This window comes from Affinirhizobium helianthi (assembly GCF_042680945.1).
Taxonomy (GTDB): Bacteria; Pseudomonadota; Alphaproteobacteria; order Rhizobiales; family Rhizobiaceae; genus Neorhizobium; species Neorhizobium helianthi.
In genome coordinates, this window is sequence record NZ_JBHUEQ010000015.1 from 229,903 (window position 1) to 287,573 (window position 57,671).

47 protein-coding genes (1 of these 47 running past the window's edge) are annotated in these 57,671 nt (G+C 57.7%); 16 read left to right on the forward strand and 31 right to left on the reverse strand.

All coding sequences use genetic code 11. The features are described from left to right. The 13 genes from ACFSE1_RS08695 to ACFSE1_RS08755 form a co-directional block, all read right to left on the reverse strand. Positions 1-201, reverse strand: partial view of a TRAP transporter substrate-binding protein gene (locus ACFSE1_RS08695; protein ID WP_377399379.1) — the start only. The gene continues 834 nt to the left of window position 1, outside the view; 201 of the gene's 1,035 nt are visible here — the first part of the coding sequence; its start codon is at positions 199-201; its stop codon lies beyond the left edge, outside the window. 246 nt (positions 202-447) lie between these two features. Further along, entirely contained in the window at positions 448-1,800 is a 1,353-nt protein-coding gene (locus ACFSE1_RS08700) for a chloride channel protein (protein ID WP_377399382.1), read from the reverse strand. A 176-nt stretch (positions 1,801-1,976) separates the two neighbouring features. After that, the gene (locus ACFSE1_RS08705; RefSeq protein ID WP_377399385.1) at positions 1,977-2,207 is read right to left on the reverse strand and encodes an acyl carrier protein; all 231 of its coding nucleotides are present in this window, start codon (positions 2,205-2,207) and stop codon (positions 1,977-1,979) included. Positions 2,208-2,214: 7 nt separating this feature from the next. Continuing rightward, the gene (locus ACFSE1_RS08710) at positions 2,215-3,183 is read right to left on the reverse strand and encodes a ketoacyl-ACP synthase III (protein WP_377399388.1); all 969 of its coding nucleotides are present in this window, start codon (positions 3,181-3,183) and stop codon (positions 2,215-2,217) included. Between the two features lie 10 nt (positions 3,184-3,193). Continuing rightward, positions 3,194-9,475 carry a type I polyketide synthase gene (locus ACFSE1_RS08715; RefSeq protein ID WP_377399391.1) on the reverse strand — a complete coding sequence of 2,094 codons (6,282 nt, stop codon included), beginning with the start codon at positions 9,473-9,475 and terminating at the stop codon, positions 3,194-3,196. Beyond that, entirely contained in the window at positions 9,472-17,601 is an 8,130-nt protein-coding gene (locus tag ACFSE1_RS08720; protein ID WP_377399394.1) for an SDR family NAD(P)-dependent oxidoreductase, read from the reverse strand. The genes ACFSE1_RS08715 and ACFSE1_RS08720 overlap by 4 nt, the downstream gene beginning before the upstream one ends. A 141-nt stretch (positions 17,602-17,742) precedes the next feature. Further along, positions 17,743-19,200, reverse strand: coding sequence for a class I adenylate-forming enzyme family protein (locus ACFSE1_RS08725; protein WP_377399398.1), 1,458 nt, complete (start codon positions 19,198-19,200; stop codon positions 17,743-17,745). Beyond that, entirely contained in the window at positions 19,188-19,748 is a 561-nt protein-coding gene (locus ACFSE1_RS08730) for a hypothetical protein (RefSeq protein WP_377399401.1), read from the reverse strand. Before ACFSE1_RS08730 ends, ACFSE1_RS08725 begins: the two co-directional genes overlap by 13 nt. Beyond that, entirely contained in the window at positions 19,745-20,881 is a 1,137-nt protein-coding gene (locus ACFSE1_RS08735; RefSeq protein ID WP_377399404.1) for a beta-ketoacyl synthase N-terminal-like domain-containing protein, read from the reverse strand. The genes ACFSE1_RS08730 and ACFSE1_RS08735 overlap by 4 nt, the downstream gene beginning before the upstream one ends. Beyond that, positions 20,878-21,372, reverse strand: coding sequence for a 3-hydroxyacyl-ACP dehydratase FabZ family protein (locus ACFSE1_RS08740; protein ID WP_377399407.1), 495 nt, complete (start codon positions 21,370-21,372; stop codon positions 20,878-20,880). The genes ACFSE1_RS08735 and ACFSE1_RS08740 overlap by 4 nt, the downstream gene beginning before the upstream one ends. A gap of 3 nt (positions 21,373-21,375) precedes the next feature. Continuing rightward, positions 21,376-21,630, reverse strand: coding sequence for an acyl carrier protein (locus ACFSE1_RS08745; protein WP_377399410.1), 255 nt, complete (start codon positions 21,628-21,630; stop codon positions 21,376-21,378). Positions 21,631-21,701: 71 nt separating this feature from the next. After that, positions 21,702-22,778, reverse strand: a complete 1,077-nt coding sequence (locus ACFSE1_RS08750; RefSeq protein WP_377399413.1) for an LLM class flavin-dependent oxidoreductase — start codon at positions 22,776-22,778, stop codon at positions 21,702-21,704. 238 nt (positions 22,779-23,016) lie between these two features. Next, a complete protein-coding gene (locus ACFSE1_RS08755; RefSeq protein ID WP_377399415.1) occupies positions 23,017-24,558 on the reverse strand; it encodes a class I adenylate-forming enzyme family protein in 1,542 nt (513 codons plus the stop codon). Between the two features lie 635 nt (positions 24,559-25,193). On the opposite strand from ACFSE1_RS08755, the gene ACFSE1_RS08760 reads away from it, so the two are divergent. Beyond that, complete coding sequence (locus ACFSE1_RS08760) at positions 25,194-26,138, forward strand: hypothetical protein (protein ID WP_377399418.1); 945 nt, start codon at positions 25,194-25,196, stop codon at positions 26,136-26,138. A gap of 293 nt (positions 26,139-26,431) precedes the next feature. Here the strand turns inward: ACFSE1_RS08760 and pobA are convergent, their stop codons facing one another. Further along, entirely contained in the window at positions 26,432-27,598 is a 1,167-nt protein-coding gene (gene pobA, locus ACFSE1_RS08765) for a 4-hydroxybenzoate 3-monooxygenase (RefSeq protein WP_377399421.1), read from the reverse strand. A 113-nt stretch (positions 27,599-27,711) separates the two neighbouring features. Here pobA and ACFSE1_RS08770 point away from each other — a divergent pair, with 113 nt between their 5' ends. Together ACFSE1_RS08770 and ACFSE1_RS08775 are read left to right on the forward strand one after the other, a co-directional pair. Next, complete coding sequence (locus tag ACFSE1_RS08770) at positions 27,712-28,632, forward strand: helix-turn-helix domain-containing protein (RefSeq protein WP_377399424.1); 921 nt, start codon at positions 27,712-27,714, stop codon at positions 28,630-28,632. Between the two features lie 11 nt (positions 28,633-28,643). Next, positions 28,644-28,982 carry a hypothetical protein gene (locus ACFSE1_RS08775; protein WP_377399427.1) on the forward strand — a complete coding sequence of 113 codons (339 nt, stop codon included), beginning with the start codon at positions 28,644-28,646 and terminating at the stop codon, positions 28,980-28,982. An 8-nt stretch (positions 28,983-28,990) separates the two neighbouring features. Here the strand turns inward: ACFSE1_RS08775 and ACFSE1_RS08780 are convergent, their stop codons facing one another. From ACFSE1_RS08780 to ACFSE1_RS08825, 10 genes are read right to left on the reverse strand one after another with little or no spacing between them, the layout of a single operon-like run. Beyond that, on the reverse strand, positions 28,991-29,407 hold the full coding sequence (locus ACFSE1_RS08780; RefSeq protein WP_377399429.1) for a TIGR02588 family protein: 417 nt from the start codon (positions 29,405-29,407) through the stop codon (positions 28,991-28,993). A gap of 10 nt (positions 29,408-29,417) precedes the next feature. Then, positions 29,418-30,287 (reverse strand): TIGR02587 family membrane protein, encoded by an 870-nt coding sequence (locus ACFSE1_RS08785; RefSeq protein WP_377399432.1) that lies wholly within the window; start codon positions 30,285-30,287, stop codon positions 29,418-29,420. Continuing rightward, positions 30,274-31,041, reverse strand: coding sequence for a TIGR04290 family methyltransferase (locus ACFSE1_RS08790; RefSeq protein ID WP_377399435.1), 768 nt, complete (start codon positions 31,039-31,041; stop codon positions 30,274-30,276). Before ACFSE1_RS08790 ends, ACFSE1_RS08785 begins: the two co-directional genes overlap by 14 nt. After that, positions 31,041-32,093, reverse strand: a complete 1,053-nt coding sequence (locus ACFSE1_RS08795; RefSeq protein WP_377399438.1) for a UDP-glucuronic acid decarboxylase family protein — start codon at positions 32,091-32,093, stop codon at positions 31,041-31,043. Before ACFSE1_RS08795 ends, ACFSE1_RS08790 begins: the two co-directional genes overlap by 1 nt. A gap of 17 nt (positions 32,094-32,110) precedes the next feature. Further along, positions 32,111-33,229, reverse strand: coding sequence for a CgeB family protein (locus ACFSE1_RS08800; RefSeq protein WP_377399441.1), 1,119 nt, complete (start codon positions 33,227-33,229; stop codon positions 32,111-32,113). Then, positions 33,226-34,314, reverse strand: a complete 1,089-nt coding sequence (locus ACFSE1_RS08805; protein WP_377399444.1) for a CgeB family protein — start codon at positions 34,312-34,314, stop codon at positions 33,226-33,228. Before ACFSE1_RS08805 ends, ACFSE1_RS08800 begins: the two co-directional genes overlap by 4 nt. Then, positions 34,311-35,441: a CgeB family protein gene (locus tag ACFSE1_RS08810; protein ID WP_377399447.1), complete on the reverse strand. Its 1,131-nt coding sequence runs from the start codon at positions 35,439-35,441 to the stop codon at positions 34,311-34,313. Before ACFSE1_RS08810 ends, ACFSE1_RS08805 begins: the two co-directional genes overlap by 4 nt. Positions 35,442-35,443: 2 nt before the next feature. Next, a complete protein-coding gene (locus ACFSE1_RS08815) occupies positions 35,444-36,517 on the reverse strand; it encodes a glycosyltransferase family 4 protein (RefSeq protein WP_377399450.1) in 1,074 nt (357 codons plus the stop codon). A gap of 29 nt (positions 36,518-36,546) precedes the next feature. Further along, entirely contained in the window at positions 36,547-38,574 is a 2,028-nt protein-coding gene (locus ACFSE1_RS08820) for an NAD-dependent epimerase/dehydratase family protein (RefSeq protein ID WP_377399453.1), read from the reverse strand. Then, a complete protein-coding gene (locus ACFSE1_RS08825) occupies positions 38,571-39,680 on the reverse strand; it encodes an NAD-dependent epimerase/dehydratase family protein (RefSeq protein WP_377399456.1) in 1,110 nt (369 codons plus the stop codon). Before ACFSE1_RS08825 ends, ACFSE1_RS08820 begins: the two co-directional genes overlap by 4 nt. 243 nt (positions 39,681-39,923) lie before the next feature. Here ACFSE1_RS08825 and ACFSE1_RS08830 point away from each other — a divergent pair, with 243 nt between their 5' ends. The 4 genes from ACFSE1_RS08830 to ACFSE1_RS08845 all read left to right on the forward strand — a co-directional run bounded on the left by ACFSE1_RS08830 (position 39,924) and on the right by ACFSE1_RS08845 (position 43,749). Beyond that, entirely contained in the window at positions 39,924-40,910 is a 987-nt protein-coding gene (locus ACFSE1_RS08830) for an MDR/zinc-dependent alcohol dehydrogenase-like family protein (RefSeq protein WP_377399796.1), read from the forward strand. After that, positions 40,907-41,944 (forward strand): Gfo/Idh/MocA family protein, encoded by a 1,038-nt coding sequence (locus ACFSE1_RS08835; RefSeq protein WP_377399459.1) that lies wholly within the window; start codon positions 40,907-40,909, stop codon positions 41,942-41,944. Before ACFSE1_RS08830 ends, ACFSE1_RS08835 begins: the two co-directional genes overlap by 4 nt. Positions 41,945-42,015: 71 nt before the next feature. Further along, the gene (locus tag ACFSE1_RS08840) at positions 42,016-42,174 is read left to right on the forward strand and encodes a YqaE/Pmp3 family membrane protein (protein WP_377399462.1); all 159 of its coding nucleotides are present in this window, start codon (positions 42,016-42,018) and stop codon (positions 42,172-42,174) included. Between the two features lie 72 nt (positions 42,175-42,246). Continuing rightward, on the forward strand, positions 42,247-43,749 hold the full coding sequence (locus tag ACFSE1_RS08845) for a S10 family peptidase (RefSeq protein ID WP_377399465.1): 1,503 nt from the start codon (positions 42,247-42,249) through the stop codon (positions 43,747-43,749). A gap of 2 nt (positions 43,750-43,751) precedes the next feature. Here ACFSE1_RS08845 and pcaF read toward each other — a convergent pair whose 3' ends face one another. From pcaF to ACFSE1_RS08860, 3 genes are read right to left on the reverse strand one after another with little or no spacing between them, the layout of a single operon-like run. Then, positions 43,752-44,957, reverse strand: a complete 1,206-nt coding sequence (gene pcaF, locus ACFSE1_RS08850) for a 3-oxoadipyl-CoA thiolase (protein ID WP_377399469.1) — start codon at positions 44,955-44,957, stop codon at positions 43,752-43,754. 12 nt (positions 44,958-44,969) lie between these two features. Next, positions 44,970-45,659, reverse strand: coding sequence for a CoA transferase subunit B (locus tag ACFSE1_RS08855; RefSeq protein ID WP_377399473.1), 690 nt, complete (start codon positions 45,657-45,659; stop codon positions 44,970-44,972). Then, a complete protein-coding gene (locus ACFSE1_RS08860) occupies positions 45,656-46,363 on the reverse strand; it encodes a 3-oxoacid CoA-transferase subunit A (RefSeq protein WP_377399476.1) in 708 nt (235 codons plus the stop codon). Before ACFSE1_RS08860 ends, ACFSE1_RS08855 begins: the two co-directional genes overlap by 4 nt. A gap of 132 nt (positions 46,364-46,495) precedes the next feature. On the opposite strand from ACFSE1_RS08860, the gene ACFSE1_RS08865 reads away from it, so the two are divergent. The 3 genes from ACFSE1_RS08865 to ACFSE1_RS08875 all read left to right on the forward strand — a co-directional run bounded on the left by ACFSE1_RS08865 (position 46,496) and on the right by ACFSE1_RS08875 (position 49,905). Continuing rightward, positions 46,496-47,251 (forward strand): IclR family transcriptional regulator, encoded by a 756-nt coding sequence (locus tag ACFSE1_RS08865; protein ID WP_377399479.1) that lies wholly within the window; start codon positions 46,496-46,498, stop codon positions 47,249-47,251. A 91-nt stretch (positions 47,252-47,342) separates the two neighbouring features. Next, a complete protein-coding gene (locus ACFSE1_RS08870; protein WP_377399482.1) occupies positions 47,343-48,701 on the forward strand; it encodes an amidase in 1,359 nt (452 codons plus the stop codon). A gap of 463 nt (positions 48,702-49,164) precedes the next feature. Next, positions 49,165-49,905: a response regulator gene (locus ACFSE1_RS08875; RefSeq protein WP_377399485.1), complete on the forward strand. Its 741-nt coding sequence runs from the start codon at positions 49,165-49,167 to the stop codon at positions 49,903-49,905. A gap of 4 nt (positions 49,906-49,909) precedes the next feature. Here ACFSE1_RS08875 and ACFSE1_RS08880 read toward each other — a convergent pair whose 3' ends face one another. Further along, positions 49,910-50,629: a helix-turn-helix domain-containing protein gene (locus ACFSE1_RS08880; RefSeq protein WP_377399488.1), complete on the reverse strand. Its 720-nt coding sequence runs from the start codon at positions 50,627-50,629 to the stop codon at positions 49,910-49,912. A 322-nt stretch (positions 50,630-50,951) separates the two neighbouring features. On the opposite strand from ACFSE1_RS08880, the gene ACFSE1_RS08885 reads away from it, so the two are divergent. The 3 genes from ACFSE1_RS08885 to ACFSE1_RS08895 are packed head-to-tail and all read left to right on the forward strand — an operon-like array spanning position 50,952 to position 52,718. After that, on the forward strand, positions 50,952-51,923 hold the full coding sequence (locus tag ACFSE1_RS08885) for a homoserine kinase (RefSeq protein ID WP_377399491.1): 972 nt from the start codon (positions 50,952-50,954) through the stop codon (positions 51,921-51,923). Continuing rightward, entirely contained in the window at positions 51,920-52,360 is a 441-nt protein-coding gene (gene rnhA, locus ACFSE1_RS08890; protein WP_377399494.1) for a ribonuclease HI, read from the forward strand. Before ACFSE1_RS08885 ends, rnhA begins: the two co-directional genes overlap by 4 nt. A 46-nt stretch (positions 52,361-52,406) precedes the next feature. Further along, positions 52,407-52,718 (forward strand): Dabb family protein, encoded by a 312-nt coding sequence (locus ACFSE1_RS08895; RefSeq protein WP_377399497.1) that lies wholly within the window; start codon positions 52,407-52,409, stop codon positions 52,716-52,718. Positions 52,719-52,802: 84 nt separating this feature from the next. Here the strand turns inward: ACFSE1_RS08895 and ACFSE1_RS08900 are convergent, their stop codons facing one another. Together ACFSE1_RS08900 and ACFSE1_RS08905 are read right to left on the reverse strand one after the other, a co-directional pair. Further along, complete coding sequence (locus tag ACFSE1_RS08900; protein ID WP_377399500.1) at positions 52,803-53,288, reverse strand: peroxiredoxin; 486 nt, start codon at positions 53,286-53,288, stop codon at positions 52,803-52,805. A 50-nt stretch (positions 53,289-53,338) separates the two neighbouring features. Further along, a complete protein-coding gene (locus tag ACFSE1_RS08905) occupies positions 53,339-54,106 on the reverse strand; it encodes a protein-disulfide reductase DsbD domain-containing protein (RefSeq protein ID WP_377399504.1) in 768 nt (255 codons plus the stop codon). 234 nt (positions 54,107-54,340) lie between these two features. Here ACFSE1_RS08905 and ACFSE1_RS08910 point away from each other — a divergent pair, with 234 nt between their 5' ends. The 3 genes from ACFSE1_RS08910 (at position 54,341) to ACFSE1_RS08920 (ending at position 56,493) form a co-directional block, all read left to right on the forward strand. After that, positions 54,341-54,946, forward strand: a complete 606-nt coding sequence (locus ACFSE1_RS08910; protein WP_377399507.1) for a YqgE/AlgH family protein — start codon at positions 54,341-54,343, stop codon at positions 54,944-54,946. Positions 54,947-55,148: 202 nt separating this feature from the next. Then, the gene (locus ACFSE1_RS08915; RefSeq protein ID WP_377399510.1) at positions 55,149-55,340 is read left to right on the forward strand and encodes a CsbD family protein; all 192 of its coding nucleotides are present in this window, start codon (positions 55,149-55,151) and stop codon (positions 55,338-55,340) included. Between the two features lie 91 nt (positions 55,341-55,431). Further along, the gene (locus ACFSE1_RS08920) at positions 55,432-56,493 is read left to right on the forward strand and encodes a zinc-binding metallopeptidase family protein (RefSeq protein ID WP_377399513.1); all 1,062 of its coding nucleotides are present in this window, start codon (positions 55,432-55,434) and stop codon (positions 56,491-56,493) included. 12 nt (positions 56,494-56,505) lie between these two features. On the opposite strand, the gene ACFSE1_RS08925 is transcribed toward ACFSE1_RS08920, so the two are convergent. Continuing rightward, positions 56,506-57,384, reverse strand: a complete 879-nt coding sequence (locus tag ACFSE1_RS08925) for a DUF1003 domain-containing protein (protein ID WP_377399516.1) — start codon at positions 57,382-57,384, stop codon at positions 56,506-56,508. Positions 57,385-57,671 lie beyond the last annotated feature (287 nt).

The following is a 57,671-nucleotide window of genomic DNA, read 5'->3' on the forward strand; positions in this document are numbered from 1 at the left end:
CGGGTAAATCTCAACCTCGATCCGGCCTCCCGAATCTGCCTTGATCTTCTCCGCCCAGGGGGTGAGCACCTTGGAGGGGATCGTTGCCTGAGGCGGCAGGAAATGATGGAGCTTCAAGACGACATCGGCAGCGGAAGCAGAAAAGGCACTGATGGCCAAAGCGGACGCCGACAGTCCGGCGAGCAGGATTTTGCGCAACATAAACTCCTCCCAGAGTTATTGATAAACCTCAAAACACAACGCGTGCTGGCTTTGGCGTGACGGTGGAGAACCTCCATTCTCCCATCTTGCGATGCGTCGCTTTCGCTTTGGCACTGCGTCCGATCGTTTGCGATGCTTACAGATGCCGCCCGGAGCGGCAAATAAAAAGTTTCCTCTCTCCTATAACTTTTTCTATATGAGTCGGCCAATCAAGGCTCCGCAAGCCGCTCCCGGCCTATTCCCCACCTATTCAAGGGGTGTTTCGCTCCTGCGCTCGTTGCGATAGCGGCGAATGGCCTCGGCTAGGAAGGGGCGTGACAGCCCATGGTAGAGTGGTTCAGGAGAGATGAGACGCGAGGTAATATAACCAAGCATTGAAGCAGCCATGATTGGAATGACCGCTTCATGGTTGCCCGTCATTTCAATGATGATGACGAAAGCTGTCATGGGAGCCTGCACCACGCCAGCAAAATACCCCGCCATGCCGAGGATTGCGCCCAAGGCAATGTTGCCGCCAAGAGCGGATGCGATTGTGCCGCCCAGGCTGACGCCGACCGTGAGGGAGGGGGCGAAGATGCCGCCGGGAATGGCTGAGGCCATTGAAAGAAATGTGGTGGTGAACTTTTCCAGGAAAAAGAGAGAAGAGGGCGCCTCCCCCGACAGGATGCGTTGCGATTGCTCATAGCCTGTTCCAAATGTCTCTCCACCGGAAACAATCCCGATCAGGCCGACGGCAAAGCCGCAGCACAGCGCCACCAGCATCATTCTTTTCAGCGGATCTGGCTGCGCCCAGCGGCGAATGCGTCTGGCCGCTGCCAGAGCGGCTGTGCTGAAGGCTGCGCCCAAGGCACCGCCCATCAGGCCGCAGGTCAGAACAAGCAGCCAATCCATGCCTGTCTCGGCACCGGCAGATGTTGCGCCGAAATAGGTATAGCTTCCAACAAGGCCAAGTGCTGCGAGACCTGAGAGAATAACGGCGGTCAAAACCAGCCCGTTGGAACGGCTCTCAAAGCTTCGGCTCATTTCCTCTATGGCAAAGACAATGCCTGCAAGCGGAGTGTTGAAAGCTGCTGCAATGCCAGCTGCGGAGCCCGCCAGGATCAGACCTCTTGCCTGCACCATTCCTCCGATGCGGCCGCTGGCAAGCATGAGTGCTGCACCGACCTGAACGGTCGGCCCTTCTCGTCCTATGGATGCGCCACAGAACAGGCCAATGATTGTGAGGAGGATTTTTCCAGCTGCGACCTTCAGGGAAAGGAGCCAGTTTCTGGCGCCGTCATCCTGCAAATGGCGAGCGGCAATGGCTTGCGGAATGCCGCTTCCTTGCGAGTTGGGAAAAAACCGGATCGCCAGAAAGGTGCAAAGCGCAAAACCGAGGGGTGTCAGTACCAGCGGGGTAAGGAAGGAGACACTGTTGAAGGAAAGAACGGATTTGAACAAATGTTGGGCCAGATCTGCCGCCTTTGCAAAGCCGACGCTCACCAGGCCGATGCCGATTGCGCCCATCCAGAACACGATCCTTGGCTTCCATACGCTCCAGGAACCACGCATGACACGCGAACGACGAAAGAAACGGGTGCGGCGATAGACGGGAGGCATAGCAATTTCCGGGATGGGCAGACAGCCTTTGTAAACGCCTATGAGGTTGGAGTTGCAACCTATTAATCCGCTTTGGCAGCAAAAAGTGCCAAAGCGGTGTCTTGTCTGTTCGAAGCATTCCGCAGCCAGAAAGGGCTTCGTCCGGACCTGCTCCAAATGATCAGGGACGGTCTGTCTCAGTCTTTCTGATCAAGAAATTTCTCAATGTCTTCAAGTGTTCTGAGAGAGGAAACCTTTGCCGTGGGAATAGGGGTGCCGAATTCTCCCTCTATGGCGAACAGGAAGGTCGTCATATCCAGACTATCAAGCCCCTGCCTTTCCAAGGGCGATGATGCGTCGATCTTTGAGACGTCGATACTGGAAAAATTATTCTTGATGATGTTGAGGAGGATTGATCGATTGCCCATGTCAATATTACCTTTCTACTCTTTCTAAAATAGCGACAGACCAGCTGAAGCCGATCCCGAAGCCGCAAATGAGGATGCGCTTCTGGTGAGAAGCCATCACCTGCTCCAAGAGGAGCGGTATCGATGAAGAGACCGAGTTGCCGATGCTGGCGGCTGCGAACGGGGCCATGTCGGATCCGATGTTCAACTTTGAACGAAGCGCGTCGACGACATACAGCGAGGCCTGATGGAAAATGATCTGCGAAAGGTCTTGGAGACCAAGCCCGTTCCGTAAGAGAATCGTTTCTATGGCGGCTGGAACGCAGTTCATGACATTCATGGAAACCTGGCGACCATCCATGAAAAACCGGTCTTCGCAGGTCAGGCAATTGAAGCTGTCGGGGAGTGTGCCGAATAGGGCATCGCGGAGGCGATAGCCCCGATCTCCCTCTCTCGAAACAAGCGTTGCCGTGGCCGCATCGCCGAAGACCATTGCCGTTGCAGGGTCATTCTGATCCACGATTTCGGAATAGGGGTCGCATGTCAGCAACACCGCATTCTTGGTGCCAAGCGTGGTCATCCAGCCGTTCACCGCCGCCAGACCTACCGCATAGCCTGCGCAGCCCTGCGAGATGTCAAATGTCGCGCAGTGCCGCGAAAGTCCGAGCTTATGATGAACGATGGCCGATACATGCGGGATCTTTTGATCCGGATTCTGCGTCACCACGGCAAGAAGATCGATCTGCGCCCTGTCCAGCGGATGTTTCTGTTCGAGCTTTTCGAAGGCACGAACACACATGTCGCTGGTTTTCATCGATGCGGGTTTGACCGCGCGGGCCGTGAAACCGAGCTTCCTTTCGATAAAATCACGGTCCTTGCCGAAGCGCTCCCCGAGCGTGACGTTGGAGATCCTGTTCTCGGGAATGAACGAACCCATCGCGGTGATCAGCGGCCATGGGCTCTGTTCCAAGTCCGTCAGCTGGTCATTTACCGTCATTGGTACCACCTCACCCTGCATCTTTCATGGCGCGACGCAATCCGTGGGCCGTCGCCATCTCTGCCAGTTTCGCGGCGGTTTCGGCCACGTCTTCCCGCAGAAGCGTGAAATGGCGCCCCGGCACCGTCACGCGGCTGGCGAGTGCCCCCCAGGGTTCAGCCCAATCTTCCGGTGGAACATCCGTCAGTCCATCCCGGGCCTGAATGAGGCAAAGGGGAACCTTCAGGCTCTTGGGGCTCCAGGAATTCAGGAAAAGATCGAGATACCAGGCCATTGCGGTCAGCCCCGCATCGTCCTGTGCCGTTAACAGCCCCGCAGTTCGTACCCATTCGGATAAAGCGTTCTGCATCGCTTCATCCGTCATGAAGCGCGGGTGGAAGGTATCGATCAGGATCAGCGATTGCATCTTGTGAGGACCGGCTTGCAGATGCTCGGCTGCCGCATAGGCGGCAAGGCCGCCGGTGGAAAAACCGGCTAGTGCAAAGGGACGATCACCAGCACATTCCCGCACCGTCTCAGCCAATGTCTTCCCGAGTGCTTCAACACGCGCCGGCAGAGCTTCATCTGCGCAATAGCCGGGAAGCGAGATCGCGGCGACATCGAACCGTCCGGCAAGTGTGTTCGCAAGGCGGCGATAGGTGTAATCACCGAGTGAGGGTATGAAAGAGTTCAGGCATATCAGCAAAGGTGCCTCGCCAGACTCATTCAGCCACACAGGCTGTGGCCCGCCATCTGCCGGCAGAGCTGCCTCGAACATTGGCCGAAAGCCGGCGGCGCCCTTCAGGATTGCCCGCCCCTCCGCGCTGCGTCCCTGCTCGATTGCATGCAACATCATGCGGCCTAAGCTTTCCGGAGCCGATTGCTTTGGCGGTTCGGATGCATCGGCTATCGACTCGGTGCTGCTCTTCCTCAGCCCTTTTGCCTCAAGCTCCTGCTTCAGGAAGGTCGCAAGCGATCGAGGAGTTGAGTGATCGAATACAGCGGTTGACGGCAGGCTCAGTCCCATCAGGGTCGAGAGCTCCGCTACAATCTCGATGGAAGTAAGTGAGTCGAAGCCCAGAGAGCGAAATTCCGTGTCGGTCCCAATGGAGGACGGATCTGGATTGCGCAGAACCTTGCAGGCAAGGTCCCGGACCGTCTGCAAAAGGAATGCCAGTCGGTTTCCCTCGTCCTGTGAACTGTACTCGGTCTTGAAGTCTTGGCCTTTTGTCCGGGGACTGGAATGCGCCAACAAGTTTGAGAGTAGTGCGCTTGGCGAAGCCGTTGCCAGTCTGCGCAGATCGAAGCGAGCCGGTAGAAGCAAGCCTTGCTCTGCACCCTGTTGCGGTTGAAGAGCGGCAGCAATTACGCCCAGGCCATAATCCGCAGATATCATCCGGTAGCCGGCGCTTATGACGGAGGCCAGTCTCTCTGCTCCAAGCTGATCGCCCATCTCGGTGCTGTAATCCCACATTCCCCAAGAGAGCGAGGTCGCGGGGAGACCGAGACTGCGTCGGTAGGCAGCCAGTGCATCAAGGAAGCTATTGGCCGCACCATAATGACTTTGATCCTTTAGTCCGACGACCCCGACTGCGGAAGAGAACAGGATGAAGGCATCCAGCTGCATGTCCCTGGTGAGATCGTGCAACGCCCATGCAGCATCGACTTTCGGGCGCATGACTTTGGTGACAGCATCAATGGTCAGATCCGCGAAGGAGACTGGTTCTGAAATACCTGCCGTATGGATCACCGCCTTCAGGGTGCTCCTCGTGGAGATGCGGTGTAGCAGGCGTTCCAGCTCATTTCTGTCCGCAACGTCGCACTGCTCCACAAGGATTTCCGTGTCGGGACTCGAAAGCTCCAGCAATGACACAAGGCCGGGCGCTTCTGCCCCACGGCGGCTGGCCAGTACGATGCGTTCGTAGTGCCTGGTCTGTGCCAGATGGCGCGCGACCAGCGTACCCAGAGAGCCCGCGCCCGTTATAAGCGCCGTGCCTGTTCCACGGCCTGGCTGTGCTGCCTCGGATGCAGTTGCCATTGGCAGGGACTGAACGAGATCATGCTTGGCAAGGCGTGCGGCGAGAAGCTGGCCATTGCGCACTGCCAATTGCACATCGCCTTCTTGGGCTGCCGTCCATGCAAGCGAGACCGCAGCTGCCGGATCTGCGCCCGGCTCAAGGTCCAATAGGACAATGCGCTGGGGGTGTTCCCATTGGACGCAGCGCAACAATCCCCAGAGCGGTGCTTGCGTGAGATTGAGCAGGGCTCCCTTGCCCGTGATATCGACGGCATTTTGCGTGACAACAAAAAGAGGCAGGGCTTGTGTAGCAGGCTCTGCGAGCCAGGTCTGAACGGCCCGTACCACGGCAAGCGTCATCTCCAGCGCGTCGTCGGCGTTCTCCAACACTCGCTGCGGGCATAAAAGCGCCGCACAGGCGAAGGCTCCGGCATCGAGACCGCGCAAGGCCTCGGCCATGTCTGAGACGATCCTGTCACTGGGTGGCCCGGACAGTAAGCCGCTAGGCTTTCCATCCGGGGTAATCCAGCAGGTGGCGGGATCCGTCTCCTCGCCAGATCGGGAAATGGCAGGCCACTCCACCCGATAGACCGGAAGCCTGTTCGCCTTCCTTGAGCCGGAATCGGCTGCACGCAGCACGATAGAGGCGATCTCGGCCACTGGCACGCCAGCGTGATCGGCGATCCTGACCGAATGCTCGCTATGTCCATTATCCGGCACCTGGCCGGATTTCAGGCGCACACAGGCGCGGATGCGCTCTACCTTGCTTCGATAAACCTGCAATCCACCGATGGAAAAAAGCTGGCGGAAACCGTCTATGGGTGCCGCCTGTAGCAGGGACGCCTGCAACCCCGCATCCAGAAGGGCGGGATGGATAAGGAAACTGGGCTCTCCAGCTTGCTCATCTGAAAGGGGCATCTCTGCCTCGATATAGATATCCTGCCCCTTGCGCCATGCGCTGGTGATCAATTGGAAGGCTGGCCCCAAATGAACGCCATGCTCTTCAAGCTTTCCATAGAGCGATTGATGCTCAATGAGGTCTGCCTGTCTTGGCGGCCATTGCGCAAGATCCAGCCATACGGATGGTGCGCCTTCGGCGGAAAGGAGACGTGCCGTCGCATGTCGGTGCCAATTGCTTTCGCCGTCATTATATCCGTCGTCGTCCTTTGCTGCCAATGCTCGAAAGTAAACGTCCACCGAAGCAGCGCCGTCCGATGGCGCGCTGATCCGTAGCTGGATTTCGACGTCACCGTCGTGCGGCAGCGGAAGGTTTTCCAAAAGCACGAGGCTATCGAGCCGGCTCAACCCGATTGTCGAACCCGCTGCCAGAATAAGCTCCGCCGTGGTGGCGCCAGCATTGATCGCAACGCCTTCAATCGCATGATCCAGCATCCAAGCATGGGCGGTTGCATTCATCCGGCCGGAGAAGATAACGCCCTGCCGATCGGCAAGTTCGATCCCTGGATGCAGGAAGGGATGAATAGTCGGTGTCCGGTCGTGCCCGGTGCCGCCCGGCGTGAGGGTTTTTGGCTTGTACCAGAAGCGCCGGCGCTGGAAGGCGTAGGTGGGTAGATCGACGCGCCGGGTCGTCGTGTACAGCTTTGCCCAATCGACAGTGTGCCCCCGCACATGCAGGCTCGCCAGGGCACTTGCGAAAACACGGGCGTCGTTGCGGTTCCTTCGCATCACCGCAAGCGTGTGCATCTGCTGCCCATCTTTCTGGCGCAGCGTCGCCAGACTGGATTGCGCCAGCGTTGCGAGTACAGCATCTGGGCCGACCTCGACATAGGCCGTGACGTCCTGGGCATGCAGAAATTGAACCGCGTCGGCATAACGGACGGGAAGCCTTGCCTGCCTTGCCCAGTAGCGGGGCGAGCGCGCCTCCTCATCCGTCAACAGCGCGCCTGTGACCGTGGATACGATCGGCATGGTTGGCGCAGCCAGAGAAAGCGACGCGGCAAGACGGTGTAGTTCCTCGACCACGGCTTCGATATGTGGAGAGTGAAACGCGTGGCTCACCTTGAGCTGCGAGATGCGCACGCCGCGCTTCTTCCACTCTTCTGCGAGTGAGAGCACCACGTCCGTATCACCGGAAATGACGATGGAGTTCGGCGCGTTGATCGCTGCTATGGACACCTGGTTCTCCAGCCCGGCAAGCGTATCGAGTACCTGAGCCTCGGTTGCTTCTATGGCAAGCATCTTGCCCGGGCTTTCGATGTCCTGCATAAGGCGACCGCGCAAGGCAACGAACCTGGCAGCATCCGCAAGCGCAAATATTCCGGCAATATGGGCTGCGGCGACCTCGCCAATCGAATGGCCGCAGAGATAATCCGGTTTGACGCCAAGTTCTTCCAGCGTGCGATAAAGCGCAACTTCGATGGCAAACAGGGCTGGCTGGGTGAAATCCGTGCGGTCGAGCAGTGCAGCCTGCGGCGAGCCTGCTTCCGCAAAGATGACATCGGCCAAACCCTGAGGCAGATGGGGATCAAGTGCGGCGATGATTTCATCAAGGTGACGGGTAAAAGCCGGTAAGTGCTGGGAGAGTTGCCTGCCCATGCCAGCCCATTGCGATCCCTGTCCGGAGAACAGGAAGGCAGAGGTTGTCGAGGCGGCTCTCACGCCCTGCGTGAGCCCGCTTGCGGTATCTGCTTTTGCCAGGGCCTCCAGTGCGGCAATCAATTCCTCTCGCGCTGAGCCGATACAAACGGCGCGATGATCGAAATGAGTTCGCCCGGTCGCCATGGACGCGCAGACAGTCGCGAGATCCTCTTGCGTGGAATGGGTGAGATAAGTTGCCATCCTCGCGGCTTGCGTCTTCAACGCGGTGGATGTCGTTGCGGAAATCGGCAGCATATAGGGAAGGCTGGCTCTCTGCGTGTCGGGGCCTTCCGCGTCCGCATCCTGACGTTGCTCCGGAGCCTGTTCCAGAATCACATGGCTGTTGGTGCCGGAAAAGCCGAAGGAGGAAACCGCAGCACGGCGCGGACGATCTGCGTCTGGCCATGGTCTTGCGTCGTTGAGCAGGGATACCGCACCGGCAGACCACTCGATTTTTGACGAGGGCAGGTCGGCGTGCAACGTCCTGGGCATGATCCCGTGTCTCAGGGCCATCACCATCTTGATCAGACCCACCACACCGGAGGCTGCCTGTACATGTCCGACGTTGGACTTCAGCGAGCCCAGCCATAGCGGCCTGTCTGGCGGCCTTTTTTGCCCATAGGTGTTGATCAGTGCATTGGCTTCGATCGGGTCTCCTAGAGCGGTTCCGGTTCCATGCGCCTCAACGATGTCAATGTCGGTGGTGGTCAGGCCCGCATTTTTCAGAGCCCTGGCAATGACTTTTTCCTGCGCGGGGCCGCTGGGTGCTGTCAGTCCATTGCTGGCCCCATCGTGGTTGATGGCGCTGCCGCGAATGACGGCAAGAATGGGATAGCCAAGCTTGAGAGCGTCCGAAAGCCGTGCCAGCAGCACCATGCCAACGCCTTCCGAAAAGGCGGTGCCATCGGCGGTCTCGGAAAATGCCTTGCAGCGGCCATCGGCGGCCAGACCGTTCTGACGGGCAAATTCGACATACACTTCCGGCGAGGCAACGATGGTCGCACCGCCTGCAATGGCCAGTGAGCATTCTTGCGCTCTCAGCGACTGGACCGCCATATGAACAGCCACAAGCGACGAGGAGCATGCTGTATCGACTGTGACAGAGGGACCATTCAGGCCGAACGTGTAGGAAACACGCCCCGATGCCATGCTCGACAGACCGCCCTGCAATCGATAGCCATCCAGCTCCGGAGCCCGGTCGTAGATCTGCGGCACATATGCCTGATAAGTGGTGCCGATAAAGACCCCGGTAGAGGTCTTCTTTAACGATCCCGGCAGGATGTGGGCGTTCTCGATCACTTCCCAGGTCGTTTCCAGCAGCAGCCGGTGCTGCGGGTCCATTGCCATGGCTTCACGGTCGGAAATACCGAAAAAGGCCGCGTCGAACGCATTGGCATCCTCAAGAAAGCCGCCCTGCCACATGCCGGGGGTATTGCGCGTTTCACCCCGGTTTTGCAGCAGCGCGTCAAGCTGCCACCCTCGATCCAATGGCAGTGGCCCAATGGCATCACCGCCGCTTTCCACCAGATCCCATAGGGCGTCAGCATTCGTCACGCCGCCCGGCAGGCGGCAGGAGGTGGAGAGAATGGCAATCGGCTCCCGCGAGGCGTTTGCCAGCTGTCGGTTCAGGCGCTTCAGATCTTCATTGGCCATCAGGCTGCTGCGCAGGGCCTCACTCAACTGCTCGATCTTGTTCACAATAATTCCTCCACCTGCTTCGAGGTGGCAAGCTTCAGAAGCTCGTCCACGCTGGCTGACTGAATTTTGTCGAGAGTCTGGGGTTCTTTCTCGAAATGTGGCCCTTCCTGCCCGGAGGCCAGTTGCAGGAGCGTCTCCAGAAGACCGAGCCCGCGCAATCGGCTGAGGGGAATGGAACTGATCCTGGAGCGGATTTCGGCCTCCTCGGATTCGCTCGGCGCTTGCTCCTGTGCTTCCTCATCTGCCTGCGTGTCAGGGAAGAGGCGCTCGACCAGATGCTCCGCAAGAATTCGGGGTGCAGGAAAATCGTAGATCAGCGTTGCAGGAAGACGAAGGCCAAAGGCCATGTTGACCTGATTGCGCAATGACAGGGCCATCAACGAGTCAATGCCAATGTCCTTGAAGCTGTCCTCCGCCTTCAGTTTGGCGCCTTCGCCAAGACCCAATGTGGCGAGCGTTTGTTGCGTTATCAGCGCCTCGACCTTTTTCAGGCGTGCGGGAGATGCAAGTGTTTTCAACTCCCGCATCAGGTCCGCCGCCTTATCGGCCGCGCTGCGGCCACGCCGCAGCGAGTTGGCACCGACAAGCCCCATCAGCAAGGGATGCAGCACGCCGATATCGCGGTTTTCATCCAGCGTTTGCTGGTTGAAGGGCGAAGCGGCCAGGGCCGGGAAGGGCGAGTTGATCGCTGCATCCAGAAGCGCATTGCCATGCTCGACGGTAATGGGAGCAAAGCCCACGCGGGCAATGCGCGCAGTATCGGCTGCACTGAAGGCGCGCGACAGATTTGTGACAGGTCGCCACCAGCCCCAGCCGAGCGATGTGGCGGGCAGACCGAGACGCCTGCGTATGATGGCGAGACTGTCCAGGAATGTGTTGGCTGCCGCGTAATTGCCCTGTCCGGCATTGCCCAGCACCCCATTGATCGAAGAGTAAAGGGCGAAGACGGCGAGATCCATATGTTTCGTCAGGTCATGCAGATGCCATGCGGCATCCACCTTCGGCGCGAATACCTTGCCGATCTGTTCCGCCGTCAGATTGGCGATGGTCGCATCTGCAAGCACGCCCGCCGTATGGAAAATGCCGGTAAGTGGATGCTGGGCCGGGATTGCGTCGAGCAAGCTTTTGAGCGCCGTCGGATCGGCGGTATCGCAAGCCTTGATGTCAACTTCGGCACCATGGGCCTGCAGCAATGACCGCACGGATTCCGCATCCGGTGAGGCTGCGCCACTCCGGCTGACAAGCAGCAGGCGTTTGACACCATGGGCCGTTACCAGATGCTCGGCCAGAAGTGCACCGAGCGTTCCCGTGCCGCCGGTGATCAGCACGGTGCCTTCCGGGTTAAGTTGCTGCGGCATGGTCAAGACGATCTTGCCGGTGTGGCGCGCCTGTTGCATCATCCGCAAGGCGTCCTGAGCCTGCTGGATCGCCACCGCCGTCAGCGGCAATGGTTGCAGAGCACCTTGCGCGAAGAGGCGCATCAGGGCGTTGAAGATCTGCCCCGTCTTCTCAAAGCCGGATGTGACACCCCAATCCAGATAATGATATGCAATCTGCGGATGGCGTTCGCGCACCTGCTCCGGGTTTCGGACATCGGTCTTGCCGATTTCCACGAAACGGCCACCCACAGCCATGATCTCCATGGTTTTGTCGATGAACTTGCCCGCAAGGCTATTGATCACCACATCCATACCCGCACCGCCGGAAACCCGGCGGAACTGCTCGGCGAAATCCAGATTTCGTGAATTGGCGATATGATCTTGCGGTATACCGAGCGCCCGCAGCACAGGCCATTTCTTCGGGCTGGCCGTAACAAAGATTTCGGCTCCGAGATATCGGGCCAGCTGGATGGCTGATTGGCCCACTCCCCCGGCTCCGGCGTGGATCAGCACCCTTTCGCCCGGTTTGATCTTTGCCATTTCAACAAGCGCATAATAGCTGGTGACGAAGGCGATGGGCACGCTTGCCGCCTGGGCAAACGACCAATGGGCCGGAAAATGCGACGCCATTCTGGTATCTGCCACGACTTCTGCGCTGAAGCAGCCCTCTGCCATCACCACGACCCGGTCGCCGGGTGCAAAACGATCGACGCCGGGACCAGCCTCGACAACGATACCTGCCGCTTCGGCCCCGAAATCATGTCGCTTGGCCACCAGGCCCATGGCGCTGGCCGTATCGTAGAAATTCAGTCCGGCGGCGCGCACCTCGACCCGGATCTGTCCATGAGCAAGCGGCGCTCTGCCCCGATCATTCGAGACGACATCCAGCGCCTCGATGCCTTCGCCATGGACGAGATCAAGCCGCCAGGATGCCTCATCGACAGGAACTGACAGGAGCGGCATGGCATCGATGCGTGTGAGGGATGGAGTGAACAACATCTTGCCGCGAATGGCGACCTGTGGCCGCCCGGTGCCGAGAGCCGCCTTCAGGCTATCGCCAAGATCGGCCAATTGATCGACATCGATCAGAATGAAGCGGTCTGGCATTTCGTTCTGCGCGCTGTGTATCAGGGACCAGGCCGAGGCATGGGCCGGATCCGGCACTTCGTGCAGGCTGGTTGTCACCGCCCGCTGGGTCAGGATCACCAGAACGCTGTTGGCCAACGCCGTGCTCTGGCTGAATTGCTGTAACTGGCTCAGCACGGTCTCGTTCAGCGAGCGCGTTCTGAGTGGAAGGTCAGCGGCTTCCATTTGCGGCAGGGTCCAGACAATTGTGGAAGGTGGCGTCTGTGTCTCGTCCAGTTCCTCAATTCCGGCGCAGGCGGCAAAGCCGGGCAGGGAAGCCAGAAGCGCATCGGCAGGTTGAAGCAGGACCAGCTTCTCCAAGGACGCAATCTCTGCTGCCGGTTTTGCGGCGGCTGGAAGTGGGCTCCAGATCAGTTCCAGCAGGTCCCGATCGGGCCTTGCTTTCGCTTTCCCACGCAAGGCCTCGCGGTTGGCCGGGCGCAACGTCAGCTTGTCAATCGCGATGACCGGAGCGCCCTTCTCATCAAAGGCGCGAACCCGGATGCTTTCCGTGTCCGCCATCGTCAGCCGCACTCTCAGCCGCGTAACTGCATCTCCCGTGCAAGTCACGCCGCTCAGGCTGAATGGCAGGCGCAAGGCATCTGCACTATCGGCCTGCCAAGGCAGGGCAATGGGTTGCAAAGCTGCATCCAGCAGAGCCGGATGCAGGAAATGCCCGCCGGGCTTCAGCCCTTCCGGAAGCTCCACCTCGGCAAATAGCTCTTGTCCGGCACGCCAAAGTCTCGTCAAGCCGCGAAAGGCCGGGCCATAGTCATAGCCGGCAAGGGCAAGGCGCTCCCGGAATGCGACGAGATCCTCTTCCCTGGCACCGACCGATGGCCACGCTTCGTCCAGAATGTCGAGCTTATCGGCCGCGGAGGCCAATGAGCCTGTTGCATTCAGTTCCCAATCGGCGGGCGGCTGATTGTCTTCTTCAACGGATTTGCGCGAATAGAGAGATACGGGCCAGAAACCGTCTTCCGTCCGGGCGTCCACGCGAAGCTGGATGTCCAGCATGCCCGTTTCCTCAAGCACCATCGGCGCCTGGAGCACCAATTCCTCAATGGCGGATGCTCCGAGTTTCGCCGCTGCTTCCAGCACCATGTCCACATAGGCAGAGGCAGGAACCAGAACGACACCGCCCGCACCGTGATCGGCCATCCATGGCTGCGATTTGAGCCCGACCCGTCCGGTCAGGACCACACCCTCCTGGTTCGGCAGGTCGATGATGGCGCTCAACAGGGCGTGCTTGACGACACGCTGTCCAGCCGCGGCAACATCTTGTGTGGCTTGGGCTGGAAGCCAGTAGCGGCTGCGCTCGAAAGGATAGGTCGGCAGGCAGGCCAGCTTGGCATCAGGAAAGAATGCGTGCCAGTCAGGTTCATGCCCGGCGGCGAAAAGCCGCCCCGCTGCCTCCGAAATTGCTGCCTTGGCAGAAAGCGTCCGCTTCAATGTCCCGATGGCGATGATCCGCGTTGGGGCGAGATCGGCGGTTTCCTCGATGGCGGGTAGCAGGATGGGTTGTGGACTGCATTCCAGGAAGGTGACATTGCCTTCAGCGGCCAGATGCGAAATGGTGTCGACGAAACGGACGGGATTGCACAGATTGTCACCCCAATAGGTGAGGTCCAGCTCTTCACCGGAAAGCGGCTTTTTCCCCGCATGTCCATCGACGGTGCTATAGAGGTGCAGTTTGGCGCGTTGCGGCACGATCTCGCCCAAGCGCTGATTCAGCGTTGGGCAAAGCACGCGCAATTCCGGGGAATGTGCCAGCACATCAACCGCAATACGCTTCGCATAGATGCCTTCGGCCTCGCACAGTTGAAGCAATACGGCCATATCTTCCGCACTGCCGGAAACAACCGTGGAACTGGGGCTGTTGAAGACCGCCGGATTGATGCTGCGCCCGGATTTTTCAATCAGCGTTCGCGTGCGTTGCTCGGAAAGGCCGATGGTGGCCATTGTGCCAGCGACGGGAGCCTCTGCCAGGGTTTTGGCTCTCAGCGCCGCCAATCTCGCAGCGTCGGCGAGGGTCAGCGCCCCGGCAATGTGCGCGCCAGCAATTTCTCCGAAGGAATGACCGACAATCGCATCAGGCACTATGCCGAGGGATTGCCATAGACGCGCCAGTGCGACGCTGACTGCAAACAATGCGGGCTGAACGACATCCACCCGCAGGGGAGAGGGGGCGCCTGCATCTCCACGCAAGGCAGCAAGCACAGACCAGCCCGTATGGGGCAGGAGCGCGCCATCCACCTCGTCCAGCGCCGCGCGAAAGGCCGGCTGCGTCTCATAAAGTTCCATGCCCATGCGGGGCCATTGCGCGCCCTGTCCGGGGAAGACAAAAACGAGCTTGCTCGGCGCCGGAGTATTGTGAACGGCAGAGGGGTGGTCAACTCCCTCCGCGATGGCCTTCAAGGCTTCTGCGATTTCGCTGCGTCCGCTGCCCCAGACGGCACCGCGCACCGCAAAGCGGCTGCGACCCGTGGCAAGGGTGAAGCCTGCATCGACAAGATCAAGCGTCTCGTCCTTGTGGATGCGGTCATGCAAGCGTCCAGCCTGCTCCCGCAGGGCAGTTGGTGTCTTTGCCGACAGTGGCAGTAGAAGATCATGCGGGATCGGGGTTTTTGGCGATACGCCGCCCTTAAGCACCGGTGCTTCCTCCAGAAGCAGGTGGCCGTTGGTGCCGGATACGCCGAAGGAGGATATGGCGGCACGCCGGGGACGGGACTGTCCGGCTTGCCAGGATTGCGGCTGCTCCAGAAGTTTCACCGCGCCGCGTGACCAGTCGATAGCATCGGATGGTCTGTCGATGTGCAGGCTGCGCGGTAATCTGCCGTGTTGCATGGCCAGTGTCATCTTGATGACGCTCGCAACGCCTGCCGCGGCCTGCGTATGCCCCAGATTGGATTTGATCGATCCGAGCAGCAGCGGCTGTGCCTGTTCGCGCCCCTGGCCATAGGTGGCAATGATGGCATCCGCCTCGATTGGATCGCCCAGTCGGGTGCCGGTGCCGTGTGCATCGAGCGCATCCACATCTTGAGCGCTCCACCCGGCGCGCGCCAGTGCGTGGCGGATGACCCGTTGCTGGGCTGCGCCATTGGGCGCGGAAAGCCCATTCGACGCTCCATCCTGATTGACGGCACTCCCGGCGATAATGGCCAGAATTTCCCGTCCCTCGGCCAAAGCGGTAGAGAGGCGCTGCAGGACAAGAACACCCGCACCTTCCGCCAGACCGACGCCATCGGCGGAGGAGGAAAACGCCTTGCACCGACCGTCGGGCGCAAGGGCCTGCAACCGTGAGAAATCGATCAGCACGCCCGGCGTGGACATGACGGTGGTTCCACCGGCAAGCGCGATAGGGCAATCATTGTTGCGCAGGGCATCGCAGGCAAGATGGATGGCTGTCAGGGATGAGGAGCAGGCGGTATCGACGCTGAGTGTTGGCCCCATGAGGCCCAGCACATAGGCAAGCCTGCCGGACGCAACGCAGGCAGCCGTGCCCATGTAGCGATAACCGGACATATCTTCAGTCGCCTGTTCGATGGGAGGACCGTATTCCTGCGGCATGATGCCGACGAACACGCCTGCGTTCGATCCATGAAGAGTGGCGGGGTCAATACCTGCGCGCTCAAGCGCCTCCCAGCTTATTTCCAGCATCAGCCGCTGTTGCGGCTCCATGGAAAGTGCTTCACGCGGCGCAATACCAAAGAAACCTGCATCAAATTCACTGGCATTGTTCAGAAAGCCGCCCTGCTGCTGATAGAGCTTGCCCAGACGGCCAGGGATGGGGTCGTAAAGACGAGAACCGTCCCAGTCGCGATCCTTCGGCAAGTCGCCTATGGCGTCGCGCCCTTCGTCGAGCAGGGCCCACAGGGCTTCCAGCGTGTCGATGCCGCCAGGATATCGGCAGGCCATTCCCACAATGGCAATGGGTTCATTGTCGTCAGCTCTGCCAGTCGGCCTGATAGCAGAGGCGGGGATGACTTCTTCTGCCAGACCGAGCTCGATGCGCAATTGAGCAGCCAATGCCAGAGGTGTCGGGTGGCTGAACACCGCCGTTGCGGAGACGTCAATTCCCAATGCGGCGGTCAAGGCCTCGGCCAATTCCACCAAGGCAAGTGAAGTGAAGCCGATCTCCAGGAATTTGTCTGTTTCGGATGCATATCCGTGTCCCAGAACTGCCTCGGTTTCGCGGGCAATCAGATCGAGCAGGAAGGCTTTTTGCTGTGTTTCGGAAAGCGCTCGCAGCGCATCGGCTTCAACAAAATCTTCCCCAGAGAGGGCCGAGATCGGCTGCGGCTGAGTGGCGCTGCGAGATGTTGCAGAAAGGTCTGTACCCATCGCTGCCAGCTCGCTGTCGGACAGGACCAGCCGCAAAGCTTCATCCCAATGGATGGCCGCACCGTTGACGTAAGCATGGGCGAAGGATTGTATCAGACTGTCTCTGTCATCCAGCCGGCTATCGAGTGTCGGCACAGCCGCACCCGTAACCTGCATGGATTGAAGAACCTGCTGGATAACTGGTGTCAGAACCGGATTGGCCGTGACTTCGATGAACAAGCGGTGTCCGTCATTGACCAGCGCTCGAATGGCCTTTTCGAAGTAAACAGGCTCCCTCAGCGTGCTGAACCAATATTGTGCGGTTAAATCATCTTCGGACAGAGGTTTTCCCGAGACGGCGGAGTAGAAGCGGGACGTCATCCGGCCACCGGGCCTGGAGGGAGCCTGTGCCTCAATCGGCCCACGCAGATATTCAACCAGCGGAGTATGTCCGGCAACAACGCCCCCGGGGATGGCCCATGTCCAGAAGCCCTTTTCCTCCAGCACAGGTGCAATTTCGGCGATTGCCTTTGCCTCGCCGCAAATGGTGACGCCATCTGGGCTGTTGAAGGCGCCGAGGAAGAGGCGATTTTTCCATGGCTCCAGAAGCGGAGCGATCCGCTCCGCCGAAGCCGAGACGGAGATCATTCCCCCCTGTCCCTCTATCGGGCCGAGTTGCCGCATCCACAAATCGATGAGATTTGCCGCGTTCTCGCCCGTCAGCGCTCCACAGGCATGGGCTGCGGCAATTTCTCCCACCGAATGCCCGACAGTCGCGCGCTCTGTGACACCGAAAGCGCGCCAGACATTGGCCAGTGCCGAAGGAACCGAAAAAAGCAGTGGCTGAACGCTCTGCAAGTCTTCAAAGGCACGATCCGTCAGCAGTTCATCGACCAGATTCCGATGGAGAAGGGGATTGAACAGGTCGCTGTAGTGCTGAAAATGCTGCCTATAAACCGGTAGATGGCGAAGAAGGTTGCCGGTCATGCCCGGCCAGGTCAAGCCAAGCCCCGGAAACACAAACACCGGCTTTTGCGCGGTACCCTCTTCGCCAACAAGGACATTGCGGGGCGAGCGGCCCTTGCTGAGTGCTGTGAGGCCGCGAACGAAACCCTGCCGATCCTTCGCGAGAACCGCGCCCCGGTGCTTTCCATGCCGTTGACGGATCGTGTTGATGGCAAAGGCTTGCAAAGCTTCGTCGGTTGTCGCTTCGAGTGTGGCAAGTGTGTGCTCGGCGGCGGCAACCAGTGCGGCTTTGCTATCGCCGGAGATGATCAGGGGAAGTGCGTTTTTGAACATGCCTTGAATGCCCTAAGCTTGAAAATAGGCGGGGACATGCGGCGTCCCAATGAAAATAAATAAAAAATACAGAAACTTAAATATTAACGCGTGATGCTGGATCACGCTTTGAGAAGGCGTTCTGTGTGGTTCTGCGGTCTCTCAGGTCTTGCGCCAGCCGCCCTGTTCATGATGGATAACAAGATGCGTGGGCTGTTCGCTTCGCAGCAGAACCTGGGCAAGCTGACGACGAATATCCGCTTCCGTCATCGAGGTGTCGGTGACATAGACATCCAGAGTCAAGCTCACCTCGCCGGTCTGGGCGGTGGAAACCCATGCCTCGGCGCGCGAGACGCCAGGGATGGTCTCCGTTGTTTCGCAGACGGATTTCACGAAGACTTTTTCGCCGTGAATGCTGATGCTGCTGGCGCGGCGCTTGTGGAAGTAGAGATAGCCGTCTTCGTCCATCGAGAAGAGATCGCCGGTATTGATTTCCGTACGGTTCCCTTTCACCGCGCCAATGGGGGTAGATCGGCCACCAAGGGTGCGGATAAGTGCCGTATCGGTTTCAATGATAAGTTCGCCCACCTGGTCCTCGGGTTTTTCCCTGTTGAGGCGAACGGTAATACCGGGCATCGGATGGCCGACGGATGCGTAGCGACTGGCCGGTTCCAGATGGGCGGCAAGCGTCGAGACGCGGGGGCCTGCCTCCGTCAATCCATAGGTCAGAAAAACTTCGAGCCCGGGGTTGTGGGCGATGAGTTCCTCGATATTGGCGGGTTTTGCCTGTGCGCCGCCGATTGTCAAACGGCGAAGGCACGCAGGCAGGGTTTTGTCTTCGCTGCGCAGCCAGGCCTCCAGCATCAGAGGCGTGATCGATGCCTGCGTAACACCGTAGCTGCTGATGGTGCTGGTGAAATGCAAAGGCGTGAAGGGGGGACCGCTGAGGATGGCCTGCCCGCCCAGCCGGAATGTTGTGAGAAGCTGGCCGACAAAGGCAAAGGAATAATACATCGGCAGGCTGATCAGAACACGGTCGCCGGGAGTTTGTCCTATCGATGCGGCATGGCGCTCTCCATTGCGGAACAGCGATGCGATGTTGAAGAGGCATCCGCTGAAAATGCCGGATGTGCCCGATGTCAGAAGAATGACCTCTCCTGGTTGGAAAAGGCTTGACTGCACCTCGTTGAATTGTCTCAGTTCCGCAATTGTGCCGATTGGTCGGCCCTTTTCTGCAAAGCGTCTGGCAAAGGTACCGACGCCAGACAGGATGGATTTTGCGCCGAGGACTCTCGCCATCCGCTTGACCCTGTCCAGCGGTGCAGATGATGGAAGCAGGACCGGCACGAGGCCACGGAGCAGCAGGGCAAACACAAGGGTAACAAAGGCGCGGCCATTTGGCATTGCCAGCATGACCGGTGTTCCCGCAGGCAGTCCCGCCTGTTCAAGATCACCCAGTATTTCCGCCAGAACCGGGTGTCCGTCTTCGTTGACATCGGCCTGAATGAGACGGTGCAGAAACATCTCGACGCTGGCGATATTCAGTTCCGTCGCCTGCGTAGTGGTGGATACCCTTTGCGGCGGGGCCTCGTCGTGGAGCGTATTGGTCAAGCCAGCCATTGCTGAACCTCCTCCGGATTTGCAAAAATCGTGCTGTTGACGTGGTGTCCGTCACGTCTCATCCAGTGACGGTTGAAAATGACAAACTTGGCTGTTCCTTCCCGCAACCACGTGCTTGCAAGTGCTCCAGCTATGCCGCCCGCCTCTTCAGGAGGCATGGAAAGAACCAGCGTTGGTCCGCTGAAGGTGGAGAAATAGGAGGGCAGGCTGCCAATCGCGCCCGGATTTGCACCCGAAAAGCGAAGGGGGGAAATCACGCCTTCGGTAAGCTTTGCCTCGATTTCGCGCATTGTGTGGAGCGTGCACACGTCGCTGATGGTTATGACCGCAACGGATTGCGGATGCTCTTTCACATCCTGCGGGCATCGGCCGATCGCCTGTTCTGCTGCTTCCAGAACAAGCCAGGAAACCGGATCGGCGTAAAAAGATGGCTTTTGCCGCTTGCTGCGAAACGGTGCATCGAGCGGATGGAAGGCATTGCCGGACGGAAGCGCTGGTTGGCCTTCCCCCTGCCGCACAAGTTGCGTGGTTTTGTTGACCGGGATCATGCCGCTTCAACTCCTTCGAACACAAGGCAGGTATTGAAACCTCCGAAGCCGAGCGTGGTGCTGATGCCCGCGCCGGGCCGTATGCTGATCGATCTCTGGATAGGCAGGGGCAGATGGAGATCGGCTAATGGCCTCTCCAGCCGGTAAATCGGCGGAACGCACCCTTTTGATAGTGCTTGCAGTACGGCAACCGCCTCTAGCGCGCCGGTTGCCCCCAGGGTGTGGCCAAAATTGCCCTTTGTGGCGAAAACTGCCGGCTTCTCTGCCAGACTACCGAAGAGTTGCCCATAGGCATTTGCCTCGGTCGCATCGTTGATCGCCGTGCCAGAGGCATGAGCGTTGATGACCGACACGTCGGATAATGCAATGCCCGCATTCTCCACAGCCCTCTGCACCGCCAGAACAACATTCCTGCCCGAGACATCCGGCGCGACGGCGCTTGCCGCATCGCTGGATGCCCCCGCGCCTGAGAAAACACCAAGCGGTGCCACACCGCGGGCGCGCGCGCTGTGTGCAGTTTCAAGCACCAGAAATGCCGCTCCTTCCCCCAGTACGGTTCCATCGCGATCCTGATCGAAAGCACGCAGATCGCCAGAGGCCAGCGTCCCAAGCCGCGAATGACCCAACCGCTTTGCGAGGGTGAGGACATCTGCACCACCGCAAACGCAGATTTCAGCCACGCCGGAGCGCAGCAGCGAAAGGCCCGCCGCAATGGCATCGGCGCCAGCGGAGCAAGCCGTGGCAATAGTGACCGGGCTGCGGATGCAGCCCACACGGCGGACGGCAGCAACCGCCCAATCCGAAAGGGAGCCAACGGATGGTGCATCCAAATGGCCGCCATAGCTGGTGCCGAGAATGGGAACGATCCGCGGATCGCTCACCTCAAGGCCTGCATGGGCAAGAGCCTGCGCGATGGCCGAAGCCGTGAGCGCAATCTGCCGCTCGTGCACCGGCAGCGTCTGCGGCACATCTGGCAGAACAGCGGCTCCATACCCTCTCAGTGGCAAAGTGCAGTCGAGAGGGGCAATCCCGGATGTGTGGTCCAGCAACGCGCGCCAGACCGCATCCACATCCGACCCGAGCGCAGAGGAGAGGCTGAGCCCTGTCACCCAGACCTTTGTTGCACGGCTCACCAGAGTTGCTCCCCAAGATCGGCAACCTTGCTTCGCAACAGTGTGCCACGAACCTTGGCAACGGGTTTTTCATCCACCTCGGCGCTGCAACTGAAGGTGATGAAGTTCGTGTGCTGCGTTTCGATCGAGGTACGGAACTTGATGACATCACCCGGAACGACCACCCGCGTGAAACGGGACTTCAGCGACCCGATCAAGGTGATTTCGTCATCCTCGAGCTTCGCCGTCGAAAGCTGGTAAAGGATGATGGCAGATTGCGAGATGGCCTGCATCATGTGGCTGGCTGGAAATACGGCGCGCTCAGGGAAATGTCCGGAGATTGCATCTGTCTGTCCAGATACGGCCATGAGGCTGTCCAGGTACTTGCCAGGCTCATAATCGGTGATCCGGTCCAGATAGACCATCGGGTGACGATGGCGCAGCCACTGCTTCAACTCGGTGAAGCCCATTTTCCGGCTGGGACGTGTTGTTTCGTTGACCTGACCGTTCATAGCTTACCGTCCTGCGTTCTGCAGCTCTGCAATCAGAGCCGACAAGGTTTGAACGGATGTGAAGTGCTTGGGAATGAAATGCTCGTCTGAGATGCTCACTCCGAACGAAACCTCACATTGAGCCCGCAATTCGGAGAAGCCGAGTGAATCCAGTCCAACCTGATCGCGGAGGCCGTCTTCCAACCCAATGGCATCAACAGGCATTTCAACAAAAAGCTCGTTTACCAGTATAAGTTTGATTTTGTCTTCGATAGTCACTGCTTTATTCCTTAAGTTAAAATGTATTGGGTATTTACTTGTCTGTAGGGTGTTACTTCGCCCTGCCTGCTTCAATCGCGAAAATGGTTCATGACTTTTTCGGCAAAGCAGATGATCGATCTTTCGATCACGTCCTGGGGAATGGTGCCGAGTTGCATAACGAGGATCAGTTCATCGACACCCAGATCAGCCAGGATCTGGACCTTTTCTCTCGCAATGGCCGGATCACCGATAATGGCCTCTAGTATCTTGTCCGTTTCAAATCGCTGACGCTGCCAGGTTTCGACCTCCGCGTTGCTCAGATCGCTCCGCGGTATATTGAGAGTGCCGGGCTGTGGAGGTTTTTCCGTTCCATAGTACTGGCCCAGACTATCCCGGAAAAAACGCACGCCTTTGTAGCCATGTCGGCAGGCCTCCAAGTCGTCATCAAGGACGCAGGTGAGGGCAGCCAAAGCAAAATGGTCATTTTTTCTCCAATGCTCCGGCTGGGCCTTCGCAATGGTGTCGCGATAGAGCTGGATTTTGTCAGCCAGGGTCTTCTTGTCACTTGATGTGAAGCACAGGACGCCCACGCCGAGGGTCGCCGCGTTCTGGATGGCTTCCGGCTGCACGCCAGAGACAAAGACCGGCGGTGTGGGCTGCTGCATGGGTTTTGGATGAATTTGCGTTGGCGGAATGTTGAAGTAATCGGACTGCCAGCTAAAGGGCGCGTCCTTCCACATCTGGGGCACCATATGGAGTGCCTCATGCCATTGGGGCGACAGATCCTTTCGCTCGATTTCGAACAGCGGACCTTCGACGATGCTGGAGCTTTTTCCCGACGCCCAGTTTACGCGACCGTTGGACAGGATATCCAGAGTGGCGACCCGCTCGGCGACGCGAATGGGATGGTTGAAGGATCTCGGCGTGAGTGTGACGCCGTGTCCAAGCCGTATCGTGCTCGTCTTGGCGGCAACATAAGTCAGGAAAACTTCTGGCGCGGATGAATGAGAATATTCATAGAGGCCATGATGTTCCACATTCCAGATGCAATGATAACCGAGCTTTTCGGCAAGCACGGCCTGCTTCACCGCCTGCTGGAACATATCCTGCTCTGTCGCCCGTGTCGGGTCAGCAATCTGCATCTCGTAGAAAAGGGAGAATTTCATGATGCTCTCTTGAGTTGGTCTGAAGTTCACACGTCTCTGACGGTGCAGCGCACCGCCCACAGAGGAACGCACGTGATCGTTCCGCCTGCGCGAAAGGGATTTGGGGCTCGTGTATTTTCGGTCGAAGCGAGATCACCCGACGTGATCAGTCCGGTTGCTCGATGCGGCGCGCACGCAAAACCGCGGAGGCGCTTTTGCTAGGTCTGCTCTACGGTCTTGCGTGCTGGCGCGCTGTATTTCAACTCAGTCGCTCAGGTTCCTTCAGGGAGGCAAGATATTCGTCGGAGAGCTTTTTTCGCGCCAGCTTTCCGCTGGGCGCGAACGGTATTTTATCAACAAATACAATATCGCCAGGATGCTTGTAGTTTGCTATGCGCCCAGTCAGATGGCGCGTGATGTCGCCCTTGCTGACGTGAGCGCCAGTTTGAACCTGGATCATAGCGATAGCGCGTTCTCCCAAGGCGTGATCAGGTATGCTGAAAACGGCCGCTGCGGCAATATCGGGGTGTTCTTCCAGTGCTTGTTCCAGTTCAAAGGGCGCTAGCGCAAATCCGCCAATCTTCATGACATCCTTGATGCGCGACAAGAACATGATGCAGCTGTCGTCTTTGCGCATCTTCACAAGATCGCCCGTGTAAAGCCAATCGTCTTCAAATGGGTCGATACTCTTCCCATTCCATGTGCCAAGAGGCTTTGCGGGCGATTTGATCCATAATTCGCCTGCCTCGCCAGGCTGGGCGTCGATCCGGATCTCGATCTGATCGAGCTTCCAGCCGAGTGCAGGCTCCCGTTCCCCGGACAGATTATGGTGATAGATGACGGGACCGCCGGTTTCTGTCTGGCCGTAGGAGCTTTGTAACGGCGTTGCAAAGGTCTCACGAAAGCCAAGGCTCAGATCGCTTGGGCATGCATCGCCACCGGCGATGCAATTGGTTTGGCTAAGATCTACCGCTGTCTCCTTGCCTTCGCGGACTGCATCAAGAAGCGCCCGGAAATTGGAAGGAGCGCCACCAATCCAGCCCACGCGGCCTGTTCGCAGCAGGTTCAGCAAAAGATCAGGCGTATGGATCGTGCTGATGGCGAGTGGACGCCCACGCCGCATCGCGGTGAGGTTCATGAGAAGCGACCATGCGCTGACAAGATCAACCACGGAGCAAATGCCGACCGCGCGCTCCGATCCTTGGGCCGCAGCCTTGTCGAGCGTTGCGCCCAGTAATTCAACGGATTTGTGCAGTGTGGCGTGGGAATACACAACGCCTTTGGGGAGCCCTGTCGTTCCAGAGCTGTAGAGTATGGCTGCCATGCTTTCGGGTGGAACCGGCTCCAACTGCACCTCGCTCTCCACCAGCAGGTCAGAGAAAGGCGAAACTTTCCCAACCGTGGCCGTAAGATCCAGTACCCAGGCGCGCTCTATCGTTGCGGTGCTTTCGATAGAGTTCCGGCATGCGTCGTAGTATGCCGCATCTCCAATATAGTAGCGGACGCCGCCATGCTGCAGCATGTAACTTATTTCGCCAGCCGACACACGAAGCGCTATCGGAACGATCACCGCGCCCAGCCCGAGCAGCGCAAAGTAGACGGAAATCAATTCGTATCGATTGCCGAGGTGAACAGCAACGCGATCACCTGCTTTAATGCCTGAGGCGTTTAGCCCCGCAGCCGTGCTTCGGCTGAGGGCGAACAACGTTTCGTAAGAAAATTCCTGATCCACCGTAAAGGCGGCCGGCAATTCCGGTGTTGCTGAAGCCCGGTTTTTCAATTCATCATAAAAAGAAGACAATTTAGCACCCACTTGAATATTATTTAAAATACCTGTGCGACGCAGCCTTGATGGCTCGTCAAAACGCGTTCAGGAAAAAGTGTACGCAAATATTAATGTAGGAAATATAAGTTCAGGGTATTTGGAAGTGATGTCTCAAAAGTGATTTGTAATCAGAAAAAAACCATCTAAATCAACAGACGTCAACTACCAATTGTTTTCATAAATCGATTTAAACCAGAAATACGTGTCGCGTAATTTTGAAAGCTTCAAGTAATTTATCTAAACTTTATAATTCATAAAATATATTTTTCGTATTATTTATAATTTTAAAGCATAATTAATTGATTAGTCCTCAGTTCGGCGTGTACAGCGAAAATATTTGTGGTAATGCAAGGTTATTCTCCGAGAGTTATTGTTTAAAATTATAAATTAAATTATTTTTCGACCGCATTTGGAATAAGTTTGAAATTTAAAAACTCAATATTTATCAGGAATTTCTCAAAATGGCAGCGATGATAGAAACAGAGGCTTGGGTCCTCCGCCCGCAACAGGGTTCTGAAAGGCCCAGCTTTACACTCAGCACCTATTCATTTCCTGACATTGGAGTGGATGAAGTTTTGGCGGAGCCACTCTATGGTTGCTGGGAGGGCAACATGGAGCATGCCTTGCTTGGCAGCCCGATGAACCTCTTCAAGCAGCGAGGAGAGAGGGAAGTTGTGGTTGGCAATGCCGGCGTGGTGCGTATCCTGCGGTGTGGCGCGGCGGTTAGGGACCTGAAGGAGGGTGACGTATGCCTTGTCTTCTGCGTCGGCGATCTGGATGACTACGGGTATCCGCGAACGATACTGGGTTTCGATAGCCCCGGCACAATGGGCGTCTTGGCAAAGCGCGCGCGTTTCAGGCACGATCAGCTCATTCGGCTGCCTGAGAAGAGCGCACTCTCACTGCGCCAATGGGCCGCGTTCTCGCTCCGTTATATTACGGCCTATTCAAATTGGATCTCTGCTTCTCAGGTCTGGCGTACGCAGATGGAGGATGCCTTCCCGCATGAATGCCACGTCGTTGGCTGGGGTGGGGGTGTATCCTTCGCACAATTAGAGCTGGCGCATATGCATGGTTGCCCGGCCACATTGATCAGTGCGACTGAGGCTCATCGCACGGCTATTAATAGGCGTGGTGTGGTCGCTATAGAGCGCTCCTCCGGGTCGGAAGGGGATGAGCGACTCATTGCGCAATTGCTGGAGCGGACGGGGGGAAGAGGTGCTTCGATCTTCATCGATAACATCGGTGCAAATTTTCGTCTGACCATGCGGGCCCTAGCGCGTCAGGGTGTTATCACCACCTGTGGCTGGCGTGAAAATATGGTCTTCCCGATTTCCCGTGCCGCCGAATGCATTGCCCGTCGCACGCATGTCTTCACTCATTATGCGCCACGCAAACATGGACTGGAGGCGGTGGAATTTGCTGAAGCGCGGGGCTGGGCGCCTGACGTGGCAGCACAAGCATTTGCGTGGGAAGATATCGATCAGCTTGCATCGGCTTACATCAACGGGGCAATCGACGATTACTTCCCAATTTTCGAGGTCAATAAGCCCTGATGCCGCTTGTCAATCAGGCAAACCCGGTGCCCCGTATCGCCCTCTTCGAAGAGGCCGCCGGAACATACGAGGAGGGGCGGGGGCAATTCAAAAAAATGCCCCCAGTTCTCCGCAGCGCAAGAAGGGCGGGTTATGAGAAATGAAGGTCCCCTAGCCAGCTAGCCGAGGCAGGTCATCGGAGCCAATCTTACCAGCCATGCGGCTAGCAGTCATCAACGCCTTTACCCTACCGACAGCCCAGATCCGATGTCCGCACTGCTAGCGTCCCTTTCAAAGAGGAGATTTAAGTAGCGCTAGTATGGCAGCCCGACATAGTTCTCCGCCATTGCCGTGGAAGCTGCTTGCGACTGCACAAGATAATCCAGCTCGGCTTCCTGAATTTTCTGTCCGAAATCGCCTGTGTCCGGGAAACGGTGCATCAGCGTTGTCATATGCCAGGAAAAGCGTACGGATTTCCACACACGTTGAAGCGCGCGCTGCGAATAGACATCTATGCCTGCACTCGACTTTTCACCGTAGTATTCGCGCAATCCCTCGAAGAGATAATGTACGTCGCTGGCTGCGAGGTTGAGGCCCTTTGCGCCGGTCGGGGGAACGATATGTGCCGCGTCACCAACGAGGAACATACGGCCAAAGCGCATGGGTTCGGCCACAAACGAGCGCAGAGGCGCGATGGATTTCTCGAAAGACGGCCCAGTTACCATGGCTTCCGCATGGTGTGCGGGCAGCCGGCGGCGGAGTTCATCGAAGAAGCGGTCATCGCTCCAGTTTTCAATTTTGTCGTCCAGCTCGCACTGGATATAGTACCGGCTGCGCGTGGGTGAGCGCATCGAGCAAAGCGCAAAGCCGCGTGGGTGGTTGGCGTAAACCAGTTCTTCCAATGGTGGAATATCGGCAAGAATACCAAGCCAGCCAAACGGATAAACCTTCTCAAAGGTCTTGATCGACTTCTCAGGCACGGATTTCCGGCTGACGCCGTGGAAGCCGTCGCATCCGGCTATGAAATCGCAATCGATGCGATGCGTCACACCATCCTTCTCATAGGTCACAAAGGGCTTTTCGCCATCGAAATCATGAGGCTGAACCTTCTCTGCGCTATAGATGGAGGTTTCTCCGGATGCAGCCCGTGCCTCAATGAGATCACGCGTCAATTCTGTCTGGCCATAAACCATCACCCGCTTGCCCGTCAGCGCGTGCAGGTCAATACGATGGTCGCGGCCGTCAAAGGCGAGCAAATATCCATCGTGAGGCAGCCCCTCGGCGTGCATGCGGTCTGAAACGCCTACGTCTTCAAGAAGATTGACAGTTCCCCACTCAAGAACACCTGCGCGAACGCGGCCCAGAATGTAATCCTGGTCCACACGATCCAGCAGGATGTTGGAAATGCCTGCCTTGGTCAGCAATTGACCGAGAAGCAGCCCGGAAGGGCCAGAACCGATGATAACAACTTGTGTACGCAATTGAGCCTCCCAACTTTGCAATTGTCAGGAAATCTGCCGTCACAGGTCGCCGCAAACAATGGACAAATCATCCAGTTTCCAGCACAAATCGAACATGGATGAAGGATGGGCTCATGGTCGTTGCTGTTCCCACATATTCTCTTTACGGAGATGAAAGCCCTGTTGATAAGGGGTTCTGGTTGCATTGCGAGACAATCATCTCGCGCAGTAGCGCCTACAAGTTCGAGATCGGGTCGCATCGACATGAGTACTTCTTGCAATTCTTATACATTCGTGCGGGTTCCGGGGATGCCGTCTTACCTCAGGCTGTTGTGCCGCTTCGTCCCCCTTGCGTGATTGCAGTACCGGCAGGTGTCACACACGGCTTCCGGTTCTCGCGCGATATTGATGGCTTCGTCATTACCTTGCTGCCTGACCGGCTGAACCGGCTGGATCGTGATGCCTTCTCCCGTTGGCTTCGCCAGCCTGCGGTCATTCCACTCGATCTTGCGGTGCCGGAGGCGAGCTATCTGGATACAACCTTCCTGAGGATTGCTGCAGAATATGAGAGCCAGCTTCCTGGACGCGATGAGGTGCTGGAAACCTATGTGACGAGCCTCATGATCCTTCTCTCGCGACGCATCTCACCCCAGGATGATGAAGCAGGCGAAGATCCGGCATTCCGCCGATTGCAGACACTTCAGCAACTCATTTCCCGCCACTACCGTCAGCATCTTCCGGTGGAAGAATACGCCGCATTGATGGGCATGTCCTCAACCCATTTGAATCGTATCGTCAGACAGGCAACGGGCAGAAGTACCCACGACCTTCTGACGGAACGTCTGATGGAAGAAGCCCGCCGGGAGTTGGTGTTTACCGGCTACAGCGTACAGCAGGTCTCGGAAAACCTGGGCTTCACCGATCCGGCGTATTTTTCACGCGTGTTTCGCCAGCGTTCGGGCATGACGCCGCGTCAGTACCGTGAGAGGGAACGGGCACGGATGCGGAACAAAGAGGCCGAAGCTTTGGTTACTGTTGGAGTTAATCCATCATAGGAGTTCAAGGCATGTCGGAGCATTTGCACGAAGCATCTAGCAATGGGCAACTGGATGTCGGCGGTCAACAATCTGCCGTTGGCTACAAAATGGTGGCAAAGCAGCAGGAAGACGGCTCAGTGCGGATTGCCATCAGCGTCATGGCGCCTCGTGACTGGTTACTCAAGCAGGGCTTCAAACGCGATGCAGTCCTGGTTCGCAAGGATGGTGATCGGCTACCCGTATCTTTCGATGGGGAACTCGACGTTACGGACAGTATTTCTGTTTCTTTACGTGCGCCGGACCAGTCTTTTCCCGATCTGAATGCGGCACAGGCGCAATTCCCGGAGCTTTCAGAGGCCGCCCATTGAAATGTGGCTCATGGTTCTGTGAAGCTTGAGGGACGGATCACGAGCGTCCCACCGGCCGGATCCTGCCTGAAGTAGACAGTGCCATCATTCCGCGATTGGCCGGGAGCGTAATCGAAGGTTACATCGGCTTCCTCAGTGGTGGAACCGTCTCTCGAAAGCGTCGCCACCACTTTGACGGCGGCTGCCGATGTCGGGCCGTCGTTTACAAGCGTAAAATCCGTTCTGTAGAGATCTCCCACCCTCACCACGTGATTGACCACCGCTGAAAGGACCGGCGGCGCGTCGTCATGCGTCAATGCTTCCTGAGTGAGCCAGCCAATCAGCGCCAGGACGAGAAGGCCGGATATGCAGCCGGTGGTCCACTCTATCCAGGCGGGATCTCTGGCTTCGATATGTGTTTTGTTTTGCCGGTTGGTGATCGTCATTTCATTGTCCCTAAAGGATCAGCCGTGCTGCCGCGGCCCCGATTGCGCCGGGAAAGTTCAGCACGATCATGAACATGAGCGCCTGGGTGATGGTAACGTCGTCGAGGCGGCCAAAGGTCCACAAGACGTAAAGACTGATGGCGGAAGTCACCACATAGCCCGGCAAGGTAAAACGAACCAGGGCATGCCACATGGGCACCTCCGGTGTCAGGCTATGCGCACCGCGAAATGCGACGGCGTACACAAAGCCATGCATCAGCATGACCGACACGAGGACGGCCGCGAGGCCGTGCCAGAAGCTCATCTTGAAGGAAATCGCGATGATTTCTTCGGTGGGTGCGATGTTGAGGTTGAGGAACAGAGCTCCAACGGCCATGAGAAACAACTCACCGCCATATCCCGTTGAAAGCTCCTGCGTTGCGGGATCGTTCTGGTGTTCGTCCTCGTTGTCGTCCCTTCCCCCGAGCTGACTTCTGCCGAGCATGGCGCCGAGGCTTGCCGGCACCGCCTGTAAGGCAATCTTGCCCAGCAGTTCCGGTGCGGATTGGTCATGGCTCAAAACGCCCAGAAGACCGAGAACGAGGGCGCTGGTGATAATGCCCAACCCATAGGCGATAAATGCATCGCGCACGGCTTCGCGCCACGTGAAGGTTGGCTCGAAGCCGATCCGGTGTGCGATCAGGACCAGCATAGGGATGTTGATGACGAGCAGGAGCAAAAGCCGTTCCCGCTCCATATAAAAGCCGAGGAACCAAAGCTCCATGGTCATCAGCATGGGGATGCCAAAGATGAGGGCGCCAGCTGCGCCCCGCAGAAGCCCCACTGCGAATTTCCTGTTTCGCAGCCGCAGGTGGTTCCGGCTGGTGTCAGTCCTGGCCATGACGCCCAACAGGAGCAGGTTCAACCGCATAATGGCGGTCGCATCGCTCCAGAAGGTAGACTTCCCTTTCCGGGTGATCGACTATCCTGAAGCCGGACGTACGCAACATGGCCTCCATGGCGGCCGTATTGGGAATGAACCAGTTAGTCGGGTCGGAGGCATATCTCTCTTCGACGAAGAAAAGCTTGGGGTAATCCGGCCTGTCGAAAAGGCTCCATTCTGAGAAATCGTAGTTCTCCTCCAAGGCGGGCGTCCGCTCGTCCCCTCGCTGGAGACACTGGAACAGCATCCTGTCTCCCACAACATGCTCCCAAAGCAGATCGAGAGCGAGCAAGGGATGCCTGAGATGATAGAGGACGCCCATGAACAGTACGAGATCGAAGCGCTCCCGCAAGGCAGGTGTCTCATAGACGGACATTCTCCTGAACTCGACGTCCAGACCGCTTTCTTCGGCCACGAAACGTGCCTGCGCCAGATAGCGTTCGTCGGTATCGATACCCAACACGTGGCCCGCATTGCGTTTTTTCATTTCGAAGGCATAGAATCCCGCATTGCAGCCGACATCCAGCACGCTCCGGCCTTCCAGATCCTCCGGCAGCACATGCGCAAACCCCTTCCACTTGAACGTGGGATAGTCGCCCAAGAAATGATCGGGCGCGGTTTGCAGCCCGCCGATCTTCAGGTTTTGGAACCACGGACCCAGCTCCTCGATACGGCGTTTGACCCGTGGCGTTTCGTTGTGTCCCTGATCCATCAGGAAGCCCCGGCGGTCAAACCGTTGAGACCTTCCGCAAGCAGAGGTCGGGGTACTTTGCTGCCGCGCTCGCCCGAAGTTCTGGCACCAACCGTGGTGGAAAAGAAATCGATTGTCTGGCGAAGGCCCTCTGCCAGGGGAACCTGCGGTTCCCAGCCGAGCAGCGCCTGCGCGCGGGCGATATCGGGACGGCGGCGCTGTGGGTCGTCCATCGGCAGTGGCTTGTAGACGATCTGTGAGCGCGTTGGCACCATTGCGACGACCATTTCCGCCAACTCGTTGATGGTAAACTCGCCGGGATTGCCGATATTGACGGGTACGCCGGGGTTCGGGTCTACCTCCATCAGCTTGATGAGGCCCGCGACGAGGTCGCTCACAAAGCAGAAGGAACGGGTCTGTTCGCCAGTGCCGTAGATTGTCAACGGTGCTCCACTCAAGGCCTGCACAATCAGGTTGGAAACGATGCGCCCGTCATCCGGCTGCATGCGGGGCCCATAGGTGTTAAAGATGCGCACGACGCGGGCATCGACCCGTTGCGCGCGCAGCATGTCGAAGCAGAGGGCTTCGGCTGCGCGTTTTCCCTCGTCGTAGCAGGCACGAGGACCGGTGCAGTTGACATTGCCGCGGTAGTCTTCCCGTTGAGGATGTTCCTCAGGATCGCCGTAGACTTCACTGGTGGAGGCTTGCAGAAGTGACGCGCCATGCCGCTCGGCCATGGCGAGAAGATTGCCCGTTCCCACCACGCAGGTCATCATGGTGTGCACGGGGTCTGCCTGATACTGAGGCGGCGAGGCCGCGCAGGCCAGATTGTAGATCTCGTCAATGGGCTCACCCAGATCCTCAATCACGCAGATGTCCTGTTCCACCGTGCGGAACTGCGGATGGTTCATCAGCGGGCGGATATTGCTTTCCGACCCGGTCAGATAGTTGTCGAGGCATATGACGCGGTGTCCTTTTGCCAGAAGCGCGTCACAGAGGTGCGAGCCGACGAAGCCCGCCCCGCCTGCCACAAGAACCGTCTTTTTCGTTCCGCGTGCGATATGGTGCAGCATTGTTGGCTCCTCTTTCCTCATGCTGAAATCTTCTGGCGGTCAGGCTGAATGCCAACGGGGCGAGGGGCGATCTTTTCGAGATCGGCGACCAGCTCCCTTGCGCGCGCCAGTCCGGTATGGTGCTGAAGCACGATCGAACGCGAAGCCTTTGCCATCGCGCTCAGTGCCTCATTAGAGACCGATGTGAGGGCAGCGACCACATCATCGCTTGTGCGGGCAATGGCAATGGCGCGGCCATCGGGCAGCAACTCGCTCAAGCCTTCCCAGGTATCGCTGATGATAGGAGTGCCGCAGGCGGCTGCCTCGAACAGCCGGACGCTGGGCGACCAGCCAGCCTCGATCATGTCGGCCCGCGTCACGTTCAAAGTAAAGCGCTGGCGGCTGTAAAAGGACGGATGCTCGGCAGGACCGACATGCTCCAACCTCTCGACATTCTCCGGCCATTCGATCGTGTCGGGATATTGAGGCCCGGCGACCACGAAGCGCAGATGTGGAAGACGCCTCGCAGGCTCGATCAGCAAGCGCTCCAATGTCGGCTGGCGGTCGTCGCTATAGGTGCCGAGATAGCCCAGATCCCATTGTTTCGGCTCTCCGGTCGGTTGGTAGCGGTTGTCATCCACCGAGCAGAACAGGGGAAAGCTCTGTGGTACGCCGTAGTGCCTGCGTAAATGTCCGAGCGTGGGCCCGCCGGTGAAGGAGAAATAGGCGTCGAACTGCTTGATCTGTCGAGCCGCCAGATAGTCCTCCTCTCCACGTCGCAGTTTTGCGAGAGTGACGGGGGTATCGATGTCATAGAAGCACAGGCGTTTCAAATTCAGCCGGTTCAGGGCGTCGATCAAGGCCACACCTTCAGGCACATAAGACCCGACGATAACCGCATCTGCCTGTGCGAGGCGTTCACCGTACTCTGCCAGCATGGCCCCGATGTCTTCGTAATAGGCAAGCTCGCAAAAGTCCGGATTGGCGAAGTCGCGATTGTTCGCATACCAGGGCACATCCCGTTCGAGAAAAAGAACCCGGTGTCCTTCGGCCTTAAGACCTCGTAGCAGCGCACGGAAGGTCGTGGCGTGGCCATTGCCCCAGGAGGAGGATAGCGTGAGACCGAGTATGACGATGTCGTGTGGGCGCTGTGTCATTCTGCGGCCTCCCGCATCCGCGCATATTCGCGAAAGATCTTGTCTGCCTCGGTGGCACGATGGTCATAGGTGTGCTCGGAAAGCACCCGTGCGAGGGCGCGCTGGCCGATTTCGCGGGCCTGCGCCCTGGTCAGCTCATTCATGATGGCGGCCACATCCTGCCCATCACGGGCGACGAGCACTTCTTCCTGCGGCTTCAGAAAGAGTTCGATCCCCTCCCAGAAGTCGGTGATCAGGCAGGCACCCGCTCCGGCGGCTTCAAACACGCGCGTGGCAGGAGAAAAGCCGTTCGCGGCCATACTCTCCCGCGAGATGTTCAACACCGCTTTTGGCGTGCAGTTGAATGCATTGTGGTCACGGGTCGAGACATGCCCGATCCGCCGGACGTTCGGGGCCATTGCCTTGTCTTCCCACCCGGACCCACCAAGCAGGAAGTGCTGTGTTTGCGCACGGACGGCGGGCTCCAGGAAAAACTGTTCGACGCGCGATTCGCGGTCCGGCAGGCGATTACCCAGGAAACCCAGATCGGCCTGAAAGGCGGGATTGGGTTCCACAGGGTGATGTGTCTCGGGATCAAGCGCATTGTAGACGGGGATGCAGTCTCGCGCGCCCAGGGTGCGGTAGGCGCTCACGACAGGATCACCACCGCCATAGGTCAACACAAGATCAAGCTTGCCAAGCGCCTGCCGCAAGGGATGCTCGGGCGTGGAACGAACCTCGGCCAGTGTGGCCGGAGCATCCACGTCCCAGAAAATCGTCAGCGCATCTGGTCGTGCGTGATGAAGAACTCGATTGAGCAGCAATTCGTCTTCAAAGCCAACACCACTCGCTTTTACCACGATATCCGCATGGGCAGCACGGCGGGCAACGTTCTCCAGCGCGTCGACCGTGGCGTTGTAAACAACGACCTTGCACCATTCCGGCGGATCGATGTCGCGGTTTTTCTGGCGGTCATAAACATCCGGCTCAAAGAAGGTGATTTCGTAGCCGAGGGCGCTGAGTGCCTTCAGGAGACCGCGATAATAGGTGGCGGCACCATTCCAGTAGGCTGAAACGAGGCTGGATCCATAGAAGGCAATTTTCATTCTGCGGCCTCCGCAGGCTTGAGGGCATTGCGGGCTGAGAGAGCGCCATGTGTTCTCAGGATGGAAAGCAGCTCCTCCACGCGATGACGGCAGGTGTGGCGCGTACGGATCGTCTCAAGCCCGGCTGCCGCCAACTCCTGCGCCTGTTGAGGATCTGCAAGGAGACCGCGCATTGCCGCCTTCATGGTTTCACTGTCTTTCACCATGAGGAAATCGCGACCGGCTCGGAAAAGCTGCTCAACGTCTTGCCAGGGAGCGCTGATCAAGGGGATCCCGCAGGCCAGCGCCTCAAATACGCGGATGGTTGGTATACCCGGCAGGTTCTCGACGTAGGGTCGCCGTGGAATATGCACTGTCAATCTGTGGCGCGCGAAAGCCTTTGCGGCTTCCGCATTGGCAATCCAGCCTGCATAATCGATGCCTGCCTCCGCCAGCCGTGCAAGAGCATGTTCCGGATAGCGCACGCCGCGCACCGTGGCTTTGAGCTTGAGTTCCCTTGCGGGTCTGACGAGAAACTCTGCAATCTCCGCCGTGCGCTCATCGTCTCCCCAATTGCCGATCCAGATGAGGTCGCCGGTCTTTTCAATCTCCGGCATGGGATGGAACAGCGTGTCGTCAGCTGCTTCGTGCCAGGTGAAGACCTGACGTCCCCACCCTGCCTCCAGGTAACGTTCGCGAAGCGTCTCGCCGAATGCCAGGACGAGGTCGTAGCCGCTGAGGTCAAGCCCAGCGATATCACCCGCTGCTGACACGGCACGATGATGCGTATCGTGGAAAATGAGGGTAAAGCGACCGCCCATCTGGCGGGCCTTTCCTATGCGCGCCACCAGCGCCGGGTCCGTCCATTCGTGCACGATGACCACATCGGCCTGACTTATGGCTGCCTCGTGATCGAAGGCCTCGTCATATGAGATGGATGTCAGATCCGGGAAACTGCGCGCGAAAGCTTCCACCGCCTGTGTACCTTGATCTTTGAGCAGATTCTCAAGGCTCCATGCATTCTCAGGTTCAAGTGCCTGCGCCTGATGTCCACGCCGGGTGAGATCGCGCATGATGCCGCGCAGGAAATGCGCATTTCCGTGATTCCAGTCTGAGATGAGCGAATGCGTGTAAAAGAGAAATTTCATGACTACTCCGCTGCTGCGGTTACAAGTGGGTGTCCGGCGAGCTGGCAATAGAGGGCATTCATGGCTTCGGCTTGCGCTTCGGCGGAATAGCGCCTGGAGGCCGCTTGCGCCTGTTTGCCAAGCGTCTGGCGCAGGCAGGGATCACCGATCAGGCGTGTGACCGCCACGGCAAAGGAGCCTGCATCTCTGGGATCGGCGAAGAGAGCCACCCCCCCCCAAAGCTCCCGGTAAACCGGAATGTCCGCCAGAACCAGGGCACACTGTAGCCTTGCGGCTTCAAGTGCTGCCAAACCGAAAGGTTCGTAAAGCGATGGCGACACAAAGATACCGGCATTGCGCATGACGGCCAGCGTCTCGTCATGGCAAAGCTCCCCCAGGTGATCGGCATGGTCCAGCTTCATGGATGAACCGCTCGGGCTGGAAAGCGGGCCGATCATGCGCAGCGGCCATTCGATACGGTGGGCAACGGTGTCGAGAAGCGGGCCATTTTTGCCATCGTCCCACCATCGTCCGGCAGCGCAGACGAAGGCATTCTTTTGTAGTGCCTCTTCTTCGACCCGGCTTGTATTGTGGACCACGCTTACGTTCAGTTCAGGTCCATAGGCTTGTTGGAGAAGGTGCGCAAACGCTCGGCTGGGCGCCACGACTGCGTTGGCAGCAGAAAAGCCCGCTTTGTTGATCTCTTTCTGCCATGCCCAATCTGCGGGGACGTCCTCACCACGCACCGAAGCAAACCAGGTAACGACACAGGAATGGGCAACCACGAGAACCGGAACAGGAAGGTTCAGCTCTGCCGCCTGTGAGGGCAGATTGAGGTGAACGAGATCGACACGTTCTTCCTCGACAAGCTGGGCGATAGCCTGCGCAACAGGTCCGAGTTCGCTTTGGTCGCTCACCAGCCAATCCAGAGGTGCCTCACTCCAGCGCAAGGTGCCGATACGTTCTGCCTCGTGGCGCTTTTGTGCATCCGGCACAGGGCCGAAACCCAGAAAAACCGTATCTGTGCCGAGCATCTTCATGGCAATGGCCAGATCCATGGCATAGCGCCAGACACCGCCCACAGCGTCGATGGTCATCAAGACTTTCCGGCGGTTCGAAAGATGCATCATGCGCTCACCCTTGCAGTGAGAGGCCGTGTCAGTGCGCGCTCGAAGCGGTTCTCCAGCAGCCATTCGCAAAGATGGTTCAGACCGCTCTTCCAGCGGATGCGGGGCTGCCAGCCAAGGTGCTGTTCCAGGTTTCGCGTGTCCGCAACGAAGTAGAGTTGATCGCCAGCGCGCCAGTCGCCGAAGGAGAGATCGATCTTGCGTCCGCTCAATCTTTCGATTTCGCGCAGGACTTGAAGAATGCTGACGCAATTTTCAGGGCCGCCGCCGAGGTTGAAGACTTTTCCACGTGCGCTGTCGATGCCGGAATGAACGGCGCGATAGGCCGCCACCGCGTCCTCCACGTGCAGGATGTCGCGCACCTGCTTTCCATCGCCATAAACGCTGATCGGCTCGCCGGAGATTGTCCGGATCAGGAAATGGGCAACCCAGCCCTGGTCCTCGGTGCCGAACTGGCGTGGGCCGTAAATGCAGCTCATGCGCAGAACGGCGGTGGGAATGTCGAAGGATTTCGCATAATCCAGCACATATTGGTCGGCCACGCCCTTGGAGCATCCGTAGGGTGTGCAGAAAGCCAGCGGCCTGTCTTCGCCGATCCCGTGTTCACGGACAGTCCGGTCAGCAGGCACATAGCGATCGTCGCCCGCGATCATGTCCAGATCTTCGAGCGCGCCATATACCTTGTTGGTGCTGGCGAAGATAACGGGGGCGTTACGCTGTGCCTTGCGAACTGCCTCCAGAACGTTGATCGTGCCGCGCGCGTTGGCTTCAAAATCATCCAGCGGAGAGGCAAGGCTGGTGGTGACTGCGGTTTGGGCTGCCAGATGGAAAACCGTCTTTGCATCCTTGAAGACGGAATCGATGCTGCGCAAATCACGCACATCGGCAAGAACCGGGTGAACCCGCTCCTTGTGCCGCTCCGTCAGCCAGGCCAGGTTCTGATCGACGCCCGCGCGGCTCAGATTGTCGAGGATAACGACGTCCTCGCCATCCGCCAGATAGCTTTCCGCCAGATTGCTGCCAATAAAGCCGCTGCCGCCGGTGATGACGATCGGTGCCGCGCCTGTTGCGACATGCGGTGCAGCAAGACGTGTCACGTCCGCAAGGCGCTGAATGCCGCCCTCAAGCAGCAGGCGGGCGAGCAGCTTTGGCTGATTATCATGCGTGACCGCACCGAGATGGTAGTGGCGAGGGTCGAACCAGTAGCCTTCCTGGACCGCGACATCCGGTGGAACATCGGCCCAGGAATACCAGAACATGCGGTCGGCTGGCACTTTGAGAGCCTTCATGAAGCGTCGTGCCTGCTCCATCTCGTCGCTGCGCCAGGTGGAATAGCCCGTTTCGGTGATCCAGATCTCGGCATCGGGATTATGGCGATCGATAATGTTGCGCATCTCCCCGAGATGCATGTCCCAGCCGCCCCATGAGCCCTCTTCGCTGTCCCATGTGCCGGGAAAGCCGTGAAAGCCGACTGCGTCGACAACGGAGAGCACACCGCGTTCGCCCATTTGATCCAGCCAGAGTGGATCGAACGGGCAGGGGCCGCCAAGCACGGGTTTCCAGCCCCGGTGCTTGGCCCAGTAGGCAGCGCCGCCCACCATTTCGCAGAACAGATTGAAGTCCGGGTCTTCCCTCCAGTCCCAATCCAGAAGGTTGTTCGGTTCATTCCACAGTTCAATCGAGCGAAAATGCTTGCCGTAGCGTGTCAGGACATGATCAACGAAATCTGCATAATCCTTCAATACCATCGGCGCGCCGTTGCTGCGCCCGGTTCTGGAAAGGGAGGGAGGCGTATAGTGAATGCAGGGCAGAAGATCGATTTCCTTGCCCAGCTTCGGAATCAGCCAGTCAAACCACGCTTCTCCCCCCGGTGCGAGATATTCCGCCCAGGACAGATGCGTGCGCAGATAGCTTGCGCCGCTGGCCAGGATGTCGGGGAAAATTCTTTCGGTGCGTTCGTATTCGCCGGGCCTAAACCATTCGACGAACCCAAACTCTCGATCCGGTGAGGGGGCGTGCTGGGTCATGAAACAAGGCCCCGCTGTTCCAATTCCGCCCGCATTTCCGCGCCGCGATCCACCGCGCCTGCGCTCCGAACCCAGTCGGCCAATTCGCCAAGCATGTCTTCAAGCCGGTATTGCGGTTCAAAGCCAAGCAGCTCGTGTGCCTTCGAGATGTCGGCAAAGCAGTTGCGAATATCGCCGGAGCGCGCTTTGTTGAGAATTTCAGGCCCCAGCTCCGGTGAGCCCATCGCATCCGCCAGAAGGGATGCCACCTGCGCGACGGAATAGGATTGTCCGCTTCCGATATTGATGACGTGACCTGCGGCATTGGCTTTCTCGAGAGCAAGGCGGAAGCCACGGGCAACGTCGCGAACATGCACGAAGTCACGGCGCTGCTGGCCATCTTCGAAGATCATCGGTCGCTCGTTATTGGCAATCCGCGCGGCGAAATTAGCCAGAACTCCAGTGTAAGGATTGGAAAGAGCCTGCCCTGGGCCGAAGACATTGAACAGGCGAAGGGCTACGGCATCGATGCCGTAGGCTTCCCCGAAGATCAGGACCGCCTTTTCCTGCTGATATTTGGTCAGCGCATAGATGGATGCGAGATCGACAGGCTTTTCCTCGTCGGTTGGCTCGGGGACCAGAGCCTCTCCGCCGGGGCCAAGTGGCTCCCAGTGGCCGGCCTTGATGCGAGACGCCTTGCGGCGAACCTGCCCCAGCCGATTTCCATCCCGGTCGCGATAAAGTCCCTCGCCATAGACGCTCATCGACGAGGCAACCACGATCCGCTTGATCGGCTTGCCGATCATCGCCTCCAGCAGGACGGCAGTGCCCAGATCATTTGCGCCGACATAGCGGGCTATTTCATACATGGATTGGCCAACGCCGACCTCTGCCGCCAGATGAACGACCATATCCACCCCGTCGAGGGCTTCTTCCACTTTGGGCTTGTTGCACACATCGGCGTGTATAAACTCGACGCCTTCCGGAGTTGCCTGTGCAGCATCGCCATGAACCTGTTCGATCAGTGCGTCGAGAATGCGAACCTGATAGCCATTGGAGAGCAATTCCTGCGTGACGTAGCGTCCGATAAATCCGCAGCCGCCTGTGACGAGTACCTTCTGAACCAAGGGTGTTCACCTGTTCGTTAGAGGGAAGATGAAGCTTTCAGAGGGGCTGAACAATGAGCGAATGCGATAGTTCCAATGGCAAAATTCGCTTTTTTATTGAGGCTCTTAGCCGCTACATCATCTGCAGTGACATCTTGAATGACATCAAGAATGTCATCTTCTTCAGGAACTCTGATCCCTCTGCACAGTTTGCCGTTGGGTGACATCACGTGATGTTGCGTGAGCAACGAAAAAGGCGGTGGAATGGACAATCTGGAGTTCAGGACGGGGCTTATGAGTGCGGCAATCATGACGGGTGCCGGCCGCATCGAAATGCAGCAATTGGCGATACCGGAGCCTGGACCGGGGCAGGTTCGCATCAAGCTGGAAGGCTGCGGCGTTTGTGCGTCAAACCTTGTTCCCTGGTCCGGACCGGACTGGATGCAATTTCCAACGGAACCCGGTGGGCTTGGTCACGAGGGCTGGGGATTTGTCGATGCCCTCGGTGACGGCGTGTCCAGCCTGAAGATCGGCGACCGGGTAGCCGCACTCTCTTACAATGCGTATGCCAGCCATGACCTTGCGGCGGAAACCGCCGTGGTGAAGCTTCCGCCGGAACTGGATGGAGTTCCCTTCCCAGGTGAGCCGCTTGGCTGTGCGATGAATATTTTCCAGCGCGCGGAAATTTCCGCAGGCCAAACGGTCGCCATTATTGGCGTCGGGTTCCTTGGCGCATTGCTGATCCAGCTTGCGAAGGAAGCCGGTGCGCGGGTGATTGCCATCTCGCGCCGCCCCTTTTCTCTGGAGCTGGCCCGTCGGATGGGTGCGGATGACGTGATTGCGATGGAAGATCACTGGAAGATCATCGAAGATGTCAGGGCGCTTACGAATGGGCAGTTCTGCGACCGCGTGATTGAAGCTGTGGGGAAACAGTGGCCGCTGGATCTGGCCGCAGAATTAACCCGTGAAAGAGGTCGTCTCGTTATCGCAGGTTATCATCAGGATGGACCGCGACAGGTGAATATGCAGCTTTGGAACTGGCGCGGGCTGGATGTCATCAATGCCCATGAGCGCGATCCCGAGGTCTATGTTCACGGGATCAGGGAAGCGATCTACGCGGTCGCCAGCGGAAGACTGGACCCCTCTGCGCTCTACACCCACCAGTTCGCACTGGAAGAACTGGATGAGGCATTGAATGCAGCCCGCGACCGTCCCGATGGTTTCCTCAAAGCTCTGGTGATCTACCCATGAACCATGTTCTGAACCAGTCTCAGTTGTCATCCTTATCACGCACGGTGCGCCTTGGATTTCTGGGGGTTGGCTGGATTGGGCGGCATCGCATGAACGCAATTTTGCAGACCGGCGTTGCCGAAGCTGTAGCCATTGCTGAACCTGATCCCGACATGGCGAGGGAAGCGTTGGCGCTTGCCCCGGGTGCCGCCCGGGTGGACGACCTTGATGCCTTGCTGGCGATGGATCTGGATGGGGTGGTGATTGCCACGCCGAGTGCGCTCCATGCGGAGCAATCGATCCGTGTCCTGCAAAACGGCAAAGCGGTTTTCTGCCAGAAGCCTCTGGGGCGAAGCGCAGCTGAAGTTTCGGACGTCATTGAAGCGGCAAGGGTGGCCGACCGCTTGCTGGCGGTCGATTTGTCTTATCGCTTCACGCAGGCCCTTCAGAAAGTGCGCGAACAGATTTCGGCTGGCGTACTGGGAGAGATCTTCGCTGTGGATCTCGTTTTTCACAATGCCTATGGGCCGGATAAGCCCTGGTTCTACGACAAGGCACAATCCGGCGGTGGATGTGTGATGGATCTCGGTGTCCATCTGGTGGATGCTGCGCTCTGGAGCCTCGGATTTCCCCCGGTTCTGGAGGTGGAAAGCCATCTGCTCAGTGGCGGTCTTCCCATTGGCGCTGAGAGCGACAAGATTGAGGACTATGCCGTTGCAACGCTCAAGCTCGAAAGCGGTACCGTCATCCGCCTTGCTTGCTCATGGCGTTTGCCTGCGGGGCAGGACGCCGTCATTTCCGCCGACTTCTACGGGACGGGCGGCGGTGCGAGCATGCGCAATATCAATGGCTCCTTTTACGATTTCCGCGCCGATCTGTGCCATGGAACGTCACGGCAGGAACTGGTCGCGCCACCCGACGAATGGGGTGGCCGGGCGGCAGCAGACTGGGCAGAGCGACTGGCCAGACAGCCCGGTTTCGATGCCGCGGCAGAACGCTTGCTGGATGTCGCAGAAGTGATTGACCGTATCTATGGCAGATACAGTACCGCATAACTACCTCCATGCTGAACCAAATCGGCGGTTACGCGTTATCGGCCGGACCAAAACTATTAGAGGGTTCTATTGTGGACGTTATTCGTATTCTTCTGGCCATTCTGCTTCCACCGCTCGGGGTTTTCCTGCAGGTAGGGCTTGGTCTTCATTTCTGGTTGAACCTGCTGCTGACCCTGTGCGGTTATGTGCCCGGTATCATCCATGCAATCTGGGTGATCGTGAAGAAATAGTCCCGACGCGATCTTGATCGGGGATCATCCTGATCCCCGCATACACCATGGACCGGATAACGGAAGGCTCTTATGCAGCGTCTATTCTTCTCTGCCTTGGCCGTTGCGCTTGTGGCGGCCGTGCCACTGCATGCGGAGCCTGCGCAAAAAGCGACGGCTGAAAAATCGTCATCCGTCGAAACCGGTCTTCTGGCGCTTCTGCCAGATGATTCGGTGACGGAGCACGTGCTGGCGGCCGGAGAAGGTTCGCTCGCCTATACGGCTACTGCCGGAACGGTTGCGCTGCGCGGGCAGGACGGGCAGGTGACGGCGAAAATTTTCTATACCGCTTATCGTGCCAAGGAGCGTTCACCTGATCGACCGGTTACCTTCGCTTTCAACGGTGGGCCGGGCGCTGCCTCTGCCTATCTGCATCTCGGTCTTGTGGGGCCGAAGATCCTGCCGTTTGCCGGATCAAACGAGGATGGAACGGAGCCAAAGCTCGAGGCAAACGCGGAAAGCTGGCTGAACTTTACCGATCTGGTGTTGATCGATCCGGTCGGAACCGGATGGAGCCGTGCCGTCAATGACGAGGCTGCTTCACGCTTTTATGGCGTGCGACAGGATGCTGAGGCACTGGCGAAGGCGATTTCTCTGTACGTGCTGGACAACCAGCTTCTGGATGCACCCAAATATCTTCTGGGTGAAAGCTATGGTGGCTTTCGCGCCGCCAAGGTAGCGCTGGCCCTGAAAAACAACCAGGCAATGCTGCCGAAGGGAATTGTCATGGTCTCGCCCCTGATGGAGGGGCGCTTCGTCTTCAATTCGGATGATGATCCGCTCGCCGCCTCATTGCAGTTCCCATCTCTTGTGGCCGCGCATCTGGAGCGCGGCGGCAGATTTGCGAATGAGACGCTAACCGCTGCCGAAACCTTCGCGGTTCGTGAATTGCTTCCGGTGCTTGTCGATCCTTTGCCTGAAGGGCACAAGGCTGATGGGTTCTACAACAGGCTCAGCGAAATGACTGGTGTCGGTGTCGAAACCATTCGCCAAACGCGCGGTTTTGTGGGATCGGTCTATGCCAAAAAGGCCGCCGGGCCAGGACGCATTGTCAGCCCCTATGATGCAGGGGTGACGGTGACGGATGCCTATCCGGAAGCCAGCTATAGCCGTAATGACGATCCGATCCTCGAAGGCTATACGCGTGCCTATGGTGGAGCTTTTGCCAGTTACGCGCGCCAGGAGCTCGGCTTCAAGACAGAGATGACATATGTCTTGCTGAACGAAGACGTAAACCGGAAATGGGAATGGAACGGTAATCGCGGCAGTGACGGACGCTTGTCTGCGAGTATTTCAACCGATCTGCGAGATCTGCTTTCCACCATTCCCTCGTTTCGGCTCATGGTGGCGCATGGTTATAGCGATATCCTAACGCCCTACGGGGCCAGCCGTTATGTACTGAACCATCTGCCTTCCACGCTTGCTCATGGCAGGACCGCGCTCAAGCTCTATCGTGGCGGGCATATGTTCTACACCCGCGACGATGAGCGTAAGGCAATGTATCAGGACGCAGAAGCCTTCTACAGAGCGCGATAGGATCAGACCCTTTCCAGCACCACCGAAATGCCTTGGCCGACGCCGATGCACATGGTGGAGAGGGAGTAGCGTCCGCCGATTTTCTGCAGTTCCAATGCAGCCGTTCCGGTAATGCGGGCGCCGGACATACCAAGCGGATGACCGAGTGCAATGGCCCCGCCATTGCGGTTCACCCGTGGATCGTCGTCGGCAATGCCGAGATCCCGAAGTGTCGCCAGACCTTGCGACGCGAAGGCCTCGTTCAGCTCGATTACATCCATCTGCTGCTGGGTCAGGCCCAGCCGGTTCAGAAGCTTGTGCGATGCAGGCGCTGGACCAAAACCCATGATGCGCGGTGCAACGCCTGCAGTGGCACCACCGACAATGCGCGCAATCGGGGTCAGGCCATGCTTCTTTGCGGCTGCTTGCGATGCGATGATGAGTGCGGCTGCGCCATCATTCACGCCAGAGGCGTTGCCTGCGGTGACTGTTCCGCCTTCCTTCTTGAAGGGCGTCGGCAGCTTGGCCAGTGCTTCAAGTGTGGTCGCACGTGGATGCTCATCCTTCGATACGACTACCGGGTCGCCCTTGCGCTGAGGAATGGTGACGGGCTCGATTTCCAGATCCAGGCGCCCGTTGCTTTGCGCTTCCGCTGCCTTGTTCTGGCTGCGAAGCGCAAATGCATCCTGATCCTCACGGCTGATGTTGAAATCGGCGGCGACATTTTCGCCGGTTTCCGGCATGGAATCGACGCCGTACTGCTTTTTCATCAGTGGATTGATGAAGCGCCAGCCGATGGTGGTATCGTGGATTTCGGCGCTGCGAGAAAAGGCGGTCTCTGCCTTCGGCATGACAAAGGGCGCGCGGCTCATGCTTTCTACGCCGCCTGCAATCATCAATTCAGCTTCGCCGGATTTGATGGCGCGGGCCGCCGTGATGACGGCATCCATACCGGAACCGCACAGACGGTTTATAGTTGTGCCTGTCACGCTGACCGGCAGCCCGGCCAGCAGGAGGGACATGCGCGCAACGTTGCGGTTATCTTCCCCGGCTTGATTGGCGCAGCCAAAGATCACATCGTCAACGGCATCCCAATCGACGCCGCGATTGCGACGCATTAGCGCCTTGAGCGGAATAGCACCCAGATCATCGGCGCGAACGCTCGACAGGGCGCCACCGAAACGGCCAATGGGTGTGCGAATGTAGTCGCAAATGAATGCATCGGTCATTTGGCTTTTCCTTTAAAGCTTCGGCACGGCAAGAACTGCCACTTCGCCTTCCGTGTGGAGCGGCGCACCGGTCATGGCCTGAAGTTCCTCAAGGCTCATGTCAGGCAGCATCTCACGCACCACGAAGCGCTGATCCTTGATGTCGATGACGGCATGGCTTGTGTAGACTCGCGTGATGCAGCCAACGCCGGTCAGGGGGAAGGTGCAGGCGTCTACCAGTTTCGGCTTACCGTCTTTCGTGACATGTTCGGTGATGACGAAGACCTGCTTTGCACCGTGGACCAGATCCATGGCGCCGCCAACGGCAGGCACGCCTTTCGAGCCGACGCGCCAGTTGGCAAGGTCCCCGTTCTGGGCAACCTGATAAGCGCCCAGAATGGCGACATCCAGATGTCCGCCGCGCACCATGGCAAAGCTATCGGCGTGGTGGAAGAAGGCCGCTCCGGGCTTCAGCGTTACCGCCTTTTTTCCAGCATTGATGAGATCCCAATCCTCTTCGCCCTCAGCCGGGGCCTCACCGAAGTTCAGAATACCGTTCTCCGTGTGGAAAATTGCCTGTTTGCCTGGAGGCTGGAAGCGCGCAACCATCTCTGGAAAGCCGATGCCAAGGTTCACATAGGCACCGTCTTCAATATCCTGTGCTGCTCGCCAGGCGATCTGGGCATTGGAAAGCTTGATGTCTTCGCGGGTGTTGATTGTCATGCGTAGACCGCTCCGGCTCGAATGAGCTCTTCTTCCTGCTGCGGATTGCTGATTTCGACGACACGGTTGACAAAGATGCCAGGTGTCACGACCTGCTCCGGATCAATTTCACCGGCTGGAACGATGCGGGAAACCTGCGCAATGGTGGTTTTGGCGGCCATGCACATCAGCGGATTGAAATTGCGCCCGGCCTTGTTGTAGGTCAGGTTTCCGTAGGTGTCGCCCAGGTGGCCTTTCACGATAGCGAAATCCGCCTTCAGCCAACGTTCCTGCACATAGTGACGGCCATCGAATTCGGCGATGACCTTGCCATTGGCCAATTCGGTGCCGTAACCCGTCGGGGTATAGAATGCCGGGATGCCAGCCCCACCTGCGCGGATCCGTTCGGCCAATGTGCCCTGTGGCACAAGCTCCAGTTCGATCTCTCCGGCCAGGTAACGATCCGTAAAGGCGCGCGGATCGGAGGATCGAGGGAAGGAGCAAATCATTTTGCGAACCATGCCCGCATCGATCATTGCGGCAATGCCGATACGGCCATTGCCAGCATTGTTGTTGATGACTGTCAGATTCTTGGGGCCGTGGTCGATCAATGCGTGAATGAGCTCAATAGGCGCGCCGGAACCGCCAAAGCCGCCAATCATGACAGTGGCGCCGTCTGAAATTGCGGAGACGGCCTCCGCCGCGCTCCCGATGGTCTTGTCCATCTCCAGTCTCTCCCGATGACATTCGATGTCCCACTAAGCGCCGGATGAACAAGGGCGTCAATGGAAGCTGTGCGTTATTTGACATTTGTTCGATTATCGCACAAAATCGAGCTGAAACGGGAGCGATGTCCAATGGCAGATACGGATTTCATGGGCGGATTTGCAAAGGGGCTCAGCGTTATCGAGGCATTTGGCGAAGCGCAGCCTCGCCTGTCGATTGCCGAGGTCTCGAAGCTTGCGGGACTTGATCGGGCGACCGCACGACGATGCCTGCTGACCCTCGCGACACTTGGCTATGCCGATTACGATGGAAAGTTCTTTTCACTCACGCCGAAGATCCTGCGCCTCGGTCACGCCTATCTTTCCGCAACTCCACTGCCGCAGATCGTCCAGCCCCTGCTTGATCGGCTGTCGGAAGATGTTGGCCAAAGCGCGTCCGTCAGCGTTCTGGATGGGCAGGAGATCGTCTATGTGGCCCGCGCTTCGCAGCGCCGTGTCATGTCCATCAACTTGATGCCGGGAAGTCGATTGCCTGCCTATTGCGCCTCCATGGGGCGGGTTTTGTTGGCAGCGCTGCCGGAGGAGGAAGCCCGTCGACGAATCGAGACAAGTCCGCGCGAGCAAGCAACGCCGAAAACCATGGTCGACATCACTGAACTGATGGACGAAATCGGACGCGTTCGCACCCAAGGCTATGCCGTCATTGATCAGGAGCTGGAGCTAGGTCTCTGCTCCATCGCCGTTCCCCTTCTGGATGCGCGGGGGCGAACGGTTGCGGCATTGAATATCGGAGCGCCCGCCGCGCAGATAAGCGCAAATGATCTGGCAGTGCGTTTTCTGCCACCGCTGCAAGCGGTTGCCCAGCAGCTGCGGCCTTTGTTGCGGTGAGAGCCCTCTGACTTCCCAAGGCTTGCATGTGGCGAAGAAAATCACCAACATGGCGCGGCAATGATTTTCCCACCTGGTGCAGAGTTCCTCCATGCGTTGTTTTCCAAGCGTTGCAGAAGCCGCTGGCCTTCTGGACAGCGGTGCAGTTTCTTCCCTCACGCTGACACAAGCGGCCATCGCGTGCATGGACGATCCACGGGGCGAGGGTCAGCGCGTCATGGTTCGCCGCAATGATGAGAGGGCGCTGAAGCTTGCCGAAGCTTCCGATCTCGTTCGGCAGGCAGGGCAAAAGCGTTCACCGCTGGAGGGGCTAACAGTATCCATCAAGGATCTGTTCGATCTGAAAGGGGAAACCACGCTTGCGGGAAGCATCGCCTTGAAAGGACGGCCTCCCGCCTTGCAAAATGCGGTCGTTGTCCAGCGGCTTCTGGCTGCGGGTGCGGTGATCACCGGCACGACGACCATGAGTGAGTTTGCCTTTTCCGGCATCGGGATCAATCCGCACTACGGCACTCCGCTCAATCCTTATGATCGCGCAACCGGTCGCGTTCCAGGCGGCTCTTCATCCGGCGCGGCGGTGTCCGTTACGGATGGAATGGCCGTAGCGGCAATCGGGACCGATACCGGTGGCTCCATCCGCATACCTGCGGCTCTTTGCGGTTTGACTGGGTTCAAGCCCACCGCGCGGCGTGTCAGTGCCGAAGGCGTGGTGCCCCTTTCGACTTCGCTGGATTCGATCGGACCGCTGGCGGCAACCGTCAAGTGCTGTGCCATCCTCGACAGTATCATTTCCGGTGCTGGGGGCAGGATACCATTGCCAAGATCGGTCAATGGCCTTCGGCTGGCCGTGCCGCAAACTGTGGTGCTGGACGGCATGGATGCAATTGTTTCGGGCGCCTTCGGCCGCGCTCTTTCCAAGCTCGCTGAGGCTGGTGCTGTTATTCGCGAGATTGCGCTGGACGAGTTTTCCGAGCTTGCAGAGATTTATGCGCGTGGCAACATGGTTGCGGCGGAAGCTTTCGCCTGGCACCGCGATCTGGTTGCCGAGAAAGGCGCAGAATATGATCCGCGCGTCAGGGCCAGGATCGAGAAAGGCGGTCATTTATCTGCTGCCGATTACATCAGGACGCTTCAAACCCGCACTGTCTGGAAGCAGCGGGTGTTGAAAGAGGTTTGCGGATTCGATGCGCTGATCATGCCGACTGTGCCTGTCATCGCACCTGAGTTACAGCCGCTGCTGCAGGATGATGCAGAATTCTTCAAGACCAATGGCCTCCTCCTTCGCAATCCGACCATGATCAATTTTCTGGATGGCTGTGCGCTCTCGATTCCCGTGCAGGCAGAGGATGAAGCTCCCGTCGGCTTGATGATTGCAGGTACGGAGATGCAGGACGAGGCTATTCTCTCCATTGGCCTTGGCATTGAGCAGGTGCTTGCCGCTCACCGGTAATCGGACGCCTTTTCTGGCAATCCCGAGCGCATGACCGCGGCAATCGCTGCTGGTCAGCGTGCCATTTTCAAACTGTTCAACGAAAGTCCTCACCCTGGAAGTCACCGGGGCTTTCTCCAGTTGTGGAGGGATTTTCATGTAAAGGCGACCGACAATATTGGGCAAACCGCCGGTGTTTCAAGCACCTCGCGCCTTCAGCGTAATTGACGATTATCAACGATGCTTGGGGCAGGGAACAACTCCTGCTTTTACTAATTGTATATTAAAATATGACAACATATCATATATATGTGCATGTCGTTGTCAGCGGGAGGTATACGGATTGCTGTACCAGAAGGTGCGAGAATAATGATATGCTATCCTAGGGTTGATTGCTTCATGGTGCAAAGACGGCGGAAAACTGAAGGACTGGCTTCTACTTCACCCCGTTCCCCATCATGGTATGTGACTGAGGTTCTCTCGCATGGTGTTTAAGGCGGAGAGCGCTGGAAAGATCCTGATTGTGGATGATGATCCGGGCGTCCGGCAGGCCCTGAAAGCGTGCTTTCAGGATGAAGGATATGAGGCATTCGCAGCGGCCGATGGCGTTCAAATGCGCGCCTTGATGCTGACCAACGTCTTTGACATCATCCTTCTCGATCTCACCTTTCCGGGCAAGGACGATGGAATCGATCTGGCGCGCGAAATCCGCAGCAGGTCGAATATACCGATCATCATCGTTTCGGCGCGCAGCCAGTTGATGGATCGTGTTCTGGGTCTGGAGATCGGGGCGGATGACTACATCACCAAACCGTTTCACCTGAGGGAGATTCACTCTCGCGTCAGAGCCGTGTTGAAGCGCACGCGGCCTCAGCATGTCTTCAATGAAGAGCATGTCTACCATTTCGACAATCTGACGCTGGATACCTTTACCAGAAGAGTGATCATGGATGAGAAGGATGAGGTTGCCTTGACGACCGGCGAATTCGACATGCTCCTGACACTCTTGACGCATCCCAACAGGGTTCTCAGCCGAGATTTCCTGATGGGGGAAACCCGCGCGCGGCATCTCGGCAATATGGACAGGAGCATTGATGCACAAATTGCCCGCCTGCGCCGCAAGATCGAGCCTGATCCGCATAGACCCCGCATCATCATATCGGTGCGCGGCGTCGGTTATTCGCTCGCGGTACCGGTGTCGAAAGCACCGCGAGCGTCTTCATAGGGCATCAGTGATGCTGTATCTCATCTGTTTCCTCAGCAGAGAGATGCTCGATCAGAGAAAGTTGCGCGATCAGCATTGTCTTGCGACCGCGAGATCGATCAAAACGCAGGGCGCCCCGTTGTGAGAGTTTCGTAAACGTGCGCGAGATCGTTTCGATCGTGAGGCCTAGATGGTCGGCAATATCGCGGCGGCACATGGGCAATTCGACTCGAACGCACCTGCCTTGAGCCAGATGGTTTCGGCGGATGAAGTTTATCAGAAAGGAGCATATCCGCTCTTCAGCCGTCTTGCATGACAGCAGCAGCATGTGATCCTGGCTGGCCGCCACTTCACTCGCAAGAAGCTCGATAAATTGTGACTTCAGGTTCGAGTTGCTGTCCACCGATGCCTCGATGTTTCTTCTTCTTATGCGCGCAATTCTGCAGGGTGATGCGGCCTCGACGCTGGTCAGTTGAGAAGCCGGCGGGCAAAGGTCTAGCACATCGCCCTTGTAGAAGAACCTGCAGACGGCTCTGCGACCATCCGATAGCATCCGAACACTCCTGAGAGCACCATCCAGTACAAGTACGACCTGGTCAAGTTCGGTTCCCTCCGCAAAGACGGGTTGATCAACCCTCAGCTGTTCAATCGGTCGGCCCTCAAACAACCTTGCAAGGCTTCTTGTCTTTCCAAGTGCGGCAATGTTTCTGTTTTCGGTGCTGAATGCGCGGGTAATTCCATCCATCTTCACTTCCTCCATGGACGATGGATTAAAACCTGAACGGGTAACTTAGAGATGCCATCTTCGTGACAATGCGTGAAAATATATGACATATAGTCATATTTTGCCTTGGCGATTTTGCTCAGGCGAAACGAGCTGGCGGTTTCACAAGGGTGGAGTTGGTCACCGTCATGTGGGCGATCAACAAAAGATCCGGGATGATGTCTCTGTTCGAGCCCCTGTGGGCAAGGTGGCGCACACTTTTGCACGACATGCTCTAGCCAATTCCGCCAGTTGCTGTGTATCAACACCGAGCACATGCATCACTTAAAGCGGGACTTCATCATTGGCCGTCTATACGGATATCACCGAGATCGATCTTCGCCGATTCTTGAGCGAATATGACGCTGGCGAACTAACTTCCTACAAGGGAATCGCCGAAGGCGTGGAAAATTCGAATTTTCTGCTGCACACCACCCGGGAGCCATTGATTCTGACGCTTTACGAGAAGCGTGTCGATGCGAGGGATTTGCCGTTTTTCCTTGGGCTCATGCAGCATCTTGCCCGAAAGGGCCTGAATTGCCCGCTGCCGTTGCCACGGCACGATGGAAGAATCTGTGGCGAACTGTCCGGAAGACCAGCGGCGCTTATCTCCTTCCTGGAGGGGATGTGGCTACGCAAACCGGAGGCGCATCACTGCCATGAAGTTGGCGTGGCTTTGGCGCAATTGCATCTGGCTGCCTCCGATTTTGAAATCCAGCGTGCAAATGCCCTTTCTGTTAACGGCTGGGTGGAGCTTTGGGCCAAGGCATCTGATCGTGCGGATGAAGTGCAAGCCGGCCTGACGGCTGAAATTACGCAGGAACTCGACTATCTGGTGGCACATTGGCCAGAGGAATTGCCGCGCGGTGTCATTCATGCAGATTTGTTTCAGGACAATGTCTTCTTCCTGTCGGACCGGTTGTCCGGCTTGATCGATTTCTATTTCGCCTGCAACGATCTGCTGGCTTACGATGTGGCGATCTGCCTGAACGCATGGTGCTTCCAGCCTGACGGCGCATTCAACTTTGCCAAGGGTGCTGCCCTGCTCGCGGGCTATCAGTCGGTTCGCGCATTGTCCGATGCCGAAGTGGAGGCTTTGCCGACGCTTTGCAGAGGTTCCGCACTCCGGTTTTTCCTGACGCGCCTGTATGATTGGTTGACGACCCCCGAGGGGGCTTTGGTGGTCAAGAAAGATCCGCTCGAATACCTTCGAAAGTCGCGGTTCCACCGCGCAGTCCGGTTTGCATCGGAATATGGGCTGGAGAAACGCCCATGAAGCATGTGGAAATTTTCACCGATGGCGCCTGTTCCGGCAATCCGGGGCCTGGCGGCTGGGGTGCGATTCTTCGTTACGGCGAGGTGGAAAAGGAATTGTATGGTGGTGAAGCGGAAACCACCAACAATCGCATGGAACTACTGGCGGCAATCACCGCCTTGAATGCGCTGAAGACTGCCTGCGAAGTCGACCTGCATACAGACAGCAAATATGTGATGGACGGAATTTCCAAGTGGATTTTCGGTTGGAAGAAGAATGGCTGGAAGACTGCAGACAAGAAGCCCGTGAAAAACGGAGAGTTGTGGCAGCAGCTTGATGCCGCGAACGCGCGTCACAAGGTGAAATGGCATTGGGTTAAGGGCCATGCGGGGCATCCGGAAAATGAACGCGCCGATGAATTGGCGCGACTGGGAATGGAGCCTTTCAAACGCCGGTAAGCGAGGGTGAAACACAGCCGTAAAATGGCTCTATGGGAGGATCTTCATGATTTTGCATTGCGTGTTCATGCGGTTCAAGTCGTCATTGACGGCTGACGAGAAGAATTCGATCTTCGCCAGCCTTCACGAATTGCAGCATAAAATCCCAGGGATTCTCGAGGTTCAACACGGCGCCAACATGTCGCCGGAAGGTTTGAGTGGAGGCTTCCGCGACGGGTTCACCGTGATGTTTCAGGATGCGGCTGCAAGAGACAATTACCTTGTTCATCCAGATCATGTGGCCGTGGGTGATCGTATTGTCTCTGCCTGCGACGGGGGACTTGCGGGGCTCATGGTTTTCGATTTCGATCGAACCTAGAACACGTCCTTGGGGGCGAGGACAATCGGTACAAGAAAGCGGCCATTGGGCCGCTTTCAAAGATCTGCTTGGCCAGAGAAGCGATCAGAGCTTTTCCAGCATGGCGGCAGCACCGGAAATTGTTGCCTGGCCTGGGCTCTCCTCGATATTCAGGGACGTCACCACGCCGTCTTCCACAAGCATGGAATACCGCTTGGAGCGGATGCCGAGCCCGGCGCCAGACATATCCATCTCCAGACCGATTGACTTGGTGAAGGCTGCATCCCAATCCGACAGGAAGTGAATTTTGCCGAAGCCGCCAGTCTTTTCGGCCCAGGCACCCATGACGAACCAGTCATTCACAGATACGACGGCTATTTCATCAACGCCGCGCTCCAGAAGGGCATCGCGGTTTTCGAGGTAGCCTGGCAGGTGATTGAGAGAACACGTTGGGGTGAAAGCACCCGGAACGGCAAACAGAACCACCTTCTTGCCTTTGAAAAGCTCATCCGTCGTGATTTCGACAGGACCATCGGCGGTCTTTTCCTTGAATGTTGCCTGGGGTAGTTTTTCACCAACATTAATGGCCATATTTATTCCTTTGCGATCGCACTCGAAGATGCCCGTACTATAGTGGCGACCTACTTGATAGCAAGCGAGCTTTCCATCGCCCGCTCGCCCAGAATGACCAAGACGCTCCAGTTGGAGGTGCCGGCCTTCTCTTTGTCCTTAAGCCCCTCCAGGCTTACAGCGAACCTCTTGGTGTCTCCCTCCTGACTTGGCGCCGAATGATCGAGAAACACGTGGCCTTCTGGCGCCACGACAATGATTTTGGGCTCGGCCTGATGGTCGGGCAGGTCCAGCCGCAGATCGAGTGTTGCGCCGGCGCTGTCGATTTGCGCGCTCCTGACAGAAAATTCAGGCGAAGGCGGCTCGGGAAGGCGCCGCATCGCCTCATCCAGTATGAGGTTTTCCTCCAGGGGCAATCTGGAAGCCCGAAGGTTGAGCTGGAAATCGGCTTGAAACGGAATGCAGATATTCCGACACAGGCCTATGAATGCGGATGTCGTGAGTGAGGAAGGAAGCGGCGTGCCTCCCGCCTTGACCGTGAACGGCAACGCAACCGGATGATCGTAACCCAGATCGCGCACATCCCCATCGACGAACTCTTTAGGTGCTGGAAAATGCATGGCGGCGAGCGTAACGCCGCTCTCAGGCGGAAATGTAATCTGCGGTGGGATGCCTGCTTCTCCTGGCTCGCGCCAATAGGTGATCCAGCCATTTTCAGGCTCGATCTGAAGGGCCCCGCGTATCGTGCCGTCCGGTTCGGGCGGCAAAGTGATGATACGCATCCTCCCGCCTTCATTGTGTGCCCACGGCGTTATCTCAGCATGCGCAGCACCCGCCATGGCCAGCAGCAGAGGAAACAGCAATGGCAGACAGGCGCGGAACGGAGATGAGAGCATGACAGATGAAACCATGCGCAAGGTTTAATCGAGCTTTCGGGTGGCCGCCAGTCACGTAAGGATCAAACTTATCATTTTCGGTTGATTGATGGTGCGGCGTGCCCCATCTTGATTTGAAGGGCCCTCGGAACGGGTCCACCCGCCCAAGGGCCGGTTTCACCGCATGCTGGAGGGAAAATGGCGTTCTCAGCGATCATGGACAAGAAAGAGCGAGGCTTTCTCGACGGGCAGTTCCTTATTGCGATGCCGAACCTCAAGGACGGGAATTTTGTACGGTCGGTGGTATATATCTGCGCCCACTCTCCGGCTGGCGCTATGGGGTTCATTATCAATCGCGCCCAACCCGTGTCGTTCACCGAATTGCTTTTGCATCTGAAGATGGTCGATCAATCGGAGGCGATCATGCTTCCGGGGGCCACGCGCGACTTTCCGATTCTCAGTGGCGGTCCGGTGGAAACCGGACGCGGCTTCGTGCTTCACTCGGACGATTATTCCAGCGAAAGCAGCATTCCGGTCAGTGACGACATCTCGCTGACCGCGACACTGGATATTGTTCGTGCGATCTATGATGGGCGTGGACCGAGACGGGCCACCATGATGCTCGGCTATGCGGGATGGGGCGCGGGCCAGCTTGAGGCGGAAATAGGCGCAAATGCCTGGTTGAACTGCCCAGCCAGCGAAGAACTGATCTTCGACAGGTCTCTCGATGCCAAATATGATCGGGCGCTTGCTCTTCTGGGGGTGAGGCCGGAAATGCTCTCCACGGACGCAGGCCATGCCTGATCCTGGTTGAAACAGGCCCACCACCTGTGCGTCCACGGCAGACCAATGCCTGGACAAGAGATAGAGCATTGCGGCTATCCCCGGTTTGCCGGTAATCGCTGCAGGGTGAAGAGACGCCGCCGGAACCATTCTACCCTGTGTACGTTATCCTACCGAAGCCTCGAATGTTCTAAAATTCGGGGTCAACCAAGGAGAAAACACCATGGGTAGCATGAGCGACAAAGTTTCCGGCAAGGCCAACGAAATGGCTGGTAAAACGAAGCAGGCTGTCGGCGATATGACTGATAACCGCTCCATGGAAGCCAAAGGTGCAGCACAGGAAGCCAAGGGCAAGGGCCAGTATGCCAAGGGCGAAGTGAAGGATGCCGCGAAGAATATTGTTGATCGCGCCTGACATCCTTTCGAATGCGAAACTGAGAGCCTGCTTCGGCGTTATCCGGGGCAGGCTTTATTCATGATCGATAGCGTCTCGTCCGGGGATTAAAATGCGTCTCTTCGAATGCGATCAGTGCGGGCAATCCATCCATTTCGATAATCGCGTCTGTGTGAATTGCGGCCATCGGCTTGCTTTTATCCCTGAGAGGCTTGCAATCCATGCTCTTGCGGAGGAGGAGGGCGGAGTCTGGCATCCCGTCGCGCGCCCGGAGCATCGGGTAAGGCTCTGTGCCAATGAGGCTGGCGATATTTGCAATTGGACGGTGCCTGCCGAGGGAACCGAGATTTACTGCCTTGCCTGTCGGCACAATCGGTTGGTGCCCGATGCCTCCACCGAGGACGGGCTCCAGCAATGGCGACTTATCAGCCAAGCACAGCGCCACCTGTTCTATTCATTCCTGAAATGGGAATTACCCTTGGCAACCCGGGATGAGGATCCTGAGGGGGGACTCGTTTTCGATTTTCTCGTCGATGAAGTTCAGCCGAATGGATCTGTTGTAGCACCGATGACAGGACATGAGGCGGGCTTGATTGCCATCCGGGCTGCGGAGGCAAACGACGCAACCCGCGAGCAGGTGCGCGTTGCGATGAACGAACCTTACCGCACAGTGCTCGGACACTTCCGCCACGAAACAGGTCATTACATATGGGATAAGCTGATCCGTGATCAGAACCGTTTAAGCCCGTTCAGGCTTGCCTTTGGCGATGAACGGCAGGATTACGCCGAAGCACTGCGCCAAAATTACGAGCAGGGTCCGCCGCCAAATTGGCAGGATAATTTTATAAGTGCCTATGCCAGCAGCCACCCGTGGGAAGACTTCGCAGAGTGCTTCGCTCACTATCTCCACATTGTTGATACGCTGGAGACCGCCAGGGCCTTCGGCATGACTATTGAACCCAGGGGCCACGAAGATCTGGCCTCCCAAGTGGCATTTGATCCCTATCGTGCGCGCGATGCAGCTCAACTTGTCGATGCTTGGGTGCCCTTCAGTGTTGCCCTGAATAGCATCCACAGGTCCATGGGCGTGCCGGATCTATACCCCTTCCTTCTCACGCCCACGGTGGTGGCAAAACTGGAGTTCATTCACGGCTTGGTGCATGGCGAGCATTGAGACGGGCGGTGCTTAGGCCTCATCTGCTGTGGAAGCTGCCGCAGGCTGCTTCGGCTTACCCTTCTCCATCGGTTTCGGCTTTCGTGCGGCCTTCAGGGCGCGTTCTGTCTTCTTGGCCTGATCCCGCATCATTTCGATCTGGATTTGCTGAATTTCCGTCAGGCGCTCCCATTGACGATTAAGCAGGTGATCGACCTTCTCATGCAAGTGGCGGATTTCGAGTTCCGCCTTCAGGTTCACCTTGTAATCATTGAGTGCACGAAGGCGATCTTTCTGTTCTTGACGGCGCTGGCTCATCATAATGACTGGAGCCTGCAAGGCGGCGATGGTGGAAAGCACCAAGTTTAGCAGGATGAAGGGATAGGCGTCGAAGGCCTCCTGCGCACCGAGAATGAGGTTGATTCCCATCCAGACCGCCAGAAATGCACAGAATGAGATGATGAAGGTCCAGCTTCCTCCGAAGGTGGCGACTGCATCTGCGACGCGATCACCCAGAGAGCGCTTTTCCTCGTAATCGTCTTCGATGTTCTCCGCCAGGGTATCGTGTGATTCCAGGCTTTCGATAACTTCGTTTTCCAGCACCGAGAGTTCGCCCCGTTCTTCCCGAAGAAGTTCCGAGATGAAGCGGCTGCGATATTTCTCGATCAGCTTGCGGCTCAGATAGCCCTGTTGAGGAATATCCGGATGGAACTGTCTCATGAAGTCGACCAGCGCCGGGCGCATGTTCTCGATATTCACTGCGTCACGCCGTTTCAGTTGCTGGCCGGTCACCGCGTCCCGGATCAACTTGTTCTTAATTCGCAGAGCACCTGTTGTCGGATCGCTTTCCATGATGGAAGCATTGGGCAATTCATCGTCGCAGACAGCGGCGGAGACATGCGTTTCGGCCATGGGCGTGCCTCTTTGGGAGAGATTTTTCGGCGGGCGGGAGAAGAAACTTGGGTGAGGGGTGGATCATCTGGTTGCAGTGTTGTGGCCATCCCGATGATACACAACGCGAAAAAGCGAGCGGCAATACCGAAGTATTGGCAAGGCTTTTCGACGACGTAGATCGTAGAATGTGACCACATTCGAAGAACGCAAAACCGCTGGCGCAACTTTGCTGTACACGCTGTTGTGCTCATGCCCAAACGTGGCGGAATTGTGAACGAAATACTGTGTGACACGAAAGGATATTC

Coding starts and splice junctions, on each gene's coding strand:
- ACFSE1_RS08705 (WP_377399385.1), bottom strand. CDS start 2,207: ATGGGCAATCGATCAATCCTCCTCAACATCATCAAGAATAATTTTTCC.
- ACFSE1_RS08915 (WP_377399510.1), top strand. CDS start 55,149: ATGGGTAGCATGAGCGACAAAGTTTCCGGCAAGGCCAACGAAATGGCT.
- ACFSE1_RS08845 (WP_377399465.1), top strand. CDS start 42,247: ATGCAGCGTCTATTCTTCTCTGCCTTGGCCGTTGCGCTTGTGGCGGCC.
- ACFSE1_RS08830 (WP_377399796.1), top strand. CDS start 39,924: ATGGACAATCTGGAGTTCAGGACGGGGCTTATGAGTGCGGCAATCATG.
- ACFSE1_RS08760 (WP_377399418.1), top strand. CDS start 25,194: ATGGAGCATGCCTTGCTTGGCAGCCCGATGAACCTCTTCAAGCAGCGA.
- ACFSE1_RS08875 (WP_377399485.1), top strand. CDS start 49,165: ATGGTGTTTAAGGCGGAGAGCGCTGGAAAGATCCTGATTGTGGATGAT.
- ACFSE1_RS08785 (WP_377399432.1), bottom strand. CDS start 30,287: ATGGCCAGGACTGACACCAGCCGGAACCACCTGCGGCTGCGAAACAGG.
- ACFSE1_RS08790 (WP_377399435.1), bottom strand. CDS start 31,041: ATGGATCAGGGACACAACGAAACGCCACGGGTCAAACGCCGTATCGAG.
- ACFSE1_RS08835 (WP_377399459.1), top strand. CDS start 40,907: ATGAACCATGTTCTGAACCAGTCTCAGTTGTCATCCTTATCACGCACG.
- ACFSE1_RS08795 (WP_377399438.1), bottom strand. CDS start 32,093: ATGCTGCACCATATCGCACGCGGAACGAAAAAGACGGTTCTTGTGGCA.
- ACFSE1_RS08700 (WP_377399382.1), bottom strand. CDS start 1,800: ATGCCTCCCGTCTATCGCCGCACCCGTTTCTTTCGTCGTTCGCGTGTC.
- ACFSE1_RS08750 (WP_377399413.1), bottom strand. CDS start 22,778: ATGAAATTCTCCCTTTTCTACGAGATGCAGATTGCTGACCCGACACGG.
- ACFSE1_RS08730 (WP_377399401.1), bottom strand. CDS start 19,748: ATGATCCCGGTCAACAAAACCACGCAACTTGTGCGGCAGGGGGAAGGC.
- rnhA (WP_377399494.1), top strand. CDS start 51,920: ATGAAGCATGTGGAAATTTTCACCGATGGCGCCTGTTCCGGCAATCCG.
- ACFSE1_RS08820 (WP_377399453.1), bottom strand. CDS start 38,574: ATGACCCAGCACGCCCCCTCACCGGATCGAGAGTTTGGGTTCGTCGAA.
- ACFSE1_RS08855 (WP_377399473.1), bottom strand. CDS start 45,659: ATGACAATCAACACCCGCGAAGACATCAAGCTTTCCAATGCCCAGATC.
- ACFSE1_RS08725 (WP_377399398.1), bottom strand. CDS start 19,200: ATGGCTGGCTTGACCAATACGCTCCACGACGAGGCCCCGCCGCAAAGG.
- ACFSE1_RS08880 (WP_377399488.1), bottom strand. CDS start 50,629: ATGGATGGAATTACCCGCGCATTCAGCACCGAAAACAGAAACATTGCC.
- ACFSE1_RS08775 (WP_377399427.1), top strand. CDS start 28,644: ATGTCGGAGCATTTGCACGAAGCATCTAGCAATGGGCAACTGGATGTC.
- ACFSE1_RS08810 (WP_377399447.1), bottom strand. CDS start 35,441: ATGAAATTTCTCTTTTACACGCATTCGCTCATCTCAGACTGGAATCAC.
- ACFSE1_RS08740 (WP_377399407.1), bottom strand. CDS start 21,372: ATGAACGGTCAGGTCAACGAAACAACACGTCCCAGCCGGAAAATGGGC.
- ACFSE1_RS08900 (WP_377399500.1), bottom strand. CDS start 53,288: ATGGCCATTAATGTTGGTGAAAAACTACCCCAGGCAACATTCAAGGAA.
- ACFSE1_RS08770 (WP_377399424.1), top strand. CDS start 27,712: ATGGTCGTTGCTGTTCCCACATATTCTCTTTACGGAGATGAAAGCCCT.
- ACFSE1_RS08905 (WP_377399504.1), bottom strand. CDS start 54,106: ATGGCGGGTGCTGCGCATGCTGAGATAACGCCGTGGGCACACAATGAA.
- ACFSE1_RS08925 (WP_377399516.1), bottom strand. CDS start 57,384: ATGGCCGAAACGCATGTCTCCGCCGCTGTCTGCGACGATGAATTGCCC.
- ACFSE1_RS08865 (WP_377399479.1), top strand. CDS start 46,496: ATGGCAGATACGGATTTCATGGGCGGATTTGCAAAGGGGCTCAGCGTT.
- ACFSE1_RS08870 (WP_377399482.1), top strand. CDS start 47,343: ATGCGTTGTTTTCCAAGCGTTGCAGAAGCCGCTGGCCTTCTGGACAGC.
- ACFSE1_RS08815 (WP_377399450.1), bottom strand. CDS start 36,517: ATGACCATCGACGCTGTGGGCGGTGTCTGGCGCTATGCCATGGATCTG.
- ACFSE1_RS08895 (WP_377399497.1), top strand. CDS start 52,407: ATGATTTTGCATTGCGTGTTCATGCGGTTCAAGTCGTCATTGACGGCT.
- ACFSE1_RS08860 (WP_377399476.1), bottom strand. CDS start 46,363: ATGGACAAGACCATCGGGAGCGCGGCGGAGGCCGTCTCCGCAATTTCA.
- ACFSE1_RS08920 (WP_377399513.1), top strand. CDS start 55,432: ATGCGTCTCTTCGAATGCGATCAGTGCGGGCAATCCATCCATTTCGAT.
- ACFSE1_RS08910 (WP_377399507.1), top strand. CDS start 54,341: ATGGCGTTCTCAGCGATCATGGACAAGAAAGAGCGAGGCTTTCTCGAC.
- ACFSE1_RS08805 (WP_377399444.1), bottom strand. CDS start 34,314: ATGAAAATTGCCTTCTATGGATCCAGCCTCGTTTCAGCCTACTGGAAT.
- ACFSE1_RS08800 (WP_377399441.1), bottom strand. CDS start 33,229: ATGACACAGCGCCCACACGACATCGTCATACTCGGTCTCACGCTATCC.
- ACFSE1_RS08780 (WP_377399429.1), bottom strand. CDS start 29,407: ATGACGATCACCAACCGGCAAAACAAAACACATATCGAAGCCAGAGAT.
- ACFSE1_RS08720 (WP_377399394.1), bottom strand. CDS start 17,601: ATGTTCAAAAACGCACTTCCCCTGATCATCTCCGGCGATAGCAAAGCC.
- pcaF (WP_377399469.1), bottom strand. CDS start 44,957: ATGACCGATGCATTCATTTGCGACTACATTCGCACACCCATTGGCCGT.
- ACFSE1_RS08710 (WP_377399388.1), bottom strand. CDS start 3,183: ATGACGGTAAATGACCAGCTGACGGACTTGGAACAGAGCCCATGGCCG.